General features: G+C 72.0%; 54 protein-coding genes, 1 pseudogene and 1 riboswitch (2 of these 56 running past the window's edge). Of the genes and pseudogenes, 22 read left to right on the top strand and 33 right to left on the bottom strand.

The annotated features are described in order from the left end of the window. On the top strand, positions 1-153 hold the final stretch of the coding sequence (locus ACIPTO_RS37810; protein WP_366321929.1) for a PLP-dependent transferase. The gene continues 1,050 nt to the left of window position 1, outside the view; only the last 153 of its 1,203 coding nucleotides appear in the window; its start codon lies beyond the left edge, outside the window; its stop codon occupies positions 151-153. A gap of 29 nt (positions 154-182) precedes the next feature. Here the strand turns inward: ACIPTO_RS37810 and ACIPTO_RS37805 are convergent, their stop codons facing one another. The 5 genes from ACIPTO_RS37805 to ACIPTO_RS37785 form a co-directional block, all read right to left on the bottom strand. After that, positions 183-1,691 carry a GNAT family N-acetyltransferase gene (locus ACIPTO_RS37805; protein WP_401199623.1) on the bottom strand — a complete coding sequence of 503 codons (1,509 nt, stop codon included), beginning with the start codon at positions 1,689-1,691 and terminating at the stop codon, positions 183-185. Between the two features lie 144 nt (positions 1,692-1,835). After that, positions 1,836-4,499, bottom strand: coding sequence for a DUF6493 family protein (locus ACIPTO_RS37800; RefSeq protein ID WP_401199621.1), 2,664 nt, complete (start codon positions 4,497-4,499; stop codon positions 1,836-1,838). Next, on the bottom strand, positions 4,496-5,923 hold the full coding sequence (locus ACIPTO_RS37795; RefSeq protein ID WP_401199619.1) for an SWIM zinc finger family protein: 1,428 nt from the start codon (positions 5,921-5,923) through the stop codon (positions 4,496-4,498). Before ACIPTO_RS37795 ends, ACIPTO_RS37800 begins: the two co-directional genes overlap by 4 nt. 141 nt (positions 5,924-6,064) lie before the next feature. After that, positions 6,065-7,648 carry an alkaline phosphatase D family protein gene (locus ACIPTO_RS37790; protein WP_401199617.1) on the bottom strand — a complete coding sequence of 528 codons (1,584 nt, stop codon included), beginning with the start codon at positions 7,646-7,648 and terminating at the stop codon, positions 6,065-6,067. 136 nt (positions 7,649-7,784) lie between these two features. After that, on the bottom strand, positions 7,785-9,245 hold the full coding sequence (locus ACIPTO_RS37785; protein WP_401199615.1) for a PLP-dependent aminotransferase family protein: 1,461 nt from the start codon (positions 9,243-9,245) through the stop codon (positions 7,785-7,787). On the opposite strand from ACIPTO_RS37785, the pseudogene ACIPTO_RS37780 reads away from it, so the two are divergent. Continuing rightward, a pseudogene (locus ACIPTO_RS37780) lies at positions 9,236-10,129 on the top strand (DMT family transporter); the annotation flags it as partial. The gene ACIPTO_RS37785 and the pseudogene ACIPTO_RS37780 overlap by 10 nt on opposite strands. A gap of 45 nt (positions 10,130-10,174) precedes the next feature. Here ACIPTO_RS37780 and ACIPTO_RS37775 read toward each other — a convergent pair. After that, a complete protein-coding gene (locus tag ACIPTO_RS37775; RefSeq protein WP_366321917.1) occupies positions 10,175-11,005 on the bottom strand; it encodes an alpha/beta fold hydrolase in 831 nt (276 codons plus the stop codon). A gap of 166 nt (positions 11,006-11,171) precedes the next feature. Here ACIPTO_RS37775 and ACIPTO_RS37770 point away from each other — a divergent pair, with 166 nt between their 5' ends. Beyond that, positions 11,172-12,056: an RNA polymerase sigma-70 factor gene (locus ACIPTO_RS37770; protein ID WP_401199613.1), complete on the top strand. Its 885-nt coding sequence runs from the start codon at positions 11,172-11,174 to the stop codon at positions 12,054-12,056. 240 nt (positions 12,057-12,296) lie between these two features. After that, complete coding sequence (locus ACIPTO_RS37765) at positions 12,297-13,058, top strand: GntR family transcriptional regulator (RefSeq protein WP_366321913.1); 762 nt, start codon at positions 12,297-12,299, stop codon at positions 13,056-13,058. 186 nt (positions 13,059-13,244) lie between these two features. Here the strand turns inward: ACIPTO_RS37765 and ACIPTO_RS37760 are convergent, their stop codons facing one another. Then, positions 13,245-14,399 (bottom strand): ROK family transcriptional regulator, encoded by a 1,155-nt coding sequence (locus tag ACIPTO_RS37760; protein ID WP_366321911.1) that lies wholly within the window; start codon positions 14,397-14,399, stop codon positions 13,245-13,247. Positions 14,400-14,553: 154 nt separating this feature from the next. Here ACIPTO_RS37760 and ACIPTO_RS37755 point away from each other — a divergent pair, with 154 nt between their 5' ends. Next, positions 14,554-15,000 carry a hypothetical protein gene (locus ACIPTO_RS37755; RefSeq protein ID WP_401199610.1) on the top strand — a complete coding sequence of 149 codons (447 nt, stop codon included), beginning with the start codon at positions 14,554-14,556 and terminating at the stop codon, positions 14,998-15,000. Positions 15,001-15,093: 93 nt separating this feature from the next. Here ACIPTO_RS37755 and mug read toward each other — a convergent pair whose 3' ends face one another. Further along, the gene (gene mug / locus ACIPTO_RS37750; protein WP_401199781.1) at positions 15,094-15,639 is read right to left on the bottom strand and encodes a G/U mismatch-specific DNA glycosylase; all 546 of its coding nucleotides are present in this window, start codon (positions 15,637-15,639) and stop codon (positions 15,094-15,096) included. After that, a complete protein-coding gene (purB, locus tag ACIPTO_RS37745; protein WP_366321907.1) occupies positions 15,636-17,078 on the bottom strand; it encodes an adenylosuccinate lyase in 1,443 nt (480 codons plus the stop codon). The genes mug and purB overlap by 4 nt, the downstream gene beginning before the upstream one ends. A gap of 217 nt (positions 17,079-17,295) precedes the next feature. Between purB and ACIPTO_RS37740 the strand changes: the two genes are divergently transcribed. After that, positions 17,296-17,901 carry a hypothetical protein gene (locus ACIPTO_RS37740; RefSeq protein WP_401199608.1) on the top strand — a complete coding sequence of 202 codons (606 nt, stop codon included), beginning with the start codon at positions 17,296-17,298 and terminating at the stop codon, positions 17,899-17,901. 98 nt (positions 17,902-17,999) lie between these two features. Then, a complete protein-coding gene (locus ACIPTO_RS37735; protein WP_401199606.1) occupies positions 18,000-18,671 on the top strand; it encodes a hypothetical protein in 672 nt (223 codons plus the stop codon). On the opposite strand, the gene ACIPTO_RS37730 is transcribed toward ACIPTO_RS37735, so the two are convergent. From ACIPTO_RS37730 to ACIPTO_RS37700, 7 genes are all read right to left on the bottom strand, one after another. Then, entirely contained in the window at positions 18,623-18,970 is a 348-nt protein-coding gene (locus ACIPTO_RS37730) for a DUF4326 domain-containing protein (protein WP_401199604.1), read from the bottom strand. The two genes, ACIPTO_RS37735 and ACIPTO_RS37730, sit on opposite strands and share 49 nt — an antisense overlap. 6 nt (positions 18,971-18,976) lie before the next feature. Then, positions 18,977-19,759 (bottom strand): SGNH/GDSL hydrolase family protein, encoded by a 783-nt coding sequence (locus ACIPTO_RS37725; protein WP_401199602.1) that lies wholly within the window; start codon positions 19,757-19,759, stop codon positions 18,977-18,979. A gap of 130 nt (positions 19,760-19,889) precedes the next feature. Then, entirely contained in the window at positions 19,890-20,903 is a 1,014-nt protein-coding gene (locus ACIPTO_RS37720) for a hemolysin family protein (RefSeq protein WP_401199600.1), read from the bottom strand. After that, positions 20,900-22,306, bottom strand: a complete 1,407-nt coding sequence (locus ACIPTO_RS37715) for a hemolysin family protein (RefSeq protein WP_401199598.1) — start codon at positions 22,304-22,306, stop codon at positions 20,900-20,902. The genes ACIPTO_RS37720 and ACIPTO_RS37715 overlap by 4 nt, the downstream gene beginning before the upstream one ends. A 155-nt stretch (positions 22,307-22,461) precedes the next feature. Continuing rightward, positions 22,462-22,887: a GNAT family N-acetyltransferase gene (locus ACIPTO_RS37710; protein WP_401199596.1), complete on the bottom strand. Its 426-nt coding sequence runs from the start codon at positions 22,885-22,887 to the stop codon at positions 22,462-22,464. Between the two features lie 93 nt (positions 22,888-22,980). Further along, complete coding sequence (locus ACIPTO_RS37705) at positions 22,981-25,551, bottom strand: ABC transporter permease (protein ID WP_401199594.1); 2,571 nt, start codon at positions 25,549-25,551, stop codon at positions 22,981-22,983. 4 nt (positions 25,552-25,555) lie between these two features. Beyond that, positions 25,556-26,446 carry an ABC transporter ATP-binding protein gene (locus ACIPTO_RS37700; RefSeq protein WP_401199592.1) on the bottom strand — a complete coding sequence of 297 codons (891 nt, stop codon included), beginning with the start codon at positions 26,444-26,446 and terminating at the stop codon, positions 25,556-25,558. A 210-nt stretch (positions 26,447-26,656) separates the two neighbouring features. On the opposite strand from ACIPTO_RS37700, the gene ACIPTO_RS37695 reads away from it, so the two are divergent. Together ACIPTO_RS37695 and ACIPTO_RS37690 are read left to right on the top strand one after the other, a co-directional pair. Beyond that, positions 26,657-26,896 carry a toxin-antitoxin system HicB family antitoxin gene (locus ACIPTO_RS37695; protein ID WP_366321887.1) on the top strand — a complete coding sequence of 80 codons (240 nt, stop codon included), beginning with the start codon at positions 26,657-26,659 and terminating at the stop codon, positions 26,894-26,896. 4 nt (positions 26,897-26,900) lie between these two features. Beyond that, on the top strand, positions 26,901-27,275 hold the full coding sequence (locus ACIPTO_RS37690; RefSeq protein ID WP_266766695.1) for a fic family toxin-antitoxin system, toxin component: 375 nt from the start codon (positions 26,901-26,903) through the stop codon (positions 27,273-27,275). On the opposite strand, the gene ACIPTO_RS37685 is transcribed toward ACIPTO_RS37690, so the two are convergent. Next, positions 27,276-27,962 carry a class I SAM-dependent methyltransferase gene (locus ACIPTO_RS37685; protein ID WP_401199590.1) on the bottom strand — a complete coding sequence of 229 codons (687 nt, stop codon included), beginning with the start codon at positions 27,960-27,962 and terminating at the stop codon, positions 27,276-27,278. Between the two features lie 141 nt (positions 27,963-28,103). After that, on the bottom strand, positions 28,104-28,790 hold the full coding sequence (locus tag ACIPTO_RS37680) for an esterase/lipase family protein (protein ID WP_401199588.1): 687 nt from the start codon (positions 28,788-28,790) through the stop codon (positions 28,104-28,106). Between the two features lie 118 nt (positions 28,791-28,908). Here ACIPTO_RS37680 and ACIPTO_RS37675 point away from each other — a divergent pair, with 118 nt between their 5' ends. Beyond that, positions 28,909-31,182 (top strand): LuxR C-terminal-related transcriptional regulator, encoded by a 2,274-nt coding sequence (locus tag ACIPTO_RS37675; RefSeq protein ID WP_401199779.1) that lies wholly within the window; start codon positions 28,909-28,911, stop codon positions 31,180-31,182. Here ACIPTO_RS37675 and bioD read toward each other — a convergent pair. Genes bioD through bioB form a run of 3 tightly spaced genes read right to left on the bottom strand, consistent with a single transcriptional unit; the run spans position 31,179 to position 34,432 of the window. Continuing rightward, positions 31,179-31,928: a dethiobiotin synthase gene (gene bioD / locus ACIPTO_RS37670; protein ID WP_401199586.1), complete on the bottom strand. Its 750-nt coding sequence runs from the start codon at positions 31,926-31,928 to the stop codon at positions 31,179-31,181. The two genes, ACIPTO_RS37675 and bioD, sit on opposite strands and share 4 nt — an antisense overlap. Position 31,929: 1 nt before the next feature. After that, on the bottom strand, positions 31,930-33,222 hold the full coding sequence (locus ACIPTO_RS37665) for an adenosylmethionine--8-amino-7-oxononanoate transaminase (protein ID WP_401199584.1): 1,293 nt from the start codon (positions 33,220-33,222) through the stop codon (positions 31,930-31,932). Beyond that, positions 33,215-34,432, bottom strand: coding sequence for a biotin synthase BioB (bioB, locus tag ACIPTO_RS37660; protein WP_366321878.1), 1,218 nt, complete (start codon positions 34,430-34,432; stop codon positions 33,215-33,217). The genes ACIPTO_RS37665 and bioB overlap by 8 nt, the downstream gene beginning before the upstream one ends. Positions 34,433-34,579: 147 nt before the next feature. Here bioB and ACIPTO_RS37655 point away from each other — a divergent pair, with 147 nt between their 5' ends. Beyond that, entirely contained in the window at positions 34,580-35,707 is a 1,128-nt protein-coding gene (locus tag ACIPTO_RS37655) for an 8-amino-7-oxononanoate synthase (protein ID WP_401199582.1), read from the top strand. Positions 35,708-35,748: 41 nt separating this feature from the next. Here the strand turns inward: ACIPTO_RS37655 and ACIPTO_RS37650 are convergent, their stop codons facing one another. Both ACIPTO_RS37650 and ACIPTO_RS37645 read right to left on the bottom strand, forming a co-directional pair. Further along, positions 35,749-35,973 (bottom strand): DUF397 domain-containing protein, encoded by a 225-nt coding sequence (locus tag ACIPTO_RS37650; RefSeq protein ID WP_366321874.1) that lies wholly within the window; start codon positions 35,971-35,973, stop codon positions 35,749-35,751. 9 nt (positions 35,974-35,982) lie between these two features. Beyond that, complete coding sequence (locus tag ACIPTO_RS37645; RefSeq protein WP_366321872.1) at positions 35,983-36,852, bottom strand: helix-turn-helix transcriptional regulator; 870 nt, start codon at positions 36,850-36,852, stop codon at positions 35,983-35,985. A gap of 212 nt (positions 36,853-37,064) precedes the next feature. Here ACIPTO_RS37645 and ACIPTO_RS37640 point away from each other — a divergent pair, with 212 nt between their 5' ends. Beyond that, positions 37,065-37,523, top strand: coding sequence for an ATP-binding protein (locus tag ACIPTO_RS37640; RefSeq protein ID WP_366321870.1), 459 nt, complete (start codon positions 37,065-37,067; stop codon positions 37,521-37,523). An 83-nt stretch (positions 37,524-37,606) separates the two neighbouring features. Here the strand turns inward: ACIPTO_RS37640 and ACIPTO_RS37635 are convergent, their stop codons facing one another. From ACIPTO_RS37635 to ACIPTO_RS37625, 3 genes are all read right to left on the bottom strand, one after another. Next, positions 37,607-38,080: a C40 family peptidase gene (locus ACIPTO_RS37635; protein ID WP_033278230.1), complete on the bottom strand. Its 474-nt coding sequence runs from the start codon at positions 38,078-38,080 to the stop codon at positions 37,607-37,609. A 3-nt stretch (positions 38,081-38,083) separates the two neighbouring features. Next, positions 38,084-38,263: riboswitch (cyclic di-AMP (ydaO/yuaA leader) on the bottom strand. A 339-nt stretch (positions 38,264-38,602) separates the two neighbouring features. Beyond that, positions 38,603-38,911: a hypothetical protein gene (locus ACIPTO_RS37630; protein ID WP_366321867.1), complete on the bottom strand. Its 309-nt coding sequence runs from the start codon at positions 38,909-38,911 to the stop codon at positions 38,603-38,605. 7 nt (positions 38,912-38,918) lie between these two features. After that, the gene (locus tag ACIPTO_RS37625; protein ID WP_401199578.1) at positions 38,919-39,554 is read right to left on the bottom strand and encodes an ATP-dependent Clp protease proteolytic subunit; all 636 of its coding nucleotides are present in this window, start codon (positions 39,552-39,554) and stop codon (positions 38,919-38,921) included. Positions 39,555-39,654: 100 nt separating this feature from the next. On the opposite strand from ACIPTO_RS37625, the gene ACIPTO_RS37620 reads away from it, so the two are divergent. From ACIPTO_RS37620 to ACIPTO_RS37585, 8 genes are all read left to right on the top strand, one after another. Next, positions 39,655-39,933 (top strand): type II toxin-antitoxin system Phd/YefM family antitoxin, encoded by a 279-nt coding sequence (locus tag ACIPTO_RS37620; protein ID WP_366321863.1) that lies wholly within the window; start codon positions 39,655-39,657, stop codon positions 39,931-39,933. Between the two features lie 203 nt (positions 39,934-40,136). After that, the gene (locus ACIPTO_RS37615; RefSeq protein ID WP_352282643.1) at positions 40,137-40,439 is read left to right on the top strand and encodes an urease subunit gamma; all 303 of its coding nucleotides are present in this window, start codon (positions 40,137-40,139) and stop codon (positions 40,437-40,439) included. 9 nt (positions 40,440-40,448) lie between these two features. Continuing rightward, positions 40,449-40,760: an urease subunit beta gene (locus ACIPTO_RS37610; protein ID WP_366321861.1), complete on the top strand. Its 312-nt coding sequence runs from the start codon at positions 40,449-40,451 to the stop codon at positions 40,758-40,760. Next, positions 40,753-42,474 carry an urease subunit alpha gene (locus ACIPTO_RS37605; RefSeq protein WP_401199575.1) on the top strand — a complete coding sequence of 574 codons (1,722 nt, stop codon included), beginning with the start codon at positions 40,753-40,755 and terminating at the stop codon, positions 42,472-42,474. Before ACIPTO_RS37610 ends, ACIPTO_RS37605 begins: the two co-directional genes overlap by 8 nt. Further along, positions 42,474-43,148 carry an urease accessory protein UreF gene (locus ACIPTO_RS37600; RefSeq protein ID WP_401199573.1) on the top strand — a complete coding sequence of 225 codons (675 nt, stop codon included), beginning with the start codon at positions 42,474-42,476 and terminating at the stop codon, positions 43,146-43,148. The genes ACIPTO_RS37605 and ACIPTO_RS37600 overlap by 1 nt, the downstream gene beginning before the upstream one ends. Before the next feature lie 163 nt (positions 43,149-43,311). Next, entirely contained in the window at positions 43,312-43,989 is a 678-nt protein-coding gene (ureG, locus tag ACIPTO_RS37595; RefSeq protein WP_401199571.1) for an urease accessory protein UreG, read from the top strand. After that, entirely contained in the window at positions 43,977-44,744 is a 768-nt protein-coding gene (locus ACIPTO_RS37590) for an urease accessory protein UreD (RefSeq protein WP_401199569.1), read from the top strand. The genes ureG and ACIPTO_RS37590 overlap by 13 nt, the downstream gene beginning before the upstream one ends. Before the next feature lie 164 nt (positions 44,745-44,908). Further along, the gene (locus tag ACIPTO_RS37585) at positions 44,909-46,486 is read left to right on the top strand and encodes an alpha/beta hydrolase (protein ID WP_401199777.1); all 1,578 of its coding nucleotides are present in this window, start codon (positions 44,909-44,911) and stop codon (positions 46,484-46,486) included. A gap of 108 nt (positions 46,487-46,594) precedes the next feature. On the opposite strand, the gene ACIPTO_RS37580 is transcribed toward ACIPTO_RS37585, so the two are convergent. The 4 genes from ACIPTO_RS37580 to ACIPTO_RS37565 all read right to left on the bottom strand — a co-directional run bounded on the left by ACIPTO_RS37580 (position 46,595) and on the right by ACIPTO_RS37565 (position 52,086). Continuing rightward, positions 46,595-47,314 (bottom strand): lysophospholipid acyltransferase family protein, encoded by a 720-nt coding sequence (locus tag ACIPTO_RS37580; protein ID WP_366321850.1) that lies wholly within the window; start codon positions 47,312-47,314, stop codon positions 46,595-46,597. 196 nt (positions 47,315-47,510) lie between these two features. Next, positions 47,511-49,406 (bottom strand): phospholipase C, encoded by a 1,896-nt coding sequence (locus tag ACIPTO_RS37575; protein ID WP_401199567.1) that lies wholly within the window; start codon positions 49,404-49,406, stop codon positions 47,511-47,513. Between the two features lie 173 nt (positions 49,407-49,579). Next, the gene (gene efeB / locus ACIPTO_RS37570) at positions 49,580-50,797 is read right to left on the bottom strand and encodes an iron uptake transporter deferrochelatase/peroxidase subunit (RefSeq protein WP_401199565.1); all 1,218 of its coding nucleotides are present in this window, start codon (positions 50,795-50,797) and stop codon (positions 49,580-49,582) included. Next, entirely contained in the window at positions 50,794-52,086 is a 1,293-nt protein-coding gene (locus ACIPTO_RS37565) for an EfeM/EfeO family lipoprotein (RefSeq protein WP_401199563.1), read from the bottom strand. Before ACIPTO_RS37565 ends, efeB begins: the two co-directional genes overlap by 4 nt. A gap of 265 nt (positions 52,087-52,351) precedes the next feature. Between ACIPTO_RS37565 and ACIPTO_RS37560 the strand changes: the two genes are divergently transcribed. Continuing rightward, entirely contained in the window at positions 52,352-52,636 is a 285-nt protein-coding gene (locus tag ACIPTO_RS37560; protein WP_401199561.1) for a hypothetical protein, read from the top strand. A gap of 109 nt (positions 52,637-52,745) precedes the next feature. Here the strand turns inward: ACIPTO_RS37560 and rocD are convergent, their stop codons facing one another. The 3 genes from rocD to ACIPTO_RS37545 form a co-directional block, all read right to left on the bottom strand. Continuing rightward, complete coding sequence (rocD, locus tag ACIPTO_RS37555; RefSeq protein WP_401199559.1) at positions 52,746-53,972, bottom strand: ornithine--oxo-acid transaminase; 1,227 nt, start codon at positions 53,970-53,972, stop codon at positions 52,746-52,748. Beyond that, positions 53,969-54,781, bottom strand: a complete 813-nt coding sequence (gene ddaH / locus ACIPTO_RS37550) for a dimethylargininase (RefSeq protein WP_401199557.1) — start codon at positions 54,779-54,781, stop codon at positions 53,969-53,971. The genes rocD and ddaH overlap by 4 nt, the downstream gene beginning before the upstream one ends. A 123-nt stretch (positions 54,782-54,904) precedes the next feature. Then, the gene (locus ACIPTO_RS37545; protein WP_366321836.1) at positions 54,905-55,408 is read right to left on the bottom strand and encodes an Lrp/AsnC family transcriptional regulator; all 504 of its coding nucleotides are present in this window, start codon (positions 55,406-55,408) and stop codon (positions 54,905-54,907) included. 77 nt (positions 55,409-55,485) lie between these two features. Here ACIPTO_RS37545 and ACIPTO_RS37540 point away from each other — a divergent pair, with 77 nt between their 5' ends. Beyond that, a protein-coding gene (locus ACIPTO_RS37540) for a LytR/AlgR family response regulator transcription factor (RefSeq protein ID WP_401199554.1) crosses the window boundary here: on the top strand, positions 55,486-55,502 show its start. The gene runs 733 nt beyond the window's last position; only the first 17 of its 750 coding nucleotides appear in the window; the start codon lies at positions 55,486-55,488; its stop codon lies off the right edge, out of view.

Genomic DNA, 55,502 nt, shown 5'->3' with positions numbered 1-55,502 from the left:
GACCGCAGGGGCTCGGGCGTGCGGGACAACCTGCTGAGGCTGTCAGTGGGGCTGGAGGACGTCGACGACCTGTGGGCCGATCTGGACGGGGCGCTGGCGCCCCGTCCACAGGGGCGTGGTGAGCTGCGCGCCCAGCCGCAACGGACCGTCTGAGGCCGACGCCCCGGCACCGACCACGGCGCTCAGGCCTTCCTGGACTCCGTGGCCTCGGCGACATCCCTGGCCTTGTCCACGGCGTCCACGGCCGCGCCCAGCCGGGCCGTGACCACCAGGGTCCCCTGCTCGATCTGGTAGTCGAGCGGCAGATCGAGCCCCCGCATCGCCGCGACCATCCCCGTGTTGGACGCCTGCGTCACGGCGTACACGCTCTCGCATCCCGCCTCGACGGCCATCGCCACCAGCCGGCCCAGCAACTCGCTCCCGATACCGCGCCGTTGCCAGTCGTCCTCGACCAGCAGCGCGACCTCCGTCTCGTCCCCGTCCCACAGGAGGTGCCCGAGCCCGACGATCCGCCCGGACGCCGTCTGCACGGCGAGCGTCCGTCCGAAGCGCGGGGAGAGCAGGTGGTTGAGATAGCGGTCGGCGTCACCGACCGGTCCGTGGTACCGCATGCCCAGCGTGTGCGGCGAGCACCGCTCGTGCATCTCCCGCGCCGCGTCGAGGTCGCCGGTGTCCGCGCGCCGTACGGTGATCGCGTTGCCCTCGGGCAGGGTCAGTACGTCCTGGCTGCGGGGGATGCGCGGACCCAGCCGGGCGTCCAGCTCGACCAGGGCCCGCGCGCGGGCGAACTCGGTGGGGGTGAACGGCAGATACGCCCGCTCCACGGTGATCACTCCGCCTTCCGGGGCCCGCAGCCGCATGACCGTGTCCTCCAACGCCCCCTCCACCGGCACCGACTCCGGCTCGCTTCCCCTGACCGCGGTGGTCGCGGGCAGCGACCGGATGGTGCAGCGGCCGAGCAACTGCCGTAGCGCCAGCGGGAGTTCCGCCGCGTCCAGGGCCGTTCGGGTGGCCAGGCCCAGGACGCGGGTCGGGGCGTCCACCAGGTCGTGGGCGTCGGCGCGCTCGATCCAGGTGCCGGAGCCGCCGGCCGACGACACCGCCCGGGTGATCTCGGACGCGGCGACCTCGCCCGGCGCCCGCAGCAGGAACTCGTCCACCGTGCCCTCGGCCAGCGGGTGCGTCTGCAGGCTCAGGATGTCGACCTGCCGGCCGGCCAGCGCCGTGCACAGTGCGGCCAGCGACCCCGGCGCGTCCTGCACGGTCGTCCGCATCCGCCAGAGGGTCGGCGCCTGGGCGACGGGGTCGGGGGTCGCGGACGACTCCTCGGACCCCGATGCGGAGGCGGACCCGGAGGCGGACCCGGAGGCGGACCCTGCGGTGGAGTCGGGCGTCGGCTCGGGTGATCCGGCCGGCCCGGTCCGCCGCGACTGCGCGGTGGGCCGGGCACCGGTATCGCCCGTCGGCGGGGCATGACCGTGGCGGCGTGACCACCATGTGTGGAATCCCGCCGTGGCGACCAGGGCCAGCGCGGACATCGCCAGCAGCGCCGGACCGTCGGGCCCGTGCCCCACCAGATCCGCCACGACGTCCGCCACCGCGACCGCCGTGAACAGCGCGGCCAGCTCGATCAGGTCCCGCCGCCAGTGGTGCACCGGACGCCCGTGCTTCGCGCGCGTCACATCAGACATGTCTCGACTCATGCACCCACTGTGAAGGAATGGTGTTGCGTGATCACGAACGCTCTGTGACCGACCGGTAAAAGCATGGTTCTGCACCTTTTGCCGTTCTTTTGGTGAGTGGAGCGCACCGGAGGTCAGCCCTGGCGGTCTACGTCATGCGGCCGGCTCCGCCCCCAGCGCGTCGCGCAGCCGACGTGCCTGCGTGACCAACCGGGACGAGCCGCTGCGCGCCGCCGTCTCCGCCAGATGCGGCAGCTCACCCCGTGCCCCGGACCGCTCCGCGCACTCGGCCGCCACGGCGAGGATGTCCCCGAGCCCGCGGGTGTGGGCGGGCTTGGCGTCGGCGTCGAGGTCGGCGAGCAACGCGGTCAGAGCGGGCCGGAGAATCCCCCAGACGGTCGCGTTCGCCCCGGTCGCGGCCCCGGTCCGCACGGACTCGGCGAGCCGCGACGGCTTCACGCCCCCGCCCCGCACCAACTCCCCGAGGTCCGCGCCGAGCCGGTCCACGTCCAGCTGCCCGCGCGCCGCGAGCACCAGCAGCGCGTCCACGGCCGCCAGCCGGTCCTCGGGGTGCCGCGCCCCGAGCCCGTACGCCAGACACAGGTGCGTGGCCTGCCCCGCGAGCCCGTCGGACTCCGCCAGGAGAGGGAGGACGGCGGCAGCGCCCCGGGTGTCGTCCAGCGCGGCGGCCGACACGTCCCGCAGCAGCCGCGCCGCCACCAGCTCGCGACGCTCGGGGAGTATCGCGAGCCAGTGCCGGTCTATGCCCTGGCTCCAGTGGTAGCAGTACCAGTGGTTGCCGTAGGCCGTCACCGGCTTGCCCAGCGCGCGGAACTCCGCCGGGAAGTCCTCCTGCAGATCGAGGAGTTCACCCAGCTCCAGCACGACACGCACCCCTGCGGTCCGGCGCCTGCTCAGGGGCAGGGCCGGGCTCTCGGACGTCAGCCAGCGTGCGAGCCGGGTGCCCTCCCGGGTGCCGAGCGCCGCGGCCCGCCCGGCGGCTGCCGTCGCCGCCGCCCGGTCCTCACGGCGCACCCGCAGCAGCGCCTGCGCGAAGTCTGCTTCCGAGACCCGCGCGCCCAGGCGCCGGTACGCGTCCAGCCGGTCCACCAGTTCGTCCGGCTCCAGCAGCCCCGTGCTCCAGCTCGGCGTCGACAGCAGCAACGGCAGCGGCTCCGCGCGGAGCCGGTACGCCACCTCCCACACCCGGACGTCGAAGACCCGCGTCAGCGCGCTGTGCCCGCATTCCCGGCCCCGCTGGTCGTGGCGGGCCCTCTCGTGGAGCGTGACCGTGCGCACCCTGTCCATGAGGGTGGCCAGCAGGAGGTCGAGGGCATGGCCCGCACTGGCGAAGGCGCGGTGCGACCTGCTGAAGTGGTCGTCCGTACGCTGCGGGTGCCCAGGGGCGTCCTCGGCCCACCAGCGGCGCGCGACCACCGGGCCCAGCGCCTCCAGCAGGGCGTCCCGGTCCTGGTAGGCATGACGGACGAGTCCGTCCAATGCGCGCTCGAACGCCGCGACATCGCCCTCGGTCGCCAGCAACGCCCCCAGTTCCTCGGCTAGTTCGACCGCCGACCCCGGTGCCGGTGCGAGGCGGGACGGCTCCGGTGCCGGCGGGAGCATTTCCTCCTGGACCAGTGATGCCGCCGTCACCGGTGCCGCGCCCAGGGTCTCGACCGCGCGGGTGCGCAGGGCGGGGACCAACTGGTCCGCCGCTCCGGCCAGTTCGGCCCGTACCTCGGGGGAGCCGACCTTCTTGAGGTGTCGTTCGACCAGCTTCAGTGCCCGCTCCTGCACGTCCGCGTCCTCGTGGGCGAAGGCCTGCGCGAGGGTGGGGAGCACCTCCTCGGCGGCCGACGCGTCCCGCGCCAACACCTTGCCCAGCAGGACGAGTTGGGCCCGGACGAGCTTCTTCTCGGGGCGGAACAGCACCGCGTCCGACATCTCCGACAGCCGACGCGGCGTCAACTCGCCGTCCAGAGCGAGGGATCCCAGCAGTGACTGGGCGTGCGACGCCACCATGGACACCGCGTCCGAGGCCAGCGCCAGCCAGTCGGCGATCCTCTCCCGCTCCTCCTCGCGGGTCAGGGCCAGGGCCTTCAGCACGCGGAGGAACACGCGGTTGTCGAGGGTCGTCCCGCCGCGCAGCAGCCGGGCCACGCACGCGTCCACCGTGTGTCTCCGGTCCAGGACGCCTTCCGTGGCGAGCAGGGCGAGCGTGTCGACCCAGCTGTTCGGCCCTTCGGCCGAGGTCCACTCCAGCGGGCTGCCGATGTCCTCCGTCTCGAAGACCGCGGCCACCAGTTCCGCGAGATGCGGGTCCTTGCGCAGCCGGTCGAGCAGGGTGTCCCCGCGCTGCCACAGATGCCCGGTGTGCTCGACCCAGCCGCGCACATAGGCGTCCGTCGTCGGCACCGGGCAACCGGAGAGCCGCACCAGACCGGCCATCAGCTCGTACGGCACGCTCGACGAGGCCGGGCGCCCGGCGAGGCGGTGCGTCACGTCGGCCAGCCAGGCGGTGTCGCGGTCGCCCAGGATGTGGAGCAGCAGCGCGGGCGACGACTGCGACCAGCGCATGTCGGAGGCCGCGATCCAGGTCGCCGCGGCGGCGGCCCCGGTCTCACAGGCGGCCCCGGCCGCGTGCAGAGCCGGGTAGGCGCGGCGGGACGGCTCCTCCCACGGCGCCTTGCGCAGCTCCTTGCGGAGCGCCTTCAACTCCGGCAGGAACGCCCGCCGTTCGGAGTCCGTCAATCCGTCGAGCAGGCCCACCGCCTCGGCCGTCCGGCCCGCCCGCACCGCTTCCATCAGCGAACTCATCGCACACCCCCGTCGACCCGCAGCATGTCCCGCTTCGTGTTCTGATCCGTGTTCCGCTCCGCCGCGGCGCCCCGCCGCACCATCCGCACCGCCAGCGCGTGCTTGCAGGGACCGCGCCCGCCCCGGTACTTGGCCCACCACACGCAGCTGCACCTCAGCACCCCCGCCTCGTCGCGCACCCGGTGCACATGGCCGTCCTCGGCGGTCACCGTCCCGAGCCCGCCCTCCAGGGTCACCGCCCCGGCGGCCACCAGCGCGCGGGCCGAGCGCAGCCGCGGATTGTGGCGCTCCACGCGCTCCGCGTCGTAGGGCAGTTCGCGGTGGAAGTAGGCCGCCTCCGCCGTGTCGTAGCCGACGCGTCCCGAGGTGCCCAGCCGGGTCAGCGCGGCGCGGACCCGCTCCGGTGTGAGGCCGGAGGAGGCGGCCATGTCGGCGATGTCGATGCGGGGCTCCCAGGCCAGCAGCACGGAGATCAGCTCGGCGTCCTCGCCCGCCTCGTCGGCCGCGAGCGCGTCCAGGACGCCGCCCTCGCCGGAGAAGCCGCGCGACGCGTCCGGCGACAGTGTGAGGGTGAGCCGCATGCCGGGCAGGACGGCTTCCCAGGCGCCGGCCGACGCCGAGGCGCCGATGACGGAGGGACCGTAGATCCGCAGGGCCGTCGCGTGGCGCAGGACGCGCTGGAGGGCGATCAGGCGCTCCGGGCCCGGGAGGCAGACCGCGCCCGGTACGGGGCGGGTGGTCGGGCGCAGGCCGCGGCCGGCCGGGACGACCCAGCGGGGGCCGCTCGTGGTGCCGCGCGCGCCGCTCTTCGGGAGCGAGCGCAGGAAGCGGACCGCCTCGGCCGCGGGCAGTTCGGCGCGCAGGTCGAAGCCGGCCGCTATGACCTGAGCCTCCGCGAAGCCGCGCAGCCAGCGGTCCGGGAGCGGCACCTTCTTCTCGACGACCGGGCCGTCCAGCGTGGTGACCGCCAACTCCTCGGGGCCGACCCGGAGATGGAGCGGATCGTCCGTGCCGATCCGGGACAGTGCCTCGCGCAGGGGGTTGTTGACGTCGACGTTCGTCGTGCCGTGTCCCACCTCGTCGCCGTCGAGTCCGGGGGCGAGGACGTCCAGTCGCGCGTACACCCCGCCGCAGCCCGAGAAGGACTCGAAGCGCAGCCGGTCCCCGCCCGCCGTGACCACCGGGTCCAACGAGGCGGCCAGCTGACGCTGGTAGTACCGCGTCGCCGCCACGTCGGCCACCGCCAGCAGCGCCGCCGACGCCACCTGAGGAGACGTCAGGAAGCCCGCGAAGAACCGCGGATGGTCGGTGACACCCGAAGGCGTGGCCCCGCGTGAGGTCTCCAGCCCGAGGCGCCGGCCGTCCGCCGCGGACTCCAGCACGGAGGGTCGGCGATAGGTCACGTCCTGCAAAGATCGCGTCATGGGAAAAACCGTAGAGGCCGGCACTGACAATCGGCCTGACCTGAGGAAACGTGGTCTGTGGCGGTGAGTCGGCACGCCGTGCGCCGCGCCGCGCACCGGGGGATGACGCCGGTGCGCGGCTCGGGTACGAGGGTAGTGGAGTTACTGGCCGACCCGTCCCGGCTGAAGGGTCTTGGTGAACAGCACGGTGCCGTCCTGTTCGCGCAGACGGACCGTCAACTCCCCGCTGTGGCCGTCGATGTCGACCTCGCCGAAGAACTGGTAGCCCTCGGCAGGCGACACGTTCTGCGCGGTCGGCGCCTTCACGAACACCCGCTCGGGACCGAAGGTGTCGTCGAGTGCGCTGGCCGGGAAGGCGCCCGCGTTCAGCGGACCCGAGACGAACTCCCAGAACGGCTCGAAGTCGGTGAACGCGGCCCGCGAGGGCTGGTAGTGCTGGGCGGACGTGTGGTGGACGTCGGCCGTCAGCCACACGGTGCCGGTGATCCGCCGGTGCTTGATGTACCGCAGCAGCTCCGCGATCTGCAGCTCACGCCCGAGCGGCGCGCCCGGGTCGCCCTGCGCGACCGCCTCGATGTTCGGCTTGCCCTCGGTGGCGTCGGGCACGACCAGGCCGAGCGGCATGTCGGCGGCGATGACCTTCCACACGGCCCGCGAACGCGACAACTCCCGCTTGAGCCAATCCAGTTGCTCCCGGCCGAGGATGCCCTGCGGGTCCACGGTCTGTTGGTCGGGCGAGTTGGCGTTGCGGTAGGTGCGCATGTCCAGGACGAACACGTCGAGCAGCGGGCCGTGCCGCATCACGCGTTGCACGCGGCCCTCCTGGGCGCCCGGCCGCAGCGTCGAGATCGGGAAGTACTCGCTGAACGCGCGCCGGGCGCGGACCGCCATGACGTCGACGCTCTTCTCCGTGTAGCGGGTGTCGGAGGCGGCGATCACCTCGCCCGGGTACCAGTTGTTGCGCACCTCGTGGTCGTCCCACTGGATGATCGACGGGACCTGGGCGTTGAACCGCCTGAGGTTCTCGTCGAGCAGGTTGTAGCGGAAGTTGCCGCGGAACTCGGCCAGGGTCTCGGCGACCTTGGACTTCTCCTCCGTGGTGACGTTCCGGTAGAGGCTGCCGTCGGGCAGCGCCTGGGTCGCCGTGAGGGGACCGTCGGCGTAGATGTTGTCGCCGCTGCACAGGAAGAAGTCCGGGTCGAGCCTGCCCATGGCGTCGTAGATCCGGTAGCCGCCGAGGTCCGGGTTGATGCCCCAGCCCTGGCCCGCGAGGTCGCCGGACCACAGGAAGCGCACGTCGCGCCGCCCGGTCGGCACCGTGCGGAACGTGCCGGTCACCGGCTCGCCCGTACGGCGTGGGTCGTCGGGGTCGGCGAGCAGGACCCGGTAGTGGATCTGCCGTCCCGAGGGCAGCCCGCGCAGCCGGGTGGTGCCCGTGAAGTCCGTGTCCGCGCCGAGCAGCGGACCGTGCCAGCGGTGCGGGTTGCGGAACGACTCGGTGGCCGAGGTCTCCACGATCATCCGCGCGGGGCGGTCCGAACGCACCCACACCAGACCGGAGTCGGAGGTCACGTCCCCCGCCTGCACACCCCAGCCCGCCTTGGGGCGCCCGGACAGGGCGAGGGCGGGGGCCGCGCCGAGGGAGACGGGCACGGTCAGGGCCGCCGACGCGGCCAGGGTGCCGCGCAGGACGCTGCGGCGGGCGGGGAACGGACGATACGACATGGGATCGCGCCTCCAGGGACGGGATGCGGTCAGGGTGCACCGCCACACCTACTGGTGCGCCGCAGCGCACACGGAAACCACGGATGAACAACGGAACGCCACCCCATGGGGCCCATGTGCGGCGCTGCCGGAGGCCTCAGGGACAGGCCTGGGGACGCACGGCGTCGGCCATCAGCCCTATGCCGGCACGAATCCGTCCGGGGGGCAGATGCGCGTACCCCAGGACCAGCCGTACGACCGTGTCGTCCACGCGCGCGTGGCCGTAGTCCGTGAGCGGGCGCACCGCGACACCCGCGCGGGCGGCGCGTTTCAGGAAGTCGTCCTGGGAGCCGTACTTCTCCGGCAGTTCCGCGATGACGTGCAGGCCCGCCGAGATCCCGGTCACCCGTGCTCCCGGGAAGTGCTCCTCCAGGGCCGCGACCAAAGTGTCCCGGCGCTGGCGGTAGGCGCGCTGGCAGCGGCGCAACTGGCGGTCGTAGTCGCCGCGTTCCAGGAAGCGGGCGAACAGCGCCTGGTCGAGGGTCGGGTGGCCGAGGTCCATGGTGCGCTTGCGTTCGACGACCTCGTCGGTCAGCGACTCGGGTACCAGGAGCCAGCCGAGCCGCAGCCCCGGGGCGAGGGATTTGCTGACCGAGCCCGTGTAGGCGACGTGCTCCGGGTCGAGGCCCTGGAGCGCGCCCACCGGGGCGCGGTCGTAGCGGAAGTCGCCGTCGTAGTCGTCCTCGACGAGGAGACCGTCCACCGACCGTGCCCAGTCGAGGAGTTGGGCGCGCCGCCGCGCGGAGTAGGCGATGCCCGTGGGGAACTGATGGGCGGGCGTGGTCACCACCGCCCGTACCCCGGACGCCCGCAGCGGTCCGATCGCCAGGCCCTCCGCGTCCAGGGGCAGCGGTACGGTGCCGACGCCCGCCGCGGCGTACAGGGCGTCGTGCTGGGGGCTGCCCGGGTCCTCGACGCCGACGGTGCGCGTCCCGCGCGCGTGGAGCGCGAAACCGAGCACCGCCATCGCCTGCGCCACTCCGGAGACCACGATCAGCCGCTCCGGGTCCGCGACCACGCCCCGGCGGCGCGCCAGGAGTTCCGCCAGCGCCGTGCGCAGCCGGGGCAGTCCGCGCGGATCGGGATAGCCCAGCACCTCGTGCGGCAGTTCCGCGAACACACCGCGCTGCGCCGCCGCCCAGGCCGCGCGCGGGAACAGCGACAGGTCAGGTGTGCCGGGCACGAAGTCGGCCCGGGCGCCCGGCGAGCGCGGCGCGAGGTCACGCGCGCGGGGCCGCGCCGCCCGCACGGCACTGCCCACCCAGGTACCCGCGCCCCGGCCGCTGCGCAGGTATCCCTCCGCCGTCAACTGCTCGTAGGCCTCCGTGACCAGCCCTCGCGACACCCCGAGGTCGGCCGCCAGGTCCCGGCTCGACGGCAGCCGGGTGTCCGGCGCCAGCCGTCCCGAGCGCACCGCCTCCCGCAGCGCCGCCTGGAGCGAGCGGCCACGCGCGCGTGCCGGAGCCGCGACGGCGGGCACCAGCAGCTCCCAGGCGGCGGAACGCGTCAGACCTCCCTGATCGGCCCACCCCGCCGAATTGGTCCGCGATGACGTCATGGAAGTGGACCTTAAACCGGACCGTCGTGCTCCCTAGCGTCGCCGGCATGAACGCCACCACCGTCCGCGGCGCCCCGCTCGCCGCCTTCGCCTGTGTCCTCGTCGGCGCGTCCTTCACCGCGAACAGCGTGCTGGGCGACTACCCGTACGCGGGCGGCCAGTTCCTGCGCTACGGCCTCGCCTGCCTGCTGCTCCTCCCGTTCACCGGCAGGGACGCGCGGGCCCGGCTGCGGGCGCTCAGCGCACGCCAGTGGGCCCGTCTCGCCCTGCTCGCGGCCGTCGGCATGGTCGGCTTCAACCTGGCCGTCATCGCCGCCGAACGCAGCGCGGAACCCGCCGTCCCCGGCGTCTTCGTGGGCTGCGCGCCCGTGGCGGTCGCGATCCTCGTCCCTGTCCTGGAGGGACGCCGTCCACGCCGGATCGTGCTCCACGGGGCGTCGCTCGTCGCCGTCGGCGCGTTCACGGTCCAGGGGTGGGGCCGTACGGACGGCGCCGGGATCGTCTTCTCCGGGTGCGCGCTGGCGGGCGAGGTGGGTTTCGCGGTGCTCGCGGTGCCCGTACTGCGGCCCCTGGGACCGCGGTTGCTGTCGGCCACCGTGTGCGGTCTCGCCGCGGTCGAGGCGGCGGCGGCCGGGCTCGTCGTCGACGGCACCGGCTGGCTGCGGCGCCCCGACGGCACCGAGGCCGCCGCACTGCTGTGGCAGGCGGCGGTCGTCACGGTCGTCGGCTTCGTGTGCTGGTACATGGGCATGCAGCGGATCGGCGCGGAGCGCGCCACGCTGTTCTCCGGCCTGATCCCGGTCGCCGCGGCCGCCACCGCGCCGCTCGTCGGAACGGGCTCCTACGGGGCCGTCCAGGCCGCCGGCAGTGCCCTCGTCGGCGCCGGAGTGGCCCTGGGATCGGGCGCGTCGGGGCTGTTCCGGCGAGGGTCAGCGGCTGCCGTCGAGGATGACGCGCGCGACCAGGGCCGGGTCGTCGTTCATCGGGCAGTGCCCGCAGCCGGGCAGTCGCACCAGCCGGGAGCGGGGCATCAACTGCTTGGCGCGGACGCCCTGCCGGCGCAGCAGCAGCCGGTCCTGCGTGCCCCAGGCCACGGTCACCGGGAGGCCGGGGAGGTCGTCGGTGAACCGGACACTCGTACCGGCCCGCAGGGTGTCGTCGAACCCGGGCGCGTTGACCAGCGCGAGCGTCTCGGCGACCACGGCCTCGGGTGAACGGCGGCCCGGGCGGGCGTAGATGGTGCTGGTGAGCGCGGTGCGGCCGGCCGCCGTGCGGGCCAGTTTCTCGACCAGCGGGAGCGGCATCCGGCGGGCGATCCGCCGCATGGCGAGCAGCACACCGAAGGCGTAGCGGCGCTCGGCCTGCGACCAGAACCCGGCGGGGGAGAAGGCCGTGACGGACCGTACGAGCTTCTCGCGGCCCAGCTCCAGGGCCATCAGTCCGCCGAGCGAGTTGCCCGCCACGTGCGGACGGTCGAGGTCCAGCGCCTCGCAGAAGGCCCCGAACACGGCGGCCGTGGTCGGGAGGTCGTACGACAGCCCCTCCGGGAGCGCGGGCGAGGCGCCGAACCCGGGCAGGTCCACGGCGATCACGTCGCGCTCGGTCGCCAGGACGTCCACCACCGGGTCCCAGGCCTGCCGGTGATGACCTATGCCGTGCAGCAGGAGCAGCGGTTCGCCGCGGCCCACGCGCGCGTAGGACACGGTCACGGTCTTCGGGCCCTGCGGAGTGGGGACCGGGAAGGAGACGGTGGCGGACATGGGGGTGCTCCTCGTCTGGGACGCGCCGACGGACGCCGTGCAGGCTGTGTAGACAGCTTGTCAGCAACTGCTACTGGCCGGTAGCCCCAGTCGTCGAGAACTCGGTGCGCCCGGGGTTCCGGAACCGGCCCTGGACACCGGCCGACGCGTCGCGTGGGATGGCGAGGTGACCGCCGACGCCGGAACCGCAGTCTTCGAAGAACACCGCCCCGTCCTCATGGGAGTGGCCTACCGCATGCTCGGCCGGGTCGCCGACGCCGAGGACGTCGTCCAGGAGGCCTGGCTGCGCTGGTCCGCCGCCGACCGGGCCGAGGTCCGCGAACCACCCGCCTACCTGGTGCGCGTCACCACCCGCCTCGCCATCGACCGGCTCCGCCAGGTCAAGGCGCGCGGCGAGGCCTACGTAGGCCCCTGGCTGCCCGAGCCCTATGCCACCGACTTCGGGGACACCGTCCCGGACACCGAGGAACGCGCCGTCCTCGCCGACTCCGTCTCCCTCGCCGTCCTCGTCGTCCTGGAGTCGCTGTCACCCCTGGAACGCGCCGTGTTCGTCCTCAGGGAGGCGTTCGGATACCCGTACGCCGACATCGCCGCCATGCTCGACCGGGGTGAACCCGCGGTGCGCCAACTCGCCGGCCGGGCCCGCAGACACGTCGACGAACGACGCCCGCGCTACGACGTCGACCCCGCCCGGCGGCGCGACCTGACCGAGCGCTTCCTCGCCGCGGCGGCCGGAGGCGACCTCGCGGGCCTCATGGATCTGCTCGCCCCGGACGTCCGCCTGGTCGGCGACAGCGGCGGCAGGACCCAGGCACCGCTGCGCGTCCTGGAGAGCGCCGACCACGTGGGCCGCTTCCTGGTCGCCGTCGGCGGCAAGAGCGTCCCGGACATGTCGTTCCGCTTCCTCGAACTCAACGGAGGGCCCGCGGTACTGGTCCTTTCGGGTGGCGCCCCCGACAGTGTCTTCCAGGTGGACGTATCCGCCGGACGCATCAGTTCCGTCTACGTCCTCCGCAACCCGGACAAGCTTCGGTCACTGGCTTCCGCTTAGCCGCACCCCCGGACAGAGCCCCCGTTTCGCGACGGGGGCTTTGCCGTGCCGTCACGAAGAACCCCCTGTACGAACGCCCTGTGAACGCTCCGCGGCACGGGCTCTGTGGGTTGCATATGACATGGAGGATTGGTCTTGACCAAGGGTGGGGGGCGTCCTATGGTCGCTGATAAGTGAAACAACCTTTAATAAACAAGGGCGCTAAAACGCCGCCGGATCACGGCGATTGCGGAGGACAGGGTGGGGACCACGCAGTTGGAATCAGTGCCGGAGCCGAAGTACTGGCATCTCAAGACAGTGCTGAGCGAGGCACTGGACTCCGAGTTCTCCGTGGGCGAGATCCTGCCCAACGAGCGCGACCTGGCGGCCCGCTTCGGCGTCGCCCGGGCGACGCTCCGGCAGGCTCTGGAACAACTCGAACTGGAAGGCCGGCTGCAGCGCCGTCGCGGAGTCGGTACGACCGTCGCGCCCCCGCGCGTGGGTGTCGCCGTCGGCACCGAGCAGCACGCCTGGCCGGGCGCCGGGGAGGACGCCTGGCAGTCCGTCGACTGTGCGCTCGCCGCGCCGCCCGCGGCCGTCGCGGAGGCCCTGGAGACCGGTTCCGAGGAACTGGTGCACACCGTACGGCGCTCCCGGGTGAGCCACGGGCAGCCGGTCGCCGCCGAGCTGCTCTACATCCCGGAGTCGTCGGTGCCGGACCTCTCCGCCATAGACACTCCCTCGGCGACGGCACGCGCGCGTGCCGTACTGCGCGAGCTGCAGCGCCTCGCACTGGAGGGCCAGGACCGCGCCGTGGAACTCGGCTCGGCCCGCGCGGACGACGCCAAGGAACTGGACCGCCTCCCCGGCGCCCCGGTCCTCGTCGTCACCACCCGCTTCTTCGCCGAGGGCCGCACGGCGGCGGTCTCCGTCGCGACCTACCGCGCGGACACCTGCCGCCTGACCTTCGCCGACTCCGGAGGCGTGGAAATACACCACGGCCCGGAACGCCAGGCCTCCTGACCGGTCACGGCTGAACCGTCGCGCCCCGGACACGTTCCGGGGCGCGACGCGTTTCCCCGGCCAGGGAAGCCGCACCAAAGGGGCGCGAGGAACCGCGCGCCCAGCCCCGACGGCGCGGCACCCGACGTACAGGGACCGCGCCCAGCCCCGACGGACCGGCACTCGACAGCCGACCCCACCGCCGAGCTAGCGCCGCGTCACCGTGCCCTCGACCGCGAACAGTTGCTCCTCGACATGGTCAAGGGCCAACCGCAGCGCCCCGGTGGCCGCGGCGGCCTCGCCGAGCAACGACAGGGCGACCTTCGGCGGCCGCAGGCAGTACCGCGCCAACTCCCGCCGCAGCGGCTCCAGTACACCGTCCAGGCCGGCCGCCCACCCGCCCACGACGACCAGCTCCGGATCGAGCGCCAGCACCAGCGCGGCAACGTCGTGCACAAGGCGCTGGATGAACCGGTCGACGGCGGCACGCGCGCGCTGGTCACCGTCGCGGGCCAGCGCGAACACCTTCGCGACCGCCTGCTCGTCCAGCGGATGCAGCGGCTCGTCCGTGGTGGAGAGCAGCGTCTCCGGAGTCACGTCCCGCCCCAGCAGATGCAGCGCCCCGATCTCCCCGGCCGCCCCGCGATACCCCCGGTGCAACCGCCCCCCGATCAGCGACCCGGCGCCAGGGCTCAACCCGGCCAGCACCATCACCATGTCGTCCGACTCGGTCGCCGCACCCTTCCAGTGCTCGGCGACCGCCGCCGCGTTGGCGTCGTTCTCCACCAGCACCGGGCACTTGAAGGAACGGCTCAGCCGCTCGCCCAGGTGCAGCCCGGTCCACTGGGGGAGAGCGGTGCCCAGGCGTACGGTGCCGTCCGCCTCGACGATGCCTGGTGTGGCGACGCCCACCGCGCGCAGCGAGCCGCGTGCCACCCCGGCGCGGCGCAGCAGCTCGGCGACCGCGGTGCGCAGCCGCTCCAGGCGTTCGTCCGCCGAGGCCGTCTCGTCGACGTCCTTGGCGATCGCACCGAGCACCCGGCCGTCCAGGTCGGCGAGGAGTACGGCGACGCGATGTGCGCCGATCTCCAGGCCCAGCAGGTGCCCGGCCTCAGCGCGGAACCTGTAGCGCCGCGCGGGCCGTCCCTGCCGCCGTACAACGCTCTCGTCGGCCGCTTTCTCGACGACCAGCCCGGCCTCGATCAGTCCCTCGACGACACCCTCGACGGTCGGCCGGGACAGGCCCGTCACCCGGGTGATCTCCGTCAGCGTGGCGCAGTCCGTGGCACGCAACGCGTGCAGCACCACCGCGGAGTTGATCCTCCGCAGCAGCGAGGGGTCCCCGCCGGTCAGCCCCGCCAAGGTCTGTCCTCCCAGCTCGTGCGCGTGTTGGGCGGATCGTACTCGGCGCGGCGGACCCCGGCGAGTGCCGGGCGCCCCCCGACCCGTCCGGACCGCCACGCCACCCCGCCGCCACGAACCCCGCGTTGTCAGTGGGAGCCGCTTCACTGGAGGCATGAACATCACGCGGTGGCTGGCGACGATCGACCTGCTGTGCGCCCGGGACTTCCCCGCGGAGCACGGCAGGACGGACGTGGGCACGGGCGGACCCGGCTGCCACATGGCCGAACTGGCGACGAGCGGCGACTTCTGGGAGGGCGGCAGGACGGAGCGGGCGGAGACCGAAGCGCGGTACGAGCTGGACCGGGACGCACTCGGCGAGCGGCTGACCGAGCGCTGGGGAGCGCCCGGCACCTTGAGCCTGGGCGGTGTGCTGGAGCGGTCGCTGAGCGGCGGCGAGGACATACCGGAGCCCTGGGCCTCGCTCAGCGCGCACGTGCCGGACGTACGGCTGTGGAAGCAGCCGGAGACGGGCCGATGGATAGCGCTCGGTGTGTCCCAGTGGGACAAGGAGCTGCCGTTCCAACTCCTGGCCGTCATCACGGAGACGGACCCACCGTGAGGCGAACCAGTGTGAGGCGGACCCACGACGACGGACCCACGACGACGGACCAGTAAGGCGGATGGACCGGTACGGCGGATGGACCGTGACGCCCTAGTCGCGCGCCGCCGTCCTCAGCCGTCCGAACTCCTCGGCCATCGTCGCCGCCGTCCAATGCGCGTTCAGACCGCTCGGGTTGGGCAGCACCCAGACCCGCGTGTCCCCGAACGTCCGCTCCTGCGGCCCGACCTGGGCCTTCTTGTCGTCGAACGCGGCCCGGTACGCAGTGACACCCAACACCGCCAGCCACCGCGGCTTCCACCCCGTCAGCTTCGACGTGAGGAGTTCGCCGCCCTCGCGGTACTCCTCCGCGCTCAGCTCGTCGGCCCGGGCCGTCGCCCGTGCCACCACGTTCGTGATGCCGAGCCCGTACGACAGCAACTCCCCCTGCTCCGCGGGCTTCATGAGCCTCGGGGTGAAACCGGAGAGGTGCAGCACCGGCCAGAAGCGGTTTCCCGGGCGGGCGAAGTGGTGGCCCGTGGCCGCCGTCATCAGACCGGGGTTGATACCGCAGAAGAGCACGGCGAGGCCGTCCGCGACGACGTCCGGTACGAGACGGTCGCGGGCGGCCTCCAGCTCGGCCTGGGTGAAGCGGGTCAGAGGATCGCCCCCGGGGTGTACCCCGCGGCCTCCGGGTGCTGCTTCACGAGCTCCTCGACGCGGCCGACGACGACGGCGACCTGGTCGGCCGCGGCGCCCGTGAAGGACAGCTTGTCGGCCATCAGCGCGTCCAGCTGGGCGCGGTCGAGCGGGATGCGCTCGTCGGCGGCGAGCTTGTCCAGCAGCTCGTTGCGCTCGGCGCCCTGCTCGCGCATGGCCAGCGCGGAGGCGACGGCGTTCTCCTTGATGGCCTCGTGGGCGACCTCACGGCCGACACCCGCGCGGACCGAGGCCATCAGCACCTTGGTCGTCGCGAGGAACGGCAGATAGCGGTCCAGCTCACGTGCCACGACCGCCGGGAACGCGCCGAACTCGTCGAGCACGGTCAGGAACGTCTCCAGCAGCCCGTCCAGCGCGAAGAACGCGTCGGGGAGGGCCACCCGGCGCACCACCGAGCACGAGACGTCACCCTCGTTCCACTGGTCGCCCGCCAGCTCGCCGGTCATCGACGCATAGCCGCGCAGGATCACCATGAGGCCGTTGACGCGCTCGCAGGAGCGGGTGTTCATCTTGTGCGGCATCGCAGAGGAACCGACCTGGCCCGGCTTGAAGCCCTCGGTGACCAGCTCGTGCCCGGCCATCAGCCGGATCGTCTTCGCCGTCGACGAGGGCGCCGCCGCGACCTGCACCAGCGCGGTCACGACCTCGTAGTCCAGCGAGCGCGGGTACACCTGGCCGACGGAGGTGAACGCCTGCGAGAAGCCCAGGTGGGAGGCGATCCGCTGCTCCAGCTCCGCGAGCTTCGCCGCGTCGCCGCCGAGCAGGTCCAGCATGTCCTGCGCCGTGCCCACCGGGCCCTTGATGCCGCGCAGCGGGTAGCGGCCGAGCAGTTCCTCGACCCGGCCGTGGGCCACGAGCAGCTCGTCGGCGGCGGTCGCGAAGCGCTTGCCGAGGGTGGTGGCCTGCGCGGCCACGTTGTGCGAGCGGCCGGCCATGACCAGCTCGGCGTACTCGCCGGCCAGCTTGCCCAGCCGCGCCAGGACGGCCACCGTACGGTCGCGCATCAGCTCCAGCGAGAGCCGGATCTGCAGCTGCTCGACGTTCTCCGTCAGGTCCCGGGAGGTCATGCCCTTGTGGACCTGCTCGTGCCCGGCGAGGTCGTTGAACTCCTCGATCCGCGCCTTCACGTCGTGCCGGGTGACCTTCTCGCGCTCGGCGATCGAGGCCAGGTCGACCTGGTCGAGCACTCGCTCGTAGTCCGCGATCGCCTCGTCCGGCACCTCGATCCCGAGGTCCTTCTGAGCCCGCAGCACGGCGAGCCAGAGCTGCCGCTCCAGCTTCACCTTCTGCTCGGGCGACCAGAGCGTGGCGAGCTCGGTGGATGCGTAACGTCCGGCGAGGACGTTCGGGATGCGGGGCTTGGCGGGAGCGGAAGTCACGTGTACGGAGTTTACCCGGAGGCTCCGTGGGGTCCGGACCGTCCGTTCGGTCACGGGATCCCAGGTCACGGACCTCCCGGACGGGACGCGGCGGGCGATGGGACCCAAACATCCGCCTATAGCACGATGGGGTGAATACCCCCAGTAGCCGGCAACCGCACGCTGTGTTTACAAGTCACACAACTCGCATTTGCCAGCGAAGACCCCAGGGGGACACATGAGCAACCAGCCGCCCTACCCGCCACAGCAGCCCGGCTGGGGCAATGGGCAACCGCCCTACGGCCAGCCCCCGTTCCAGCAGGAGCCCCCGAAGAAGCGCTCCGTAGGAAAGGCCGTCGGCCTCGGCTGTCTCGGCATCATCGGTCTGTTCGTCGTCATCGTGATCGCCGTCGCGGCGATCGGCGGCGGCAAGAACGACTCCAGCGGCAGCGGGAACCCGAAGAGCGCGGCGCCCGCGGGCAAGAGCTCCGACAAGGCCGGCGCGGGCACGGGGAAGAACGACACGACGAAGGACGACACCGGCGGCAAGGTCGTCTTCAAGGTGTGGGGCACCGCTCCCGCCGGCGCCCTCGGCGGTCTCGACATCGGGTACGGCTCCGACTCGGACACGCGCAAGGGCACGTTCAAGGACGGCAGGTTCGAGGCGACGCTGACCCTCGACAAGGACGCCATGTACTACAACGTGAACGCGCAGCTCCAGGGCTCCGGGGACATCAACTGCTCGGTCACCGTGGACGGGAAGACGAAGAAGGCCCACGCGTCCGGCGGCTACAACATCTGCGACGCACAGCTGAGCGAGAACTTCACCGGGGGCTGGTCGTAGCCGTAGCCACAGCCGGTTCAGCAGGCGCGGAAGCATATGCGCCCGAACAGGAACGGCTCGCGCCCGAACAGCAACGGAACGACCACGTCAGGGGGACCATGACCGACACCGACCCGCCACCGATCCCACCCCGCTCGCCCCTCCCCGAGATCCCTTCGATCCCGCCCATGCCGCCGAGCATCCCGCCACCACCCGCGAGGAAGCCGCGCACCAACCTCGTCGTCATCGGCTCGGCCGTCGCCGTCATCGCCGCGATCGTGGTCACCGGAACCGTGGTCGTGCAGTCCAGGACGGGCGACGGCAAACCGGCCGCCACCGATACGGCCGTCGCCACCGCCGGGCCGACCGCGCACGACGAGGACAACGCCCCGGCCGATCAGCCGGACCCGGAGCCGACGTACAGCGAAGTGGACGCCGACAGTTTCACGATCGGGCTGAAGACCACCGCACGGCACTGCTTCGGATCGGCGGGCTGCAACGTGACGGTCGAGCCGGACCTGACGTTCCTGGGTGACACCGCGGATGTCGATCCGGACGCCGTGTACGACATCACCTACGAGATCCACGGCGACGAGTCCGGCCCGGTCATCGAGACGGCCGAACTGTCGGAGCGGACGAGTCTCAACTACACGCTGTCCGTGATCAGCACGGCTTCCGCGGGCACCGAGGTGTCCGCGGAGATCACGGACGTCTCCGTCCAAGGGGGCGCACCTCAAGCCCGCTACGTCCCACCGTCACCCTCGGCGAGTTCGGCCAACACCCCCGCGTGACAGGCCAACGGCGCACACCAGCAAGCCAGCACCCGCCCCCGCAACTCCGGTACCAGGCCCAGCAGTTCGGGCCGCTCCAGCAGATACGCCCGGTACTTCGCCATCACCTCCGCGCGCGTGCCGTCGCGGCGGCGGGTGGGGGTGTCGTAGGCGAAGGGGTTGTGGAGCGGGTGCCGGGGGAGGTCCCAGCCGCCGAGGGTCCAGCGGCGGCCGACGTAGAGGATCTCGGCGGGGGCGCGTTCCAGGCGGGGGCCGAAGTCGTGGATGCGGCCCCGGATGTTGATCACCCGCGTGGACATGGGGAGTTACGCCACCGGGCCCTCGTAGGGCAGCAGGTCGGGGTGCTTGGGGGCGAGGCCGTCGCCCGAGGAGCGGCCCGTGAGGCGGCGGCCGATCCAGGGGAGGAGGTACTGGCGGGTGAAGCGGGCGTCGGCCACGCGGCGGGCGGTCCAGTTCGGGGGCGCGGTCGGCGCCATCCGGGTGCGCCACTCCGTGTCCTGCGCCTCGTAGCCGAGGGTCTGCCACACCGCTTCGGCGACCCGGCGGTGGCCCTCGGCCGTGAGGTGCAGGCGGTCGACGTCCCACATGCGCTGGTCGGAGAGCGAAGGAGCGCCGTACAGGTCCACGACCAGGGCGCCGTGCCGGTCGGCGAGGGTGTCGACGCAGGCGAAGAGTTCCTCCATGCGCGGCCGGAAGCGCTGCTGGACCGGGCCCTCGCGGCCGGGGCTGCGCATCAGCACCAGCTGCTTGCAGGCCGGGGTGAGGCGTTCGACGGCCTCCTCCAGCAGGCCGCGCACCCGGCCCATGTCGACCTTGGGACGCAGGGTGTCGTTCAGGCCGCCGACCAGGGTGATCACATCGGGCTGCATGGCGGCGGCGAGGGAGACCTGCTCGTCGACGATCTGCGCGATCAGCTTGCCGCGCACGGCGAGGTTGGCGTAGCGGAAGCCGGGCGTCCGGGCCGCCATCCGTCCGGCGAGGAGGTCGGCCCAGCCCCGGTAGGTACCGTCCGGGAGCAGGTCCGACATGCCCTCGGTGAAGGAGTCGCCGAGCGCGACAAGGCTGGTGTACGTGGGATTCGTCTGCATGGCGACGAAGATGATATCCCGCGTCCATACCCGCCGGTCGGTGGGCCTCGACCGGCCTCCACCGGGCTCCGGTGGGAATGGATTCCGCCCGGGCCGCGGCAGCCGGAAAGAGGCCCGCCCGGGCCTACGTCTACGCCCGCTGCCCGAACAGTTCGCGCAACACGTCCTCCATGGTCACCAGCCCTGTCAACCGCCCCTCCCCGTCGAGCACGGCCGCGAGATGCGTCCGGCTGCTGCGCATCGCGGTGAGGACGTCGTCCAGCGGTGTCGTCTCCGTCACGTTCGCGATGGAGCGCATGTCCGCGACCTTGAACGGCTCGTCGCGTGGGGACGCGTCCAGCGCGTCCTTGACGTGGAGGTAGCCGATGATCCGGCGTTCGGCGTCCACCACGGGGAAGCGGGAGAAGCCGGACTCGGCGGAGAGGACCTCCAGCTCCGCCGGGGTGATGCCCGCGACCACGTAGTCGACCCGTTCCAGGGGGAGGACGACGTCCCGCACGGGGCGTCGGCCCAGTTCCAGGGCGTCGTTCAGGCGCTCCAGGGCCCGCTCGTCGATGAGGCCGGCCTCGCCGGAGTCCCGGACGATGCGGGCGAGTTCGGCGTCGGAGAAGGAGGCCGTGACCTCGTCCTTGACCTCGACCCGGAGCAGCTTGAGCAGGGCGTTGGCGAACGCGTTGACCGTGAAGATCACCGGACGCAGCGCACGGGACAACGTCACCAGCGGCGGTCCGAGGAGCAGCGCGCTGCGGACCGGCTCGGCCAGCGCGATGTTCTTCGGCACCATCTCGCCGAGCAGCATGTGCAGATAGGTCGCCGCGGTGAGGGCGATCACGAAGGACACCGCGTGTCCGGCGTTCTCGGGCACGCCCACCGCGTGGAACACCGGTTCCAGCAGATGCGCGATGGCCGGTTCCGCGACGATGCCGAGCACCAGGGTGCACAGCGTGATGCCGAGCTGGGCCGCCGCCATCAGCGCCGACACGTGCTGCAACCCCCACAGCACACTCCTGGCCCGCCGGTCGCCCTGCTCCGCGTGCGGCTCGATCTGGCTGCGGCGCACCGAGATCAACGCGAACTCGGCGGCCACGAAGAAGGCGTTGACGACCAGCGTCGCCAACCCGATCAGCAGTTGTACGGCGGTCACAGCTCCCCCTTCGCGGAGTCGGAACCGGAACCATGACCGGAACCGGAGCCGGAGTCGGAGTCGTAACGGGTGTCGGCACCGGCGTCGGAACCGGTGTCTCCCACCGGCATGTGCAGCAGCAGCCGCGCCGCCCTGCGCCCCGACGCGTCCACCACGTCGATCCGCCACCCGGCGACCTCGACCCCGTCCCCGACCTCAGGAATCCGTCCCAGTTCGCTGGCGACAAGGCCGGCCAGCGTCTCGTACGGTCCCTCGGGCGCCCGCAGGCCCACGCGCGCCAGTTGGTCCATCCGGGCGCCGCCGTCCGCCGAGTACAGGGCGCGGCCCTCGTCGTCCGTCCCGGCCGGGGCCAGGTCGGGCGTCTCGTGCGGGTCGTGCTCGTCCCGCACCTCGCCGACGACCTCCTCGACGATGTCCTCCAGGGTCGCGACCCCGGCCGTACCGCCGTACTCGTCGATGACGACGGCCATCGTGCGCTTGCCGGACAGCCGGTCCAGGAGGCGGTCGACGGTGAGGGACTCGGGGACGAGCAGGGGTTCGCGCATCACCTCGGAGAGGGGGACGCGGGTCCGCCGGTCGGCCGGTACCGCCAGGACGTCCTTGATGTGCACGGTGCCGACGACCTCGTCGAGGCTGTCGCGGAAGACCGGGAACCGGGACAGCCCGGTCGCCCGGGTCGCGTTGGCCACGTCCTCGCAGGTCGCATGGGCGTCGAGGGCGACGACCTGGACGCGCGGGGTCATCACGTTCTCCGCGGTGAGGTCGGCGAGGTTCAGGGTCCGGACGAACAGCTCGGCCGTGTCCGGCTCCAGGGCGCCCTCCTTGGCGGAGTGCCGGGCCAGTGCCGCCAGCTCCTGCGGCCCGCGCGCGGAGGCCAGCTCCTCGGCGGGCTCCAGCCCGAAGGCGCGCACCACGTGGTTGGCCGTGTTGTTCAGATGGCTGATGAACGGGCGGAACGCGGCACTGAACCAGCGCTGCGTGTTCCCCACCCGCTTCGCCACGCTCAGCGGCGAGGAGATCGCCCAGTTCTTCGGCACCAGCTCGCCGACGACCATCAGGAACACCGTCGACAGCGCCGTGCCCAGCACCAGCGCGACGGACCTCGACGCGGAGTGCGAGATGCCCAGCGATTCGAGCGGGCCCGCGATCAGCGCGGCGATCGACGGCTCGGAGAGCATGCCGACGACCAGGTTGGTGACGGTGATGCCGAGCTGCGCCCCGGACAGCTGGAACGTCAGATTCCGTACGGCCTTCAGGGCGCCGGAGGCACCCCGTTCGCCGCGCTCGACCGCACGCTCCAGCTCGCTGCGTTCGACGGTGGTCAGCGAGAACTCGGCCGCCACGAAGGCACCGCAGGCGAGCGACAGCAGGATCGCCACCAGCAGCAGAAGCACTTCGGTCATCGGTTCACCTCCGTCCCATGATCGGACAGGGCAGGGAGGTTCGCGCGATGTCGCGTGCTGGGACTGGGAGGCTCGCCCATGGGCGGACGCTCACACCTTTCGAGGAGGATCAGAGGTTCGGAGTGTCCGCCCATGGTAAAGGACGGGCAAAGCGTTCAGGTGGTGAGGTGCTTCACCCAGCGCCGCCACTGCTCCTCGGGGGCGTACCCCGCCGCGCGCCACGCATGCCGGCCGGTCTCGTTGCGCTCCAGCACCATCGCGTCCCCGCGCCGCCCGCCCAGCGCCACGAACCGTTCCTCCGCCGCCGCGAGCAGCGCGGAGCCGATGCCCTGCCGCCGCTGCTCCGGGTGCACGGCCAGCCGGTACAGGTGGCAGCGCCAGCCGTCGAAACCCGCGATCACCGACCCGACGAGCCGCCCGTCCCGCTCCGCGAGGAGCAGCGCGTCCGGGTCCCGGGTGATGAGCCGGGCCACGCCGTCGCGGTCGTCGCTGATGCTCGTGCCCTCGGCGGCCTCGGCCCAGAACGCCAGCACGGCGTCGACGTCGGAGAGGGCGGCACCGCGGATATGCAGATCACTCATGGGACGAGCCAAGCAGAGGGCCGCCGCGCGGGGCGAGCGGGTTTCGCCGCGGGTCCGCCGTGCGCCGCGGACGGCCGACACGCTGGCCCGGCCTCATTCGTGCGCGATGGCTGCCAGCACGTTCATGCGCGACGCCCGCAGCGCCGGAAGCAGGGCCGCCACGATGCCCACCACCGCCGAGCCGATCACCACCGCGACGATCGTCGTCCACGGCACCGCGAGCGCTTTCATGCCCTGGAGCGCCAGGACCTGCTGCGCGCACACGCCCCACACCAGGCCCAGCCCGAGGCCGAGGACGGCCCCGAACACCGCGATGACCACCGACTCCAGCCGGATCATGCGCCGCAGTTGGCGGCGGCCGAGTCCGATCGCGCGGAGCAGGCCGATCTCGCGGGTGCGCTCGACGACCGACAGGGCAAGGGTGTTGACCACCCCGAGCACGGCGATGACGATGGCGAGCCCGAGCAGCGCGTACACCAGGTACAGGAGCACGGCGATCTGGTCGTGGACCAGCTTCTTGTAGTCGGCCTGGTCACGGACCTGGACCTGCGGATACGGCTTCAGCGTCCGCTCCAGGGACGCCCGGAGCCGGTCGGCGCCGGTCCCGGACGCGGCGTTCACGTACAGCGAGGAGTCCTGGCCGTTCGGGACGTACTTCTCGACCGTCGCGATCCCGAAGAACAGTCCGCCCTGCGTCCCGAAACCGCCCGAGGAACCCTGATCGCTGAGGGCGCCCACCGTCAGCTTCGTCGTACGGCCGCCCGGGAATTCGACGGGGAGCACGCTGCCGATCCGTACGCCGTGCTTCCTCGCGAAGTCGGCCTCCATGGCGAGGTGTCCGGCGGCGAGTGCCGAACTCGTGCCGCCCTGGGCGTACTTGATGTGGGCGACCTCGTCGAGCGGGGTGTCGTAGCCGGCCGCCGTCGTCTCCACCCGGCTGCCGTCCGGCAGCCGGACCGCGAGCGGCGCGAAGCGGGCCCGTACGACGAGACCGACGCCCTCGGTGGCGCGCACATGGTCCGTGACCTCCTTGGAGAACGGAAGGAAGTTGCCGTTCTGGATCACGAAGTCGGCGCCGAGGGTCTTGTCGATCTGCTGGTCGAAGGACTTGGACATGGACGCGCTCGCCACCGACATCCCGCCGACCAGGGCGAGTCCCACCATCAGGGCCGCCGCGGTGGCACCGGTACGGCGCGGGTTGCGCAGGGCGTTGCGCTGGCTCATCCGGCCGACCGAGCCGAACAGCGCGGGGAACGCGCCGCCCAGCACGCGGATCATCGGGCGGACCAGGAGCGGGCCCGCGATCACGGTCGCGATCAGGGTGAGGACGATGCCGAGACCCAGGAGGGAGGCGGACGAGGCCGTGCTCGTCGCGGCGGCGCAGCCGGCGAGCGCGGCCGCACCGAGCACCCCCACGACCGAACCCACGATCGCCCGCACCTTCAACGGCCGCCCCACGCCTGCCACTTCGGCGTCGGCGAGCGCCGCCATCGGCGAGACACCGGCCGCCCGCCGGGCCGGGAGGTAGGCGGCGACGAAGGTGACGCCGACGCCGACGACGTAGGCGGCGACGGGAGTCGGCCAACCGACCACCATCTCCGTGGTCTTGAGGTTCATCCCGAACGCGGTCATCAGCTTGATCAGCCCGGCCGCGAGCCCGATTCCCGCCGCGAGACCCAGAGTCGAACCGATCAGGCCGAGCAGCAGCGCCTCCGTGAGCACCGACCGCCGCACCTGTCTGCGGTCGGCGCCTAGGGCCCGCAACAGGCCGAGTTCGCGGGTGCGTTGGGCGATCAGCATCGAGAACGTGTTGACGATCAGGAAGATCCCGACGAGGACGGCGATCCCGGCGAAGCCCAGCATCACGTACTTGATGACGTCGAGGAAACCGCCCAGATCGGCGGCGGCGGACTTCGCCTGCTCGCTCGCCGTCTTGACGTCGTACGCACCGGAGGCGTCGATCGCCGCCGTCACCCGCTGCTTGAGCACGGCGTCGTCGACCCCCTTCGCCGCGTCCACCGAGATGCTCGTGGCGCGGTCGGACGCGCCGAGCAGGCGGGACTTGGCGGTGGCGGGGTCGAGGAAGACGAGGGCCGCGCCAGGGTTGGTGGTGGTGAAGGTGGCGATGCCGACGACCTCGACGCGGAAGGTGCCCGGCTGTGCCTGGACCGTCAGGGTGTCGCCGATCCGCACGTGCTTGTGGTCGGCGGTGTCCGCGTCGAGGAGGGCCTCGCCCGCGCCCTGCGGTGCGTGCCCCGAGGTCAGTCTCACGGGGCTGCGGTCGGTGAGGTACCAGTCGGTGGCGATGGTGGGCGCGCCGGTGGTCGGGCCGACGGACTTGTTCCGGCTGTCGACGACCACGATGTTCTGGACGGACACGTCGGCGTGGGTGGCCGCGACCCCGGGCACCTTCGCCACTCGCGCCGCGAGCGAGGCGGGCACGGTCTCGGTCGCGCCGGTGGGCACCGAGGACGTGAGGTCCTGCTTCGGCTCGACGGTCACATCGGCGGACGTGGAGGCGAAGAGCCGGTCGAAGGTACGGGTCACCGTGTCGGAGAAGATCAGGCTGCCGGCCACGAACGCCACCGACAGCACGACCGCGAGCGCCGAGAGCAGCAGCCGCCCCTTGTGCGCGAGGAAACTCCGGAGGGTCGCCTTCAGCACGGGCTCAGTCCTTGCCGAGGGTCACGTCGCCCGCGCCCTCCGAAGGATCGGGTCCGGGTCCGGGGCCGGGTCTGGCAGCGTGGCCGCGATCAGGCCCGGGGTCGGGTCCGTCGGACTGGCCTCTCGCCAGATCGAACCGCTTCATCCGCTCCAGCACCCCCTCCGCCGTGGGCCGCTCCATCTCGTCCACGATCCGCCCGTCGCCGAGGAAGAGCACCAGGTCGGAGTGGGCGGCGGCGCCCGGGTCGTGGGTGACCATGACCACGGTCTGGCCGAGCTCGTCCACCGCGTCGCGCAGGAAGCCGAGCACTTCGAGGCCGGCCCGTGAGTCGAGGTTGCCGGTGGGCTCGTCTGCGAAGATCAGCTCGGGGCGGGAGGCGAGCGCCCGCGCGCAGGCCACGCGCTGCTGCTGGCCGCCGGACAGCTGGGCCGGCCGGTGCTTCAGCCGGTCCCGCAGCCCGAGGGTGTCGATGACCTGGTCCACCCACTTCTGGTCCGGCTTCGTGCCGGCGATGTCCATCGGCAGCGTGATGTTCTCGGCCGCGTTCAGGGTCGGGATGAGGTTGAACGACTGGAACATGAACCCGATCCGGTCCCGGCGCAACCGGGTCAGCTCACGGTCCTTCAGCCCCGTGATCTCCGTGTCGCCGAGCCACACCTGTCCGGCCGAGACGGTGTCGAGCCCCGCCAGGCAGTGCATCAGCGTGGACTTCCCCGACCCCGACGGACCCATGACGGCGGTGAAACGACCGCGCGTGATCTCCACGTCCACGGAGTCCAGGGCGAGCACGGCCGTCTCGCCCGAGCCGTACGCCTTGGTCAGACCGTGGGCGCGGGCCGCGTTCGGACCATCCGAGGCCCGACCCGGGGCGTGCTCCGCAGCAGGTGTGGACAAGGCCGCCTCCTCGTGTGTGGACGTGCCCGACTCCCTGGTCCCGGCCGAGCCTAGTGTGACGCGCCGCACAGCCGATATCCCCCGTGCGGCCGAGGCGGCCTCCGTCCCAGGTCGGGCCCCGGACACCGGTGTAAGGGGCACTCTCCACCCGCCGTCCCCGCGGGGGCCGAGCCCTTGCCGGTGCTAGCGATTCGGCGCTAGCGTCTAGGTATGGCGAAGACCCAGCTGAACGTACGCGTGGACGAGGGCACCGCCCGCGCGGCGCGTGAACGTGCCCTGGCGCGCGGCATGAGCGTCAACCGGTACATAGAGGAACTGGTCCGACAGGACACCGGCGAGGTCGGCCACACCTTCGTGGAGGCCGCGGCCGACTTCATGAAGCAGTACGAGTCCGTCCTCGCCGAGGAGTTCGGCGCCGACGGGGAGCGTCCCCGCGAAGGTCGCCGCTGATCCGTTGAGCAATCTCAGGATCGACCTCGCCTGGCTGCTGATGCTCGCCGAACAGAAGACACCGGGTGACCCCGAGGTCACCGACTGGGGCGCGCTCGTCGCCGCCGTGGCGCGCCACCAGGCCGAGATATTCGACGTCCCGGTCTACGACAGCCCGCACGCACGCGCCGCCGCCCTCCTCCAACTCCTCATCCATGTACCGGCGTTGGAGCGCTCCAACGCCCTCTTCGCGTCCGCCGTCGCGTACGCCTACCTCGTCGCCAGCGGCCTGAAGGTCGTCACCTCGCCCGAACAGGTCCGTGAACTGGCCCGGTTGGTCAAGAGCGGTGAGGCGTCGGTCGACGAGATCGCGCGCGAACTGCGCCAGTGGAGCCTGTGATCAGTCGGCCGCCCCGGGCCGCCACGCGGTACCCAGCACGCAGTACGAGGTCGGCAGCGTCGGCCCCTTCTCCGGGATCAACACCCTTCGGTACGGGCCGAGTTCGAACCCGGCGTCGCGCAGCGCGGCGACCGGGTCGCGGGCCAGACGGCAGCCGCCGTTCAGCCGCGGCCACAGCGTGCGGTCCAGAGCGCGCTGGGTGAACTCCATCGCCGGTCCGCCGCCCCGGCCGTGCTCGAAGAACCGCACCACGCCACCGGGCCGCAGCACCCGCCGTACCTCCGCCAGGGCGCGCGGCACATCACGCACGCTGCACAGCACCAGCGACAGCACGACCGCGTCGTAGGCCTCGCTCTTGACGGGGAGCTTCTCCGCCGCGCCCGGCACGACGTCGACGGGCACCTCGGAGCGGAGCGCGGACTGCACGGCGAGCCTGCGCAGAGTGCGTTCGGGCTCGATCGCGACGACCTCCGAGACGGCGCCCGGATAGTGCGCGAAGTTCAGGCCGTTCCCGGCGCCGATCTCGATCACCCGCCCGGAGAGCCCGGCGAGCAGCCGGTCCCGCATCCCGGCCAGGCCGAGCCGCGACTCGGCGCTCACGCTGAAACGGGCGTAGTAACGGGCGAACAGCGGGTGGTGGACGGCGTCGCGCGGCACCGTGCCGGAGCCTGCGGACCGTAGCGGCATGGCGACCTCCCGGACCGGACCGGGCCGAAACCGGTCCCTACCGTGATTGTCCCCCCTGCCGTCCTTGACCACCCCCGCTGCCGCCGGGGAGGGAAGGGGACGGGGCCGGGATCGCTGGATCCGGACCCCGTCCCCTCCGGATCAGGAGATGAAGTCCCGGACCTGCTCGTAGACGCCGTGGTCGTTGTTCATGTCGGTGTGCGAGATGCACCCGACGTCCACATTGGTCGCGCCGCTCAGCTCGGCCGAGGTGTCCGGGTTGATCGCCTCGTCGCAGTCCGACCAGTAGGCCGCGTACGACACGCTGCCGGGCGTCTCGTCACCGGAGTTGAGCGCCGTGAGGAACGAACTCCCCGTCTGCATCTCCTTGCAGGACGTGTACAGCCAGCCGCAGAGCGAGGCGATGCTCGTCCCGTGGTTCACCCCGGCGACCGACACGAAGTCGTCGACGTACGCGGTCCCGCCCAGGTTCTTGAGGTAGTAGCGGCTGTTGAGCGCACCCATGGAGTGGACCACCAGGTCGACCTTCGAGGCGCCGGTCTTGGCGAGGACGGACTGGATGTAGGCCGACAGCGTCGACGCGGTCGTGACGTTCGACTTCGTCCAGTCGTAGGAGATCGCGTACAGCTGGGAGGACGAATAGCCGTCCGCCTCGAAGTCCGCGATCCAGTCGTTCCAGCTGCTGGAGTCGCTGCTCAGACCGTGCACGAACACGATCGGGTCGTGGCTCGCCGCGTGAGCGGGCGTCGAGGCCAGGGAGAGCGACAGAAGGAGCGAGGTCGTCACGGCCGACAGGGCCGTGGCGATGCGACGCTTGCGGCGCTGCATGATGCCTCCTGATACGGGTGGGGTTGTCAGGAGTGTCAGCGCCGTTCTACGCGCGCCGCATCGGTGATATCGCCGGTCTTTACGGGTGAATTAACTCGCCAGTAACGTCAGTTGTGTGGTGACACCAGTGAACCCCCCACCTCTGGACCGCACTTCGCCACCGTCGCGCACCGACGCCGGGCGAACCCTTCAGCGCGCGCTCCCCGAAGGGGTCCGCATCCGGATCCTGCGCGCCACCCACGGCGACCCGCGCGCCGCCGCCGAACTCCTCCCGCGCCTGACCCCACGCCAGGCCACGGGAGCCGACCCCCTTCCGACCGAACCGACCGCCCTGGCACCGGAGTTGCTCGGCAGGCACCGCCGGGAGATCCGCGCCCTGCCCGACGACACCCGGCTGCTCCTGCTGCTCGCCGCGGCGGACCAGTACCCGGTCGCCACCCACGCCTTCCTGCGGGCCGTCGCGGCGGCCCGCCTCGACACCCGGCCCCTGGAGGCCGCGGAGACGGCCGGCATCGCGCACGCGACCGCGGGCGGTGTCGTCTTCCGCGACGCGTGGACCAGGATCGCCGCCTACGAGACCGGGTCACCGGCGGACCGCCGGGACGTCCACCACCTGCTGGCCCGGGTACTGCGCGCCGCAGGGGAGACGCCGAGGCGCTCCTGGCACCGGGGCGCGGGCGCGCTCGGCCCCAGCGCCCGGCTCACGGCGGAACTGCGCACCGCCGCGCAGCGGGCCCGCGACGCCGGTGAACACGCCCTCGCCTGCGCCCTGGTGGAACGCGCCGCCGCGCTGTCCCCCGACCCCCGCGAACAGTCCCGCCTCCTCGACCGCGCCGCCGGTGACGCCTGGCAGTCAGGAGAGGGCGACCGGTCCCGAAGACTCGCCGCCGCGACCGACAGCGAGGCGTTGAACGGGGTGTTCGCCCTGCGGGCCGGCAACGCGGCGGAGGCGTTCGACGCCCTGGTGACCGCGGTCGAGCGGCGGGAACCGGACGACTCCTGCCCCGGCCCGGGACCGGCACCCGGCTCCTCCGCGGCGCCGCGCGTGCTCGCCGCACCCCGGACCACCGCACCGGATCACGCCGTTCACCTCCTCGCGCGGGCCACCGAGGCCGCCGTCTACACCGGGGACCTGAGACGGTGCGGGGAGGCGGCGGCCGCCGCCGCCCGGGTGGGGATCGTGCCGCACGCGACGCTGGAGGGGCTGGCCGCCGCGTTCGAGGGGCGCTACGAGGACGCGCGGGATCTGCTCAAGGCCGCCGCCGGGCGGTGCGGGCCAGGAGGCGACCCCACCCTCCTCATCCACGCCGGGATCGCCGCCCTGATGCTCGGTGACCACACCCGCGCCACCACCGCGACCGTACGCGCCGCGGCCTCGGCACGGGCCCGGGGCACGACCGTGGCCGTGGCGCAGGCGATGGAGTTCCGGGCCTACGCCGAGTTCTGGACCGGGCGTCCCCGCGCCGCCGAGACGGCGACGGCGGACGCCCGCTGGCAGGCCCACGCCACCGGTCAGGACAACGGCGCCTGCCATCTGCAGGCCGCGCTCGCCATGTTCGCCGCGCTCACCGGCGACGCGGACGTGTGCCGCGAACGCGCCGCCGCCGCCCGCGCGTTCGCCCTGGGACGAGGGCTCGGACTGCCCGCCGCCCTCGCCCAGTGGGCCCTCGCCTATCTCGACCTGAGCAGCGGCCGGTTCGCCGCCGCGGCGGCCCGGCTGCGCGCGCTCGCCGGATTCGGGCCGGGCCACGGCCACCGGGCGATACGGCACCTGGCGACCCCGCACTACGTCGAGGCCGCCGCACGCAGCGGCGACACCAGGATCGCCCGTGCCGCGCACGCCGACTACGACCGCTGGGCGCGGGCCGTCCGCAGTCCCGACGACCTGGCCCTGAGCGCCCGGTGCCGGGCCCTGCTCGCACCCGGCGCCGAGGCCGTCGAGCACTACCGCATCGCCCTCGACCTGCACGCACGCGGCACCCGGGACTTCGAACGGGCCCGCACCGAGCTGCTGTTGGGCGGTGCGCTGCGCCGACTGCGCCGCCGCGCCGAGGCCCGCGACCGTCTGCACACCTCGCTGGAGGCCTTCGAGTCCTTCGGCGCCCCGCACTGCGCCGCCCAGGCCCGCGCCGAACTCCGCGCCCTGGGCACTCCGGTGGCCGCGACCGCCCTGCCCGCACCCGGGGACCTCGCCCCGACCACACGTCTGACCGCCCAGCAGCTGATGGTCGCCCGTATGGCCGCCGACGGCGCCACCAACCGCGAGATCGCCGTCCGCCTCGCCCTCAGCCCCCGCACGATCGACCACCATCTGCGCGGTGTCTTCAGCCGGTTGGGCATCCGCTCGCGCATCGAACTGGTCCGGCTGCTGGCCGAGGGGGAGGCGTCCTAGACGGCCGGGCCCGTGCCGGTGTCCCAGGACGGCGGTGCCTGCCGGGTCGCGAACCCGTCCGCGTCCCAGGTCCCGTCGAGCGGCGGCGCCAGCCAACTCGGCGCCGCCGTACGGAAGTCGGCCGGTGCCAAGGACCCCGCTCCTTCGGGCAGCGCCCCGAGGAGCGGTGCCCCCGAGACCTCCGTCAGATCCGCCACATTGCAACGCGACGCCAGGTCAGGGGTGTCGGGCCAGCTGCCGATCACCACACCCAGCAGATCGAGCCCCTGGGTCCGGAGTTCACGGGCCGTCAGTTCCGTCGTGTTCAAGGTGCCCAGACCCGCCGAGGCGACCACCAGGACCGGGGCGCCCAGCAGACGTGCCGCGTCCGCCAGCGTGCCGCCCTCCGCGTCGAACCGGACGAGCAGCCCGCCCGCGCCCTCGACCAGCACCAGGTCGTGCTCGGTGGCCAGCTTCTGGGCGGCCTCGGCGATCTCGTGCGGGCGCACCGGCGTCAGACCGGCCCGGCGCGCCGCCGTGCCCGGGGCCAACGGCTCGGGGAACCGGGCGAGTTCGGTCGCCGTCACGACGCCCGCGAGCCGCGCGACCTCGTCGGCGTCCCCGCGCTCGTCCGGCCGTACACCGGTCTGCGCGGCCTTCAGGACGGCCACCGTGCGGCCGGAGGCGAGCGCCGCCGCCGCGACCGCGGCCGTGGTGATCGTCTTGCCGACCTCCGTGCCCGTGCCCGTGATCACCAGTACCGGCATGTCATCCCTCCCGTGCCGCCGCGCACACCGCGCGGGTGATCCGCGCGAGGTCGGCGTCGCCCGTGACATAGGGCGGCATCGTGTAGACGAGGTCGCGGAACGGCCGTAGCCACACGCCCTCGCGGACGGCCGCGTCCGTCGCGGCCCTCATGTCGACGGCGTGGTCGAGCTGGACCACACCGATGGCGCCGAGGACGCGCACGTCCTGGACGCCGGGGATCTCCCGCGCCGGTGCCAGACCCTCGCGCAGACCCGACTCGATGCGCTTGACCTCCGTCGACCAGTCCTGGTTCAGGAGGAGTTCGAGCGAGGCGCAGGCCACGGCCGCCGCGAGCGGGTTGCCCATGAACGTCGGTCCGTGGGCCAGGACCGGCACCTCGCCCCGCGAGATGCCCTCGGCCACGCGTGACGTGCACAGCGTCGCCGCCATCGTCAGGTAGCCGCCGGTCAGCGCCTTGCCGACGCACATCACGTCGGGCGTCACCGCCGCGTGCTCAGCCGCGAACAGCGCGCCCGTGCGGCCGAAGCCCGTCGCGATCTCGTCGAACACCAGCAGCACGTCATGGGCGTCGCACGCCTCGCGCAGCACCCGCAGATACGCGGGGGAGTGGAACCGCATCCCGCCCGCGCCCTGCACCACCGGCTCCACGATCACGGCGGCCAGCTCGTGCGCGTGCTGCCCGATCAGCGCGCGCAGACGGTCGGCGTACGACTCCTCGTACTCGGCCGGCGGCTCGTCCGCGAACACCTGCCGGGGCAGCACCCCCGACCAGAGTTCGTGCATCCCGCCCTCGGGGTCGCACACCGACATCGGCTGCCAGGTGTCGCCGTGGTAGCCGCCGCGCCAGGTCAGCAGACGCTGCTTGGCCGGGCGGCCGAGCGAGCGCCAGTACTGCAGGCACATCTTCACCGCGACCTCGACCGACACCGAACCCGAGTCGGCCAGGAAGACGTGCTCCAGGCCGTCCGGAGACATGTCGACAAGGAGCTTCGCCAGACGTACGGCGGGCTCGTGGGTGAGCCCGCCGAACATCACATGGCTCATCCGGCCGAGCTGCTCGCGCGCGGCCTCGTTGAGGACGGGGTGGTTGTAGCCGTGGATCGCCGACCACCAGGACGACATCCCGTCGACCAACTCGCCCCCGCCGTCCGCCAGCCGGAGCCGCACCCCGCTCGCCGACTCCACGACGAGCGGTTCCTGGCGGCCCGGCATCGGACCGTAGGGATGCCAGACGTGCCGCCGGTCCAGTTCCAGCAGCTCCGGCACGGGCAGCGGGCCGATCGGGTCAGGCATTGGGCGCGATGTCCGTTCCGGCGCCTCGACGGCGTACGGAGACCAGGTCGCGGCGCACCTCGTCGACCTGCGGCGCGGGGGCGGTCGTAGCGGCGGCGGGAGCGGAACCGCAGACTCCGGCGCCCTCGTGACCGCCGCAGCCCGCGCCCTCGTGCGATCCGCAGCCCGCGCCCTCGTGCGACCCGCAGCCGCCCGCCGTCACCGTCGACCGGTGCTGCGGCAGGGTCACCTCGCCCGCGCCCTCCACCTCGAAGCCCGCGTCCGCGATCATCTCCAGGTCGGCGTGGCCGGCCTGGCCCTCGCTGGTGAGGTAGTCACCGAGGAAGATCGAGTTGGCGAGGTTCAGGGCGAGGGGCTGCATCGTGCGGAGGTGGACCTCACGGCCGCCCGCGATGCGGACCTCGACGTCGGGGCAGACGAAGCGGACCATCGCGAGGATGCGCAGACAGCGCTGCGGGGTGAGGTGCCAGTCGGCCTCGAGCGGGGTGCCCTCCATCGGGATCAGGAAGTTCACCGGCACCGAGTCGGGGTCCAGGTCGCGCAGGGAGAAGACGACGTCGACCAGGTCCTCGTCCGTCTCGCCCATGCCCGCGATCAGGCCGGAGCAGGCGGACAGGCCCGCCGCGTGCGCCTTCTGCACGGTGTCGACGCGGTCGGCGTACGTGTGCGTGGTGGTGATGTCCCCGTACGTCGACTCGGACGTGTTGAGGTTGTGGTTGTAGGCGTCCGCCCCGGCCTCGCGCAGCCGGTCGGCCTGGCCGTCGGAGAGCAGACCGAGGCAGGCGCACACCTCGACGCCCTCGTTCTGGTCCTTGATCGCCTTGATGGTGCCCGCGACCCGGTCCACGTCCCGGTCCGTCGGGCCCCGGCCGGAGGCCACCAGGCAGACCCGCTTGGCGCCACCCGCCACACCGGCCGCCGCGGCCTTCGAGGCGTCGTCGGGTTTCAGCCAGGTGTACTTCAGGATGTCGGCCTTCGAGCCGAGCCGCTGCGAGCAGTACGAGCAGTCCTCGGGGCACAGGCCGGACTTGAGGTTGACGAGGTAGTTGAGCTTCACCCGTCGGCCGAACCAGTGCCGGCGCACCTTTCCGGCCGCGGCCACGACATCCAGCAGGTCGTCGTCCGAGGTGGAGAGGACGGCGAGAGCTTCCGCGCGGGTCGGCAGCTCGCGCCGAAGCCCCTTGTCCACGAGCGTGTTCAGCAGGTCCATGAGGCCCGATCCTGTCCTACGGGACCGCCCGCGGCCAAGGAGAGAATGCACAAGACATGAAGCTGGCGGTGTGGGTATCACCACACCAAGGGCGGCCGGTCGTCCGATTAGTGTCTGTGCACTGCCTACAAAAGCCCCGGAGGAACCATGGCGTTCGGCTGGATCGACGAGCAGGCGGAGCGGCGCCGCCGCGCCGGGCTCGTCCGGACCCTGCGGCCCCGTCCCGCCGACTCACCGCTCCTGGACCTCGCGAGCAACGACTACCTGGGCCTGGCCCACCATCCCGAGGTCGTCGAGGGGGCCGCCGACGCGGCACGGACCTGGGGCGGCGGATCGACCGGCTCGCGACTCGTCACCGGCACGACCGAGCTGCACACCCGACTGGAACGCGACCTGGCCGAGTTCACCGGCTTCGAGGCCGCCCTCGTCTTCTCCTCCGGCTACGCCGCCAACCTCGCGGCCGTCACCACGCTCGCCCCGCACGGCTCGCTGATCGTCTCCGACGCCGGCAACCATGCCTCCCTCATCGACGGCTGCCGGCTGGCGCGGGGCACCACCCAGGTCGTCGGCCACGCCGATCCGGACGGGGTGCGCAAGGCGCTGCGGACGCACGAGGGGCAGGCCGTCGTCGTGTCCGACTCGGTGTTCTCCGTGGACGGGGACGCGGCGCCGGTGGGCGCGCTCGCCGAGGCGTGCCGGGAGTTCGGCGCGGGGCTGCTGCTCGACGACGCGCACGGGCTCGGGGTACTGGGCGACGGCGGACGCGGTGCGCCGTACGCGGCGGGGCTCGCGGGCGACGAGGACGTGGTCGTGACGGTCACGCTGTCCAAGTCGCTGGGCAGCCAGGGCGGTGCCGTGCTCGGGCCCGCGCGCGTGATCGACCATCTGGTCAACGCGGCGCGGACGTTCATCTTCGACACGGGCCTCGCGCCGGCGGCGGCCGGTGCGGCGCTCGCGGCGCTGACGCTGCTGCGGCGCGAGCCCGAGCGGGCTGCCCGGGCGCGCGCCGTGGCGGGTGATCTGCACACGCGGCTGACCGCGGCGGGCCTGGAAGCGGTGCGTCCGGACGCCGCCGTGGTCTCGGTGCGTGCGCCGTCCCCGGAGGCGGCCGTGCGGTGGGCGGCCGACTGCCGTACGGCAGGGCTGGCCGTGGGCTGCTTCCGTCCTCCTTCCGTGCCCGACGGCATCTCACGGCTCAGGCTGACCGCCCGAGCGGACCTCTCCGGGGCCGAGATCGAACGCGCTGTACGGGTGATCGGCGGGACGCGACCATGAGTCGGCGTGACACGGCCGTGCGCCGCTGACGGGCGGACAGATCAGTGGAACGCGGTGAGGAACCCCGTCCAGCTCTCGGGGGAGAACAGCAGGGCGGGTCCTTGCGGGTCCTTCGAGTCGCGTACGGCGAGCAGCCCCGCGCGGAGGCCTGAGCGCGGACGGGCCGCCTCGACGCAGTTGTTCGCTCCCGTGCTGTAGCTGCTGCGCAGCCACCGCACGCCGGACAGTTCAGAACTGGAAGGTACGTTCCGAGGCAGTGCAGACATGGTGCCTCCTTACGCGCCGTCACCTATCCCGGCGATGTAATCCGACGAATCCTCGGGCGAAAGGGCGTGGAACTGAAGGGTGCTGAAGGCCTCGCTGTAGGCCTCTAGGTCTTCTTTCCGTTCGAGGTAGAGGCTACTCGTCAAGTGGTCGAGAACAACCACGTCCAGATCAGAAGTGCTCGGAAAGGAGAAGATAACGAAAGGCCCGGTGATGCCGATGTGCGCCCCCGCGGCGAACGGCAGTACCTGGAGCCGGACTTGGGGCAGCCGCGCCGCCTCCACCAGCCGGTCCAGCTGACGCGCCATCACTCCGGGACCGCCCACCTCCCGGCGCAGCACCGCCTCGTCCAGGACCACGCTCAGCTCCAGCGGCGGATCCGCGCGCAGCACGTCCTGCCTGGCCAGCCGCACCTGCACCAGCGCGTCGAGCCGCTCGGGGCCGTCGTTGTCGGGGCCTCCCACGGCGGCCCGGGTCACCGCGCGGGCGTACTCCGGCGTCTGCAGCAGGCCGGGGACCACCGAGGTCTCCAGGGTGCGGAGCGTGCAGGCCTGTGACTCCAGACTGATGAAGTCCCGGTAGGCGGGCGGCAGTACACCCCGGTAGGCGTGCCACCAGTGGTGCCGGCCGCCGCCCTCCTCGGAGCCCGCGAGGACGAGGAGCATGTCCCGAAGCTGTGGGTCGGCGACCTGATAGGCGTCCAGAAGTAACCTGACGTCAGGCGGTTTCACGCCACTGGCTCCGGTCTCGATCCGGCTCACCTTCGACTGGTGCCAGCCGACGAGCCGGGCCGCCTCTCCGCTGGTGAGCCCCGCCTCCGCACGCAACGCGCGCAGTTCGGCGCCCAGTTTCCGGCGCCGCACCGCGGGACCGTACTGCATGGGTTTCTCCTTACTCCTTCCGAGCCGCCCAAATACGGTCTGGGGTCGCAGAGTTCACCGCTTCGAGCGACAGATATATGCATATCTTGGTGGATCGGCACCGTTACCGCCGAGGTAATGGCAGTCTGGCGAAGAAGCACCAGTCCGGGACCGTACTCGAACCATCCGCGCTGTGACGGACATCGGTCCCGCGGGAAAGGGACGACCGCGCCATGGCAGACCATCTGGAAGCATCCGTCACTCTGCCGAGCGATCCGGCCTCGGTGTCCGCCGCCCGCACCTACGTCGTCGGAACCCTGGCCGAATGGGGACTGCCTGCGGACACGGAGGCCGCCGACACCATCCGTCTCATCGTGTCGGAACTCGCCACCAACGCCGTCCAGCACACCTTCGGCCAGTCACCCACCTTCACGGTGGACATCGAGCTGGAGCGTGACGAACAGCTGCGCATCGGGGTCACCGACAGCCATCCCCGCTTCCCTAAACGACTGCCGGCCGCCGTCCAGCAGGACAACGGCCGGGGCATGGTGATCATCCGCTGGCTGACCGCGGAGTGCGGCGGCAAACTCTCCGTCCGGCCCACCCGGGAGGGCGGCAAGACCGTCTCCGTCGAGGTGCCCTGGACCGTACCGGCCCGGCCGGTGGGCGCCGCGGGCCAGCAGGAGCCGTAGGACCGCTCCCGGAACGCTGCGGACGCCCGAGGGGGTGGCGGACCGTCAGGTGGCCGCCACCCCCTCGGGAGACTCGGCGCGGGTCAGCTGACCCGGCCGTACCAGACGCTCTTGGTCCAGATCTTCTGCAGCCGCACCACGTCCCCGGTCTTCGGGGCGTGCCAGATCTTTCCCTTCCCGGCGTAGATGCCGACGTGGTAGACGCTGGAGCCCGAGTGGAAGAACACGAGATCCCCGGCCTTGCGGCTCTTGGCCGAGATGTGGTGGGTCTTGTTGTACTGCTGGGCAGCCGTACGAGGCAGCTTCTTGCCCGCCTTCTTGTACGAGTACAACGTGAGCCCGGAGCAGTCGAAGCGGCCCGGTCCGGTGGCCCCGTACCTGTACGGAGCGCCCTTCTTGGACGCCGCGACCTGGAGTGCCTTCGTCGCGGGTGTCGCGGCCGCTGCGTCGGATGCGACGCCCGGTATCACGACGGAACCGCCCACGGCGGCGATGGCGAAGGCCGAGGCCGTACCGGCCCTGACCATCAGCGACGGGACACGATTGAGCGCAGTCATGCGCAACCCTTCGTCAGCCGCCTGTGAAGGATGACCTGTCGGATTCGGGCTGGCGAAGTTGCCCGGCCGCTGACGCGGCTTCACCCCAAGGGCTGCTCGACCCGGTCATGGCGTGACCGTCCCGGCGACCCGTCGTGCTTGGGTCCTCCACTCCTGCCGATGCAATCCTGTCGACCTGTCATCCGGGCGGCGGCAGGACTCGGCGTCCGCCCGGATCGCCCCGCCGCTGCGGCGGGGTCTTGTCGTCAGACAGGGATCTTCACCTATGCATGTCCGAAAATCCCAACGGAACCGGGTATTTGTGGGGTTACTCACCACTCACCCGTTCGGGTGGACACCCCCGTGTTCGATCGGGTGTCGAGCGGCACGCACCCCTCGGACCAGCACCGGAACCCGTCAGGGAGCCCTCGGACCACGCGTGTTGCGCAACCCGGGAGGCCTCGCGGACGGAGGAGCGCCTACGCCGATCGGGGGTACGCCGTTCGGCTCGTTTCGCCTCCGCCCCGCACGGCTCCGCGTCCCTCAACTGTCGGAGGGTACGGGGATCGTGACGCGCGCCGTACGACGCTCCCCGTCCAGCACGCGCAGCGCACGGGCCAGTGTGGGGGCGTGCAGCTCGGCCTCGCCCCGCTGGTGCATCAGCGCCAGCGCGTCCCGCAGCTCGGCGGCCTTCGCCACGAGCGCCTGAGCGGCCCTCAGACCACGGTACGTGTCACCGTCGCGCGCCGGGTTGATCCGGCCCAGCAGGTCGGCCACATCCAGATAACGGTCGATCAACTCGCCCTCGGCACGCGTCAGTGCGGGCAACGGCGGCAGCTCCGGCGGCAGCATCGTCGGCTCACTCCCCGCCCGGCTCGGTGAGCGAGGTCGTGCGGGGGGCCACGATCCGGTCCACCAGTCCGTATTCCAGGGCCTGTCGGGCATCCAGGGTGCGTTCCCGCTCGATGTCGGCGCTGACCTGCTCCACCGTCCGGCCCGTGTGCAGGGCGAGCAGGGATTCGAGGCGGGACCGGGTGCGCGCCAACTCCGCCGCCTGGAGGGCGAGATCACTCGCCTGACCCTGGACCGGCTCCGGCAGCGAGGGCTGGTGGATCACCACCCGCGCACCCGGCAGTGCCGACCGCTTGCCCGGTGTGCCCGCCGCCAGCAGCACCGCCGCGGAGGAGCCGGCCCGGCCGAGGCAGACCGTCTCCACGTCGCAGCTGACGAACCGCAGGGTGTCGTAGATCGCCGACATCGCGGTGAACGATCCCCCGGGCGAGTTGATGTACAGCGCGATGTCCCGGTCGGGCGCCTGGTACTCGAGGTGCATGAGCTGGGCCATCACGTCGTTCGCAGCGATGTCGTCGATCGGCGTGCCGAGGAAGACGATCCGCTCCTCCAGCAGCTTCGCGTACGGATCGAGGGTCCGGTGGCCGGAGCCGGTGCGCTCCGTGAACTCGGGCAGGACGTGGCGGGCGGACGGTCGGGTCATGGCGTGACCTCTCTCTGGCGGGCGCTGCCGCGGCGGTCTCCGGCGTCTCCGGCGGGCTCTGTACAAAATGTACAGGACGTATGGAACGTATGATGGGCCCATGGCCTACGAGATTCCGGTGACGCAAGCCAGGGCTGAGCTAGCCGACCTGATCAACCGGGTGGTGTACGGCGGCGAGCGCGTCGTCGTGACACGGCACGGGAAGCCGCTCGTCGCCCTGGTCTCCGCCGCCGACCTGGAACGGCTGGACGAACTCGACCGGGCCGGCGAGGAGCGCGTGATCAGCGCCGTCTCCGCCGTGCGCGAGGCCGCGTCCGCTCCCCGCGAACACCAGCGGTTCGGCATCGCGGCCGAACACCGGGGGCCCGCTTCCTCGTAGCGCCAGGTCGGGTGCGGGGACGTGCCGGAGGCCGTGCGCCCGGCCGCTCTACGGGCGTAGATCCGATCGTCCTGATCACGGCTCGGTTAACTTGCTTGAAACCCGGTCCAACTAGCCTGCCGATCCACGCCACCAGGGACGTTGCCCGGGGCTGCGGCAACCGGACCCCGCACGGTCCGGAGCGAGGACTGTGAGGTGGGAGCGTGCAACTGACCCCGCACGAGCAAGAGAGGCTGCTGATCCATGTGGCGGCCGACGTGGCCGAGAAGCGCCGGGCCCGCGGCGTGAAGCTCAACCACCCCGAGGCGGTCGCCCTCATCACGTCGCACATCCTCGAAGGCGCCCGTGACGGCCGGACCGTCGCCGAACTGATGGCCTCCGGACGTAAGTTGCTCACCAGGGACGACGTCATGGCAGGCATCCCCGAGATGATCCACGACGTACAGGTCGAGGCGACCTTCCCGGACGGCACCAAGCTCGTCACCGTGCACGACCCGATCGTGTAGGAGGCCTCGATGATTCCCGGCGAGATCCTGTTCGCGGACGACCCGATCGTCTACAACGCGGGCCGCGAGGTCACACGGATGACCGTCCTCAACGCCGCCGACCGGCCCGTCCAGGTCGGCTCCCACTACCACTTCGCCGAGGCCAACCCCGGGCTAGAGTTCGACCGCGCCGCGGCCCGCGGCAAGCGGCTCGACATCGCCGCCGGCACGGCCGTGCGCTTCGAGCCGGGCATCCCCGTCGACGTCGGACTCGTCCCGCTGGCCGGGGCCCGGATCGTGCCCGGACTGCGCGGGGAGACCGGGGGTGCCCTCGATGCCTGAGATCTCGCGTGCCGCGTACGCGGACCTGTTCGGGCCGACCACCGGTGACCGCATCCGGCTCGCCGACACCGATCTGCTCATCGAGATCGAGGAGGACCGCTCCGGCGGTCCCGGACTCGCCGGTGACGAGGCCGTGTTCGGCGGCGGCAAGGTCATCCGCGAGTCCATGGGCCAGTCCCGGGCCACCCGCGCGGACGGCACCCCGGACACCGTGATCACCGGTGCCGTGATCGTCGACCACTGGGGCGTCGTCAAGGCCGACGTCGGCATCCGCGACGGCCGGATCACCGGCATCGGCAAGGCCGGCAACCCCGACACCATGGACGGCGTCCACCCCGACCTGGTGATCGGCCCCGAGACCGAGGTCATCGCCGGCAACGGACGCATCCTCACGGCCGGCGCGGTGGACGCGCACGTCCACTTCATCTGCCCGCAGATCGCCGACGAGGCTCTGTCCTCCGGGGTCACCACGCTCGTCGGTGGCGGCACCGGACCCGCCGAGGGCTCCAAGGCGACCACCGTGACGCCGGGCCCCTGGCATCTGGCCCGGATGCTGGCGGCGATGGAGCAGTACCCGCTCAACATCGGCTTCCTCGGCAAGGGCAACACCGTCTCGCACGACGCGATGATGTCCCAGATCCGCGGCGGAGCCCTGGGCCTGAAACTGCACGAGGACTGGGGATCGACCCCCGCCGTCATCGACGCCTCCCTGACCGTCGCCGACCGCACGGGCATCCAAGTCGCCATCCACACCGACACGTTGAACGAGGCCGGGTTCGTCGGCGACACCCTCGCCGCGATCGCCGGGCGCGGCATCCACGCGTACCACACCGAGGGCGCGGGCGGCGGGCACGCGCCGGACATCATGACCGTGGTCTCCGAGCCGCACGTCCTGCCCAGCTCCACCAACCCGACCCGGCCCTACACCGTCAACACCGCCGAGGAACACCTCGACATGCTGATGGTCTGCCACCACCTCAACCCGGCGGTCCCCGAGGACCTCGCCTTCGCCGAGTCCCGCATCCGCCCCTCGACGATCGGCGCGGAGGACATCCTCCACGACCTCGGCGCCATCTCGATCATCTCCTCCGACGCGCAGGCGATGGGGCGCGTGGGCGAGGTCATCCTGCGGACCTGGCAGACGGCGCACGTGATGAAACGGCGACGGGGGGCGCTGCCCGGGGACGGGCGCGCGGACAACCACCGGGTACGGCGCTACGTCGCCAAGTACACGATCAACCCCGCCCTCGCGCAGGGCCTCGCCCGCGAGATCGGCTCCGTGGAGACCGGCAAGCTCGCCGACCTCGTGCTGTGGGAACCGGCGTTCTTCGGCGTCAAGCCGCACCTGGTCATCAAGGGCGGCCAGATCGCCTACGCGCAGATGGGCGACGCCAACGCGTCCATCCCCACCCCTCAACCCATCCTGCCGCGGCCCATGTTCGGGGCGATCGGCCGGGCGCCGGCCGCCAACTCCTTCAACTTCGTCGCCCCGCTGGCGATCGAGGACGGGCTGCCCGAACGGCTCGACCTCGGGAAGAAGTTCGTCGCCATCGAGTCCACGCGCGGGGTCACGAAGGCGGACATGCGGGAGAACGACTCCCGGCCGCGGGTCCGGATCGATCCCGACAGCTTCGCCGTGCACATCGACGGAGAGCTGGTCGAGGCGACTCCGGCGGCCGAACTGCCCATGGCCCAGCGGTACTTCCTCTTCTGATGTCCAGGGGAGTGTTGCTGGTGCTGGCCGACGGCCGCTTTCCCGCCGGAGGGCACGCGCACTCCGGCGGGGCGGAGGCCGCCGTCAAGGCCGGACGGATCACCGGGGCGGAGAGTCTCGCCGAGTTCTGCCGGGGGCGGCTGAACACGGCCGGGCTGGTGTCCGCCGCGGTGGCCGCGTCCGCCGTACTCGGGTTGGATCCGGGGGAGTTGGACACGGCCGTGGACGCGCGGACGCCGTCGCCCGCGCTGCGGGTCGCCTCGCGGAAACTGGGGCGGCAGCTGATGCGGGCCGGCCGGGCCGCCTGGCCGTCCGCCGAACTCGACGCGCTGGCCGGTGAGTTCCCCAAGGGCGCCCATCAGCCGGTGGTGTTGGGGCTGGTGGCTCGGGCGGCCGGGCTCGGGCCGGACGACGCGGCGTACTGCGCGGCCTACGAGAGTGTGAGCGGGCCCGCGTCGGCGACGGTGCGGTTGCTGAGTCTTGACCCGTTCGACGCCACGGCCGTACTGGCCCGGTTGGCGCCGGAGCTGGATCTGGCCGCCGATCGGGGGGTGGAGGCGGGGCGGCGGGTTGTCGGCGGGGGAGTCGATGAACTGCCCTGTGCGGCGGCGCCGTTGCTGGAGATCGGGGCGGAGGCGCATGCCGCTTGGGCTGTGCGGCTGTTCGCTTCGTGACGGTGGCCGGCCGCCGTCGTCGGGGCTCCGCCCCCAGGCCCCCGTATCGGCCCTGAAGGGGCCTCGTCCTCCAACGCCGGACGGGCTGGACCGAGCCGGCCCGAGCTGACAGGGCGCCCCAGGGATCACACAAGGCGCCAAGGAAAAAGAAGGAGCCGCTCTCATGCATCTCGACCACTCCCACGACGGGCCCGCCGCCGTCAGCGCCGACGCGCACCGTCCCGACGGGACCCACCGTGCCCTGCGGATCGGGCTCGGCGGGCCGGTCGGTTCCGGGAAGACCGCCACCGTCGCCGCGCTCTGCCGAGCCCTGCGCGACGAGTTCTCCCTCGCCGTCGTCACCAACGACATCTACACCCGCGAGGACGCCGAATTCCTGCTCAGGGAGGCCGTGTTGCCGCCCGAGCGGATCGCCGCCGTCGAGACGGGGGCCTGTCCGCACACCGCCATCCGGGACGACATCTCCGCCAACCTCGAAGCGGTGGAGGACCTGGAGGACGAGGTCGGGCCGCTGGATCTGATCCTGGTGGAGTCCGGTGGGGACAATCTCACCGCGACCTTCTCCAAGGGGCTCGTCGACGCGCAGGTGTTCGTGATCGATGTGGCCGGCGGGGACGACATTCCGCGCAAGGGCGGGCCCGGTGTCACGACCGCCGATCTGCTGGTCGTCAACAAGACCGACCTCGCGCCGTACGTCGGGTCGGACCTGGGGCGGATGGCCGCCGACGCCAAGGCGCAGCGGGCCGAACTGCCCGTCGTGTTCCAGTCGTTGCGGACCGAGGCCGGGGTCGCCGACGTCGCCGCCTGGGTGCGGGAGCGGCTCGCCGCGTGGACGGTGTGACCGCCACCGGGGTCCGGGCCACCGCGCGGATCGTGGCCCGCCAGGACGGGCGGGGCGGTACCGCGCTGCCGGTGCTGGAGGGGGAGGGGCCCCTTGCGCTGCGGCGGACGCGGGCCGGCGGTGACGAGGCGCGGGTCATGCTCGTCGGGGCGATGAGCGGGCCGCTCGGGGGTGACCGCTTCGCCGTCGAGACGGAGGTCGGGCCGGGGGCGCGGTTGCGGGTCGGGTCGGCCGCCGCCACCATCGCGCTGCCGGGGCAGGCCAAGGGCGAGTCCCGGTACGACGTGCGGATCGACGTCGGTGAGGACGGTGAACTGCACTGGCTGCCCGAGCAGTTGATCTCGGTGCGCGGCAGTGATCTGCGGATGAGGACCCGGGTGGAGGCGGCCGGCTCCGCACGGCTCGTGCTGCGTGAGGAGCAGGTGCTGGGGAGGGCGGGGGAGGAGCCTGGGCGGCTCACCAGCCGGCTCGCGGTGCGGGTCGCGGGGCGTGCCGTGCTCGATCAGGAGGTGGCCTGCGGGCCCGGAGCGCCGGGCGGCTGGGACGGGCCCGCCGTCCTCGCGGGGCATCGCGCGATGGGTCAACTCCTCGTCGTACGGCCGGAGTTCACCCGGGAGCCGGTTGAGGCGCGCATGCTGGGGGAGGGTGCGACGCTGGTGCCGCTCGCCGGGCCCGCCGCGCTGGTGACGGCTGTCGCGGCGGACGGGCTGCGGCTGCGGCGGGTGCTGGACGAGGCGTTGGCGTCGCTGGCCTGAGTATCCGCTGAGCGGTACGTCTGTTTCCGCTTATCGGATTGGTAAAGAAGGTCAACAGACCCTGTTCTCAGGCGGCTCACAGCCGCGAGGATCCTCCGAGACCTTGTCGCAACAATGTACGGGGAGGGGCTCACTTGAGGCACATCAGTCCGAAGAGCCGGGTGATGGCGTTCGGTTCGGCCGGATTCGCGGCGGCGACGCTGATAGCCGGCGCCGTGGTGGCACCCACGGCGACCGCGCAGACCAACCGGACGGCGGCGCACCGGCAGGACAGCGCGGCCCGCGGCGCCGAACTCGCCGCCGCCCGCGCCGCCAAGGCCGGGATCGACTGGCAGGACTGCCCCGCCGACTGGGCGCTGGCGAAGCCGGTCCAGTGCGGGTGGGTCACCGTGCCGGTCGACTACACCAAGCCGAACGGCAAGAAGATCAAGCTCGCCGTCGACCGCGCCGTCAGCACCGGCACGAAGGCGGAGCGCCAGGGCGCGCTCGTCTACAACCCCGGCGGCCCCGGCGGCTCGGGGATGCGCTTCCCGCTGCGGGTCACCACCAAGAACCCGCTGTGGGTCAACACCTCCAAGGCGTACGACTTCGTGGGCTTCGACCCGCGCGGTGTCGGCCACTCGGCGCCCATCTCCTGCATCGACCCGCAGGAGTTCGTGAAGGCGCCCAAGGCGGACCCGGTGCCGGACAGCACGGCCGACAAGAACGCGCAGCGCAAGCTGGCCCGTGAGTACGCGGACGGCTGTGCCAAGCGCACCGGCCGCACCATGCTCGCGCAGATGACCACGCCGAACACCGCGCGCGACCTCGACGTCATCCGCGCCGCCCTCGGCGAGAAGAAGCTGAACTACCTGGGCGTCTCCTACGGCACCTACCTCGGCGCGGTCTACGGCACCCTGTTCCCGTCGCACGTCCGCCGCATGATCGTCGACAGCGTCGTCAACCCGGCGCGCGACAACATCTGGTACGAGGCCAACCTCGGCCAGGACGTCGCCTTCGAGGGCCGCTGGAAGGACTGGCAGGACTGGGTCGCCCAGAACGACGCGGCCTTCCACCTCGGCACCACCCGCGCCGCCGTCCAGGCCAAGTGGCTCGAACTCCGCGCCACCGCCAAGAAGAACCCGCTCGGCGGGGTCGTCGGTCCGGCCGAGCTGCTCGGTTTCTTCCAGAGCGCCCCGTACTACGACTCCTCGTGGGTGCCGGTGGCCACCGCGTTCAGCAAGTACGTCGCCGGTGACCCCCAGCCGCTCATCGACGCGGCCTCGCCCGACCTGTCGGACACCGCGGGCAACATCTCCTCGGAGAACGGCAACGCCGTCTACACGGCCGTCGAGTGCACCGACGCCAAGTGGCCGACCAGCTGGGCGAAGTGGGACAAGGACAACACCGAGCTCAACAAGAAGTACCCGTTCCTGACCTGGTCCAACGCCTGGATGAACCTGCCGTGCGCGACGTGGCCGGTCAAGCAGCAGTCCCCGGTCGAGGTGAGGACCGGCAAGGGTCTGCCGCCCGTCCTGATCGTCCAGTCGCAGCGTGACGCCGCCACCCCGTACGCCGGCGCCGTCGACCTGCACAAGCGCTTCAAGGGCTCCCGTCTCATCACCGAGAAGGACGCCGGTTCGCACGGTGTGACCGGTCTGGTCAACCCGTGCATCAACTCCCGTGTCGACGCCTACCTGTTGACCGGAAAGCTCGACTCGGCCGACTTCACGTGCACCCCGCACGCGACGCCGAAGCCGTAAGCGGTACCGCGTAGCCACACGCCGTAGGCGGTGGTCGTACGTGACGAGGGGCGGCCGGTTCCGAACCGGCCGCCCCTCCTTCAGTTCACCACTCGGCTCCCGGGTGCCTCAACTCAGCGGCAGGCGCGGGAACTTGCGTTCCTTGGCCGCTGCCGCCTCCGCCGCCTTGGCCACCGCCGCGTACTCGTCGACGTACTCCTGCTCCGAGAGCGTGAGGATCGCGTACATGATCTCGTCGGTGACGGCACGGAGGATGGCCTTCTCGTTCTCCATGCCCTCGTAGCGGGAGAAGTCGAGGGGCGTGCCGAAGCGGATCGTCACCGGGTGGACCTTGGGGATGACCTTGCCGGGCGGCTGGGCCTCGAAGGTGCCGATCATCGCGCAGGGGATGACGGGGACCTTGGCCGTCAGCGCCATGACCGCCACGCCCACCTTGCCCTTGTACAGACGGCCGTCGTGGGAGCGGGTGCCCTCGGGGTAGATGCCGAGCAGTTCGTCCTTGCTCAGGACACCGAGCCCCTCACGGATCGCCGCCTGGCCCGCCTCCTTGCCGGAGCGGTCGACCGGGATCTGCCCCGCGCTGCGGAAGAACGTCGCGGTGAGACGGCCGCGGATGCCGGGGCCGGTGAAGTACTCGGCCTTCGCGAGGAAGGTGATCCGGCGCTTGAGCACCGCCGGCATCAGGAAGTGGTCGGCGAAGGAGAGATGGTTCCCGGCGATGATCGCCGCGCCCGACTCCGGTATGTGGTCCAGGCCTTCGATCCGGGGGCGGAAGACCAGTCTGAGCAGGGGACCCAGAATGACGTACTTAAGGAGGTAGTAGAACAAGGGGGGTCGCTCCTCACTCCGGCGGGTCGGCTCGACCGACCTGTTCTCGCAGGTCACCCGGTACCTCGTGAGCTGCCAGTGTAGGGGCAGCCGCCGTCCCGTGGAACCGGCGGCGATCAGACGGGAGTTGGACACGGCGAAGGGCGGCGAGATCGTTCCTCGCCGCCCTCCGCGGGTCGGTTCTACGGGGCCACGCCTACGCGGTCGTCCCCGTGCCGCGCGAGCGGCGCCGGTACAGCGCGAACGCCGTGGTCGCCCCGGCCGCCGTGACCAGACCGGCCCCGATCGCGACCGGCAGGGTCGTCGAGGAGTCCGTGCTCGCGGCGACGTTCTGGGCCTTCAGGTCCTGGACGTACGCCGGGTACGGCGCCTTCGAGGCCGTCGACGAGGTCTGGGTGTACGAGTGCGGGATGCGCCTGACCGACTTCACCGAACCGTTCGCGTTCAGCAGCACCTGCTTGTCGTTGGGGTGCCGGAAGTCGAACATGCCGCCCAGGGTGCCCGCCCGCTGGTCGAAGGACGCGTCACCGATGCGGCCGGTGTGCCAGTTGTCCTCGATGAACTGCGTGATCGACGCCTGCTCGGTCGGCGTGTGGTCGATCTTGTTGACCTTGCTGTACGGCGAGATGACCAGCAGCGGCTGGCGCGTGCCGGGGCCGCAGCGGTCCGCGTAGCCGCCCTTGGCGGCCGGACCGGACTGGCAGGCCGGGCTGTCCGTGGCCTTGCCGTTGGAGCCGACGGCCGAGTCCTTGGAGCCGTTCAGGACCTTCGACGTGACGTGGTCGTACCAGCCGTCGGAGTCGTCGTAGGCGAGGACGACCGCCGTCGACTTCCACTCGGGCGACTTCTGGAGCGCGTTGATCTCCTTGATCAGGAAGTTCTGCTCGTCGGTCGGGTCCGAGTAGCCGGCGTGCCCGTCCTGGTACTCGGCCGCCTTCAGGAAGCTCACCGCGGGAAGGTTGTCCGCCTTCAGCGCGGCGTCGAAGTCGGTGAGGTCGTAGTTGTGGTTCGCGCGGCCGTTGTGCCCGATCTCGGCGACCGACTTCGGCGCGAGGTGGTGCGGGTTCGACGTCGATTTGTAGTACTCGAAGGGCTCGTGGTGCGGGCTGTAGTCCTCCGAGGCCGCGCCGCCGACGTTGGTGTGGGTGGTGCCGGCGCACTTGGCGTAGTCGCCGCTCCTGCCGTCCCACGCGGTGCTGGGCCGGAACCCGCCCTGGAACCAACCCCAGCTCACGTTCCTGGAGTTGAGGAGGTCACCGATGTTCTTGCCCTGCATCACCGCGAGCGCGCTGGTCGCGGTGTGGTCCTTGTCCGAGCAGTCGTCGAACGCCGGGTCGGGGTCGTTGACGACCGTGCCGACGCCCTTGGCGTTCGGGGAGACCACGGCGTACGAGTCCGGGGTCGTCGTCTGCTTCGGGTTCTCGGTGCCCGAGGCCGGGTCGACGGAGATGACACCGTGCGTCTGACCCGATATCAGGTTCAGGGCGCCGGGCGTCGAGGGACCGAAGGTGGAGCTGAACGAGTGGTCGTTGAGGGCGTACTGCTGGGCGTAGTTCCACATGCCCGTGACCGTGTTGCCGTCGTAGTAGTCCATGACGAGGCCGGGCTCACCGAAGAGGCCGGTGCACTTGTTGACCTCGGTGTTCTCGACGTACTTGTCGGCCTTGCCGCCGTCGGCCGCGTACTGCTCGGGGCCGTAGGAGTGGTTCTGGTCGCAGGTCATCGCCTGCGAACTGCTCAGCCGCGTGGGCGTGTAGAGGTTCGGGTTCTTCTTCAGGAGCCCGGAGTTCAGGAGATTGTCGGCCTTCGGCGTGTGCGCCGCGGCCTTGAACCGGGTGCCGTCGGTGTTCGCGGCCTGGGGGTAGGTGGCGAAGTAGTGGTCGAAGGAGACGTTCTCGTCGTAGATCACGACCACGTGCTTGATCGGCGTCGACGTGTGCGTGCTGCCCGACGGCTGGTGGCCGTGCGAGGCCGCCGACGCGGGGACGGCACCGCCCGCGGTGGCCAGGGCCGCGGCGCCGAGCAGGGCGCCCACGCGCGTCAACCGGCGCCGTGCGCCCGGGTTTCTTCCTTTGCCGACTGTGCCGATCATGCTGTCTCGCCTTCCGGGAGCAGTTGTTCTGCTGCCACACCGTCCATGGCCGTGGCACCTACCGCCGTAGCCTCGGCAATGGTGGCGGCGGGGCGGGGGAGCGGCAATGACGCGGGAGCGAACGCCCGGTCAGGAATTTCTCATGGTCTGTTGGCCTGTTCTTGACCCTGCTCTCAGGTCAACAGGCTCCGCCCCAGCCAGTCGGAGGTGTCCCGCACACCGGGCAGCGCGAAGAAGTACCCGCCGCCGTACGGCGAGACGTAGTCGACCAGCGGTTCGCCGGCCAGCCGCTTCTGCACGGTCTCGAACTGCCGGGCCAGGTCCTGCTGGTAGCAGCAGAACAGCAGCCCCATGTCGAGGTTGCCGTTGCTGTCCATGCCCCGGTCGTAGTTGTAGCCACGGCGCAGGATGCGCTGATCGGCGCTCTGCGCGGAGCGCGGGTTGGCCAGCCGGATGTGGCTGTCGAGCGGGATCACATCGCCCTGCGGGTCCTGCGCGAAATCGGGCGTGTCCTTCTCGTGGTGCCCGTCCAGCGGGGCGCCGGTGTCCCGGGCGCGGCCGAACATCCGCTCCTGCTCGGTGAGGGAGACCCGGTCCCAGAACTCCACCAGCATCCGTATCAGCCGTACGACCTGATAGCTGCCGCCGGTCGCCCAGTCCGGCTCGCCGCTGTCGCCGCCCACCCACACGAGGTCGTTCATCGCGCGGGCGTCGGTCACCTCGGGGTTGGAGATGCCGTCCTTGAAGCCCAGGTGGTTGCGCGGGGTGCCCGAGGGGCGCGGCGGACTGATGAACCCGTCGGTGCGCCACCGCACTTGGAGGCCGCCGCGGGTGTGCCGGGCGACATCGCGCAGCGCGTGCAGCACGGTGTCCGAGCTGTCCGCGCAGAACTGCACGCTCACGTCGCCGTGACACCAGTCGGCGTTCAGGTCGTCGTCGGGGAACGACGGCATCGCGGTCAGCCGACGGGGTCTGCGCGTGGCCAGGCCGTAGCGGTCGTCGAAGAGCGAGGCGCCGACGCCGACGGTGACGCTCAGCCGGTCGGCGGGCAGGTCGGGGCCGAGCGTGCCGGAGTCGGCGGGCGGGGCGGTGATGCCCAGGTCCTCCGGGCTGCCGCCGGCGGTGAGGAAGCGGGCCCGGTCGGTCAACGTCCGCAGCAGGTCGGTGAGTTCGCTCCGGTCGGCGGCCGTCGTGTCGAAGGACACGAACGCCGTGGCGCGCTGCGCAGGGGTGATGATCCCGGCCTGATGCGGCCCGTGGAAGGGCACGCCCGCGGCGCCCCGCACGGCCGCGACGGCCGCACCGCGGTCGGCGGCCACCAGACCGGCACCGGCCACGGCCGCCGCACTCGCCAGGAAACCCCGGCGGCCCACCTCGCTCACGCGCTTCACGCGGTCCTCCGTACGTCCGTGAGGGCGGCCACATCGGCCAGTCGCTCGACGAGTCCACCGAGGTCGGCGTCGACCTTCTCCCGCTGCGGACGGGTGAGCCGGGCCGGCGGCGTCCACGTCCCGGAGCGGTCCAGGCCGTCCAGGGTGTGCTGGGCGCGGTCCATCCAGGTACCGAGTTCGGCGAAGCCGGCGTCCCGGGTCTTCAGCAGCGGGCTCAGGAAGCCGAGCAGGACGCGCGTGCCGTCGAGGTTGGCGCGGGCGGTGGCCAGATTGCTGCCGCTGCCGTAGTCGGTGCGGCCGGTCAGCTCGAACTGCACGGTGTTCTCCAGGATCTCGTGCGCCCGCAGCCCGGTGTCGGACGGATCCATCCGCTGCGTGGGCCAGCTGCTCTCCAACGCGTGGACGTCCTTGGCGAGTTGATCGGCGGGAGCACGCAGCCCGCTCGCCCGCTCGCCGTGCCACAGCCCGTACTCGACCCGGTGGAACCCGGTGAACCCGGCGTCGTGCACCCCGTCCGCGAGCCCGGCCGTGGTGCCGTTGATCGCGCCGTCCGAGTCGCCGAACGTGCCGTAGGCGGCGCCCATCCGCTCGTAGACGAGATGTGCGGGCAGCCACGCCCTGCGGGCCGCCGCGAGGTCGCCCCGGTCGACGGCGGCACGCAACACGTCCGTCTTCCGGGCGAGTTCGACCGTCCGGGCCTGAATCCACTTCTGGTACGCGAGCGTCGGCGGGATCAGCTCCTGCTGCGTGACGGGCTGCGCGGCGGGCCCGCTCCGCACCGTCGAGCCGGTGATGCGGACGGTGGGGCCGGTCACGGCGTCGGCGTCGTCGGGCAGGCACTTGAAGGCGTACGACCCGTTCCCGAGGGTCACCCCGAGCGGCCGGACCGTGCCCGGCGCGAGCCCCTCGACCTCGCCGTACACGGCACCGGACGTGACGTCGGTGAGATACACCTCGGCCGCCGTGCCGGACGTGTTGTGCAGCTCGAAGACCTGGTGGCCGGCGCGCGGATGCGTCCAGCCGCTGCCGCAGCCGGAGGTCGCGACCTCGACGGTGGTGTGCGGCAGGCCGTCGGCGGTGGCGGGTTCCCGGTCCGCCGAGCCGGAGCCCCGGGCCGCGAGCACCCCGGCGACCACGGCCGCCACGGCGACCAGGGCACCGGCCGTGAGCAGCGCGGTACGGGTACGGCGGCGGCCGGCACGGGGTTCGGGGGTGGGCGGGGTCGGCTCCGGGCCGGGTATCGGACCGGGCTCGGTCCCGGCTTCGGCGCCGCGCGCGGTCTCGGGCACGCCGGGCCTCCAGGGGCGTCGTACGAAAAAGGTGGCGGTGCCCGCGATCTTAGGAGGGCGGCAGGGCCCGCACCCCGTTCCTTGACCCTGTTCTGACCGGAGAGCGGGCGAGAATTCGCCCGGGGTTCACCGGACGGCCGGTGATCGCCACGGTGCGTCGTGCGGAGCCGCACGGTGGGCCACGGCCCGGCCCGGGAACAACCGGGCCCTCTTCTGCGCTGCTCCTGGTACCTCGCCGGGTACTCAGAGAAGGGTCGTGAAGGAGATGAATCGGTCAGGGCAGGAGCCGCTCCCGCCGTCGGGTGAAGCGCCGTTGGTGACCACGTGCGGCCGCCACGTCGCGGTGAAGCGGCTGCGGCTGGCGATCCCGGAGCGGCCCATCACGCGGGTCACCCTGGATGTGGGGCCCGTCGTACGCGGCGAGCCCGGGCTGTGGGCCTCGCTCACCGTGGCGGAGGCCCGTGACCTGGCCCGTCGTCTTCTCGCCCAGGCAGCCCTGGCCGACCCGGGCACCGGCACCCCCGCGGAGCCGAGCGCGGCGGGCCACTGACCGCCGTCGTCGCACCCCCACCCCCAGGTCCCACCAGGTCCCCGCAAGCACCCTCCCGTACGAGCCTGGCTGGGCCGGCCTCGCGCCGGTCCAGCCACGCCCTTACATCTCAGGCGCCTTGCGTCAGCACCTTCTCCAACGCGCCGATCGCCGACCGGAGTTCGTCCTCCGTGATGGTCAGCGGCGGCGCGAGCCGGATCGTGGAGCCGTGCGTGTCCTTGGCCAGCACGCCCTCGCGCATGAGGCGTTCGCTGATCTCGCGCCCGGTGCCGATCGCCGGGTCGACGTCGACGCCCGCCCACAGACCGCGCGCCCGGAATCCGACGACGCCCTTGCCGGCCAGCTCGGTCAGACCGTCCCGCAGGACCACGCCCAACTCGGCCGCCCTGCGCTGGAATTCACCGGTCTCCAGCAGCTCGACCACCGCCGTGCCGACCGCCGCGGCGAGCGGGTTGCCGCCGAACGTCGACCCGTGCTCACCGGGCTTCAGGACGCTCAGCACCTCGCGCCGCGCGACCACCGCCGACACCGGCACGATCCCGCCGCCGAGCGCCTTGCCGAGCAGCAGCACGTCCGGGACGACCTCCTCGTGCTCGACCGCGAGAGTCCGGCCGGTGCGGCCGAGGCCCGCCTGGATCTCGTCCGCGATGAACAAGCAGCCCTTCCGGGCGGTGAGTTCGCGCACACCGGCCAGATAGCCCGGGTCCGGGATGATCACCCCGGCCTCGCCCTGGATCGGCTCGATCAGCACGGCCGCCGTCGTCTCGTCGACCGCCGCCTCCAGCGCCGCGAGATCGTTGTACGGCACGATCCGGAAGCCGGGCGTGAACGGGCCGAAGCCCGCCCGTGCCGTCTCGTCGGTGGAGAAGCTGACGATCGTCGTCGTACGGCCGTGGAAGTTCTCCGCCGCGACGACGATGGTCGCCCGGTCGGCGGGGACGCCCTTCACGTCGTAGGCCCATTTGCGGGCCACCTTGATGCCGCTCTCGACCGCCTCCGCGCCGGTGTTCATCGGCAGCACCATGTCGAGACCGGTCAACTCCGCGAGCCGCTCGGCGAATTCGGCGAGCCTGTCGTTGTGGAAGGCGCGCGAGGTGAGCGTCAGCTGGTCGAGCTGGCGGTGCGCCGCCTCGATCAGCGCCGGGTGCCGGTGGCCGAAGTTGAGGGCCGAGTAGCCCGCGAGCATGTCGAGGTAGCGGCGGCCCTCGACGTCCTCCACCCAGGTGCCCTCGGCGCGGGCGACGACCACGGGCAGCGGGTGGTAGTTGTGCGCGAGGACCGGCTCCTCGGCGCGGATGAGGTCGGCGGACGTACGGGCACGGACGGGTGCGGTCATGAGCGGATCTCCTGGGTGCAGCACTTGATGCCGCCGCCGGCCTTGTGGAACTCGGAGAGGTCGACGGGGACGGGGACGTAGCCGCGTTCGGCGAGGCGCGCGGCCAGGGCCTGGGCCTGGGGCGCGATGAAGACGTGCAGACCGTCCGAGACGGAGTTGAGGCCCCACGACATCGCGTCCTCACGGGTCGCGAGCACCGCGTCCGGGAACAGCCGCGCCAGCACCTCACGGCTGCCGGGGGAGAAGGCGTCCGGGTAGTAGCAGACGTTGTCCTCGTCCAGGACGAACAGTGCCGTGTCGAGGTGGTAGAAGTACGGGTCCACCAGCGTCAGGCTGATCACCGGGACGCCGAAGAACTCCTGCACCTCGCGATGGGCCTCGCGGGTCGTGCGGAACCCGGTGCCGGCCAGGACGTAGCGGCCGGTCGGGATCAGGTCCCCCTCGCCCTCGCTGACCGACTCGGGGCGGTGGACGTCGTAGCCCGCCGCCTTGAACCACATGTCGTAGTGGTCGGACTCGGGGCGCCGCTCGGGCGCGTGGAAGAGGGAGCCGAAGACGCGGCCGTCGACGACGACCGCCGAGTTCGCGGCGAAGACCATGTCGGGGAGACCGGCCACCGGCGACACCGTGTCGATGGTGTGGCCGTGCGCGCGGTAGGTGTCGATCAGCGTCCGCCACTGCTCATGGGCGAGATCGACGTCCACCTGGGCGTCGGGATGCATCCAGGGGTTGATCGCGTACTGCACGGCGAAGTGTCTGGGTTCGCAGACGAGAAAGCGCCGCCGGCGCCGCACACGGGTCTCGGGCACAGAGGTGTTCCTCCGCTTCCTGTGATGACGACTGGGGTTGACACCACGGTAGAAAGCGACAGATGCGACCGACAAGGGACAAACGCTGCGCGCATACGCAGTAACGCTGCGTCTTTTCCGGGGTCAGCGCACGTCTGCTGCGTCCCCTGGGGCCGGATGGGTGGCGCCCGCTTCCGGGCTTTCCGGGAGGAGGTGGGACAGCACCATCACGCTGATCGTCTTCCGGATGAACGGCTCCTGCCGGATCCGCTCCAGCACCTCCTCGAAGTGCTCCACATCGGTGGCCCGTACATGCAGCAGGGCGTCCGCGCCGCCGGTCACCGTCATCGCCGCGGTGATCTCCGGGTGGTTGCGCACCACCTCCGCGAGCCGCCTGGGGGGCGCGGCGCCCTCGCAGTACACCTCCACGTACGCCTCCGTGCGCCAGCCGAGCGCGGAGGGCTGCACCGTCGCCGTGAACCCGGTGATCACACCCGTCTCCCGCAAGCGGTCCACGCGCCGCTTCACCGCCGTCGCGGACAGCCCGATCGCCGCCCCGATCTCGGCGAAACTGGTCCGCGCGTTCGCCATCAGCGCCGTGATGATCTTCCGGTCGAGTTCGTCGAACGGGGTGGTCCTGCTGTTCATGTCGGCACTGTATCCAGCGCGAACGCGCACACCGGGGACATGTCCACGCGTGCGGATTACTCCTACACTCCACGTTCATGCTGCGCGCCCTCGC

This window comes from Streptomyces sp. NPDC090083 (genome assembly GCF_044747445.1).
Classification (GTDB): Bacteria; Actinomycetota; Actinomycetes; order Streptomycetales; family Streptomycetaceae; genus Streptomyces.
This window is presented reverse-complemented; position numbering and strand designations above follow the sequence as displayed.

What these genes read in the sequence shown, in the direction of transcription:
- ACIPTO_RS37795 (WP_401199619.1), bottom strand. Translation starts at nt 5,923, where the DNA reads ATGACGCGATCTTTGCAGGACGTGACCTATCGCCGACCCTCCGTGCTG.
- ACIPTO_RS37800 (WP_401199621.1), bottom strand. Translation starts at nt 4,499, where the DNA reads ATGAGTTCGCTGATGGAAGCGGTGCGGGCGGGCCGGACGGCCGAGGCG.
- ACIPTO_RS37665 (WP_401199584.1), bottom strand. Translation starts at nt 33,222, where the DNA reads ATGCCTGACCCGATCGGCCCGCTGCCCGTGCCGGAGCTGCTGGAACTG.
- ACIPTO_RS37740 (WP_401199608.1), top strand. Translation starts at nt 17,296, where the DNA reads ATGAGCAACCAGCCGCCCTACCCGCCACAGCAGCCCGGCTGGGGCAAT.
- ACIPTO_RS37725 (WP_401199602.1), bottom strand. Translation starts at nt 19,759, where the DNA reads ATGCAGACGAATCCCACGTACACCAGCCTTGTCGCGCTCGGCGACTCC.
- ACIPTO_RS37630 (WP_366321867.1), bottom strand. Translation starts at nt 38,911, where the DNA reads ATGCTGCCGCCGGAGCTGCCGCCGTTGCCCGCACTGACGCGTGCCGAG.
- ACIPTO_RS37575 (WP_401199567.1), bottom strand. Translation starts at nt 49,406, where the DNA reads ATGATCGGCACAGTCGGCAAAGGAAGAAACCCGGGCGCACGGCGCCGG.
- ACIPTO_RS37715 (WP_401199598.1), bottom strand. Translation starts at nt 22,306, where the DNA reads ATGACCGAAGTGCTTCTGCTGCTGGTGGCGATCCTGCTGTCGCTCGCC.
- ACIPTO_RS37755 (WP_401199610.1), top strand. Translation starts at nt 14,554, where the DNA reads ATGAACATCACGCGGTGGCTGGCGACGATCGACCTGCTGTGCGCCCGG.
- ACIPTO_RS37685 (WP_401199590.1), bottom strand. Translation starts at nt 27,962, where the DNA reads ATGCCGCTACGGTCCGCAGGCTCCGGCACGGTGCCGCGCGACGCCGTC.
- ACIPTO_RS37655 (WP_401199582.1), top strand. Translation starts at nt 34,580, where the DNA reads ATGGCGTTCGGCTGGATCGACGAGCAGGCGGAGCGGCGCCGCCGCGCC.
- ACIPTO_RS37600 (WP_401199573.1), top strand. Translation starts at nt 42,474, where the DNA reads ATGTCCAGGGGAGTGTTGCTGGTGCTGGCCGACGGCCGCTTTCCCGCC.
- ACIPTO_RS37610 (WP_366321861.1), top strand. Translation starts at nt 40,449, where the DNA reads ATGATTCCCGGCGAGATCCTGTTCGCGGACGACCCGATCGTCTACAAC.
- ACIPTO_RS37635 (WP_033278230.1), bottom strand. Translation starts at nt 38,080, where the DNA reads ATGACTGCGCTCAATCGTGTCCCGTCGCTGATGGTCAGGGCCGGTACG.
- ACIPTO_RS37625 (WP_401199578.1), bottom strand. Translation starts at nt 39,554, where the DNA reads ATGACCCGACCGTCCGCCCGCCACGTCCTGCCCGAGTTCACGGAGCGC.
- ACIPTO_RS37695 (WP_366321887.1), top strand. Translation starts at nt 26,657, where the DNA reads ATGGCGAAGACCCAGCTGAACGTACGCGTGGACGAGGGCACCGCCCGC.
- ACIPTO_RS37650 (WP_366321874.1), bottom strand. Translation starts at nt 35,973, where the DNA reads ATGTCTGCACTGCCTCGGAACGTACCTTCCAGTTCTGAACTGTCCGGC.
- ACIPTO_RS37545 (WP_366321836.1), bottom strand. Translation starts at nt 55,408, where the DNA reads ATGAACAGCAGGACCACCCCGTTCGACGAACTCGACCGGAAGATCATC.
- ACIPTO_RS37775 (WP_366321917.1), bottom strand. Translation starts at nt 11,005, where the DNA reads ATGTCCGCCACCGTCTCCTTCCCGGTCCCCACTCCGCAGGGCCCGAAG.
- ACIPTO_RS37645 (WP_366321872.1), bottom strand. Translation starts at nt 36,852, where the DNA reads ATGCAGTACGGTCCCGCGGTGCGGCGCCGGAAACTGGGCGCCGAACTG.
- ACIPTO_RS37730 (WP_401199604.1), bottom strand. Translation starts at nt 18,970, where the DNA reads ATGTCCACGCGGGTGATCAACATCCGGGGCCGCATCCACGACTTCGGC.
- ACIPTO_RS37710 (WP_401199596.1), bottom strand. Translation starts at nt 22,887, where the DNA reads ATGAGTGATCTGCATATCCGCGGTGCCGCCCTCTCCGACGTCGACGCC.
- ACIPTO_RS37805 (WP_401199623.1), bottom strand. Translation starts at nt 1,691, where the DNA reads ATGTCTGATGTGACGCGCGCGAAGCACGGGCGTCCGGTGCACCACTGG.
- ACIPTO_RS37785 (WP_401199615.1), bottom strand. Translation starts at nt 9,245, where the DNA reads ATGACGTCATCGCGGACCAATTCGGCGGGGTGGGCCGATCAGGGAGGT.
- bioD (WP_401199586.1), bottom strand. Translation starts at nt 31,928, where the DNA reads ATGCCGGTACTGGTGATCACGGGCACGGGCACGGAGGTCGGCAAGACG.
- ACIPTO_RS37640 (WP_366321870.1), top strand. Translation starts at nt 37,065, where the DNA reads ATGGCAGACCATCTGGAAGCATCCGTCACTCTGCCGAGCGATCCGGCC.
- ACIPTO_RS37735 (WP_401199606.1), top strand. Translation starts at nt 18,000, where the DNA reads ATGACCGACACCGACCCGCCACCGATCCCACCCCGCTCGCCCCTCCCC.
- bioB (WP_366321878.1), bottom strand. Translation starts at nt 34,432, where the DNA reads ATGGACCTGCTGAACACGCTCGTGGACAAGGGGCTTCGGCGCGAGCTG.
- ACIPTO_RS37680 (WP_401199588.1), bottom strand. Translation starts at nt 28,790, where the DNA reads ATGCAGCGCCGCAAGCGTCGCATCGCCACGGCCCTGTCGGCCGTGACG.
- ACIPTO_RS37585 (WP_401199777.1), top strand. Translation starts at nt 44,909, where the DNA reads ATGGCGTTCGGTTCGGCCGGATTCGCGGCGGCGACGCTGATAGCCGGC.
- ureG (WP_401199571.1), top strand. Translation starts at nt 43,312, where the DNA reads ATGCATCTCGACCACTCCCACGACGGGCCCGCCGCCGTCAGCGCCGAC.
- ACIPTO_RS37605 (WP_401199575.1), top strand. Translation starts at nt 40,753, where the DNA reads ATGCCTGAGATCTCGCGTGCCGCGTACGCGGACCTGTTCGGGCCGACC.
- ACIPTO_RS37620 (WP_366321863.1), top strand. Translation starts at nt 39,655, where the DNA reads ATGGCCTACGAGATTCCGGTGACGCAAGCCAGGGCTGAGCTAGCCGAC.
- ACIPTO_RS37790 (WP_401199617.1), bottom strand. Translation starts at nt 7,648, where the DNA reads ATGTCGTATCGTCCGTTCCCCGCCCGCCGCAGCGTCCTGCGCGGCACC.
- rocD (WP_401199559.1), bottom strand. Translation starts at nt 53,972, where the DNA reads ATGACCGCACCCGTCCGTGCCCGTACGTCCGCCGACCTCATCCGCGCC.
- ACIPTO_RS37560 (WP_401199561.1), top strand. Translation starts at nt 52,352, where the DNA reads ATGAATCGGTCAGGGCAGGAGCCGCTCCCGCCGTCGGGTGAAGCGCCG.